52 protein-coding genes (1 of these 52 running past the window's edge) are annotated in these 57,671 nt (G+C 49.8%); 34 read left to right on the top strand and 18 right to left on the bottom strand.

What is annotated here, in order from left to right:
• From rne to gspS2, 16 genes are all read left to right on the top strand, one after another.
• Positions 1-161 carry the 3' portion of a ribonuclease E gene (rne, locus tag BZG81_RS06760; protein WP_077677045.1) on the top strand. The gene continues 2,860 nt to the left of window position 1, outside the view, so 161 of the gene's 3,021 nt are visible here — the last part of the coding sequence; its start codon lies beyond the left edge, outside the window; it ends in the stop codon at positions 159-161.
• Between the two features lie 290 nt (positions 162-451).
• Positions 452-3,859 carry a hybrid sensor histidine kinase/response regulator gene (locus BZG81_RS06755; protein ID WP_077677044.1) on the top strand — a complete coding sequence of 1,136 codons (3,408 nt, stop codon included), beginning with the start codon at positions 452-454 and terminating at the stop codon, positions 3,857-3,859.
• A gap of 955 nt (positions 3,860-4,814) precedes the next feature.
• Positions 4,815-6,503: an ABC transporter substrate-binding protein gene (locus BZG81_RS06750; protein WP_077677031.1), complete on the top strand. Its 1,689-nt coding sequence runs from the start codon at positions 4,815-4,817 to the stop codon at positions 6,501-6,503.
• An 83-nt stretch (positions 6,504-6,586) separates the two neighbouring features.
• Positions 6,587-7,579, top strand: coding sequence for an ABC transporter permease (locus BZG81_RS06745; RefSeq protein WP_025673154.1), 993 nt, complete (start codon positions 6,587-6,589; stop codon positions 7,577-7,579).
• On the top strand, positions 7,576-8,604 hold the full coding sequence (locus BZG81_RS06740; protein ID WP_077677030.1) for an ABC transporter permease: 1,029 nt from the start codon (positions 7,576-7,578) through the stop codon (positions 8,602-8,604). Before BZG81_RS06745 ends, BZG81_RS06740 begins: the two co-directional genes overlap by 4 nt.
• Positions 8,601-9,590, top strand: coding sequence for an ABC transporter ATP-binding protein (locus BZG81_RS06735; RefSeq protein ID WP_077461207.1), 990 nt, complete (start codon positions 8,601-8,603; stop codon positions 9,588-9,590). Before BZG81_RS06740 ends, BZG81_RS06735 begins: the two co-directional genes overlap by 4 nt.
• Positions 9,591-9,617: 27 nt before the next feature.
• On the top strand, positions 9,618-10,613 hold the full coding sequence (locus tag BZG81_RS06730; protein ID WP_077677029.1) for an ABC transporter ATP-binding protein: 996 nt from the start codon (positions 9,618-9,620) through the stop codon (positions 10,611-10,613).
• A gap of 20 nt (positions 10,614-10,633) precedes the next feature.
• A complete protein-coding gene (locus BZG81_RS06725) occupies positions 10,634-12,652 on the top strand; it encodes a glycoside hydrolase family 9 protein (protein WP_077677028.1) in 2,019 nt (672 codons plus the stop codon).
• Positions 12,652-14,616: a beta-N-acetylhexosaminidase gene (locus BZG81_RS06720; RefSeq protein ID WP_077677027.1), complete on the top strand. Its 1,965-nt coding sequence runs from the start codon at positions 12,652-12,654 to the stop codon at positions 14,614-14,616. The genes BZG81_RS06725 and BZG81_RS06720 overlap by 1 nt, the downstream gene beginning before the upstream one ends.
• Positions 14,617-14,725: 109 nt before the next feature.
• Positions 14,726-15,493: a tRNA isopentenyl-2-thiomethyl-A-37 hydroxylase MiaE gene (miaE, locus tag BZG81_RS06715; RefSeq protein ID WP_077461204.1), complete on the top strand. Its 768-nt coding sequence runs from the start codon at positions 14,726-14,728 to the stop codon at positions 15,491-15,493.
• Between the two features lie 344 nt (positions 15,494-15,837).
• On the top strand, positions 15,838-16,788 hold the full coding sequence (locus BZG81_RS06710; RefSeq protein ID WP_077660255.1) for a transposase: 951 nt from the start codon (positions 15,838-15,840) through the stop codon (positions 16,786-16,788).
• A gap of 487 nt (positions 16,789-17,275) precedes the next feature.
• Entirely contained in the window at positions 17,276-18,052 is a 777-nt protein-coding gene (locus tag BZG81_RS06705; protein WP_077677026.1) for a DUF7400 domain-containing protein, read from the top strand.
• An 8-nt stretch (positions 18,053-18,060) separates the two neighbouring features.
• Positions 18,061-18,621, top strand: coding sequence for a DUF7403 domain-containing protein (locus BZG81_RS06700; protein ID WP_077677025.1), 561 nt, complete (start codon positions 18,061-18,063; stop codon positions 18,619-18,621).
• A 3-nt stretch (positions 18,622-18,624) separates the two neighbouring features.
• Positions 18,625-19,179: an IS1096 element passenger TnpR family protein gene (locus BZG81_RS06695; RefSeq protein WP_077677024.1), complete on the top strand. Its 555-nt coding sequence runs from the start codon at positions 18,625-18,627 to the stop codon at positions 19,177-19,179.
• A 173-nt stretch (positions 19,180-19,352) separates the two neighbouring features.
• Positions 19,353-19,664, top strand: a complete 312-nt coding sequence (locus BZG81_RS06690) for a YciI family protein (protein ID WP_077461202.1) — start codon at positions 19,353-19,355, stop codon at positions 19,662-19,664.
• Positions 19,664-20,041 carry a type II secretion system pilot lipoprotein GspS-beta gene (gene gspS2 / locus BZG81_RS06685; RefSeq protein WP_077669546.1) on the top strand — a complete coding sequence of 126 codons (378 nt, stop codon included), beginning with the start codon at positions 19,664-19,666 and terminating at the stop codon, positions 20,039-20,041. The genes BZG81_RS06690 and gspS2 overlap by 1 nt, the downstream gene beginning before the upstream one ends.
• On the opposite strand, the gene BZG81_RS06680 is transcribed toward gspS2, so the two are convergent.
• From BZG81_RS06680 to BZG81_RS06635, 10 genes are all read right to left on the bottom strand, one after another.
• Entirely contained in the window at positions 20,034-20,702 is a 669-nt protein-coding gene (locus BZG81_RS06680) for a TIGR01621 family pseudouridine synthase (protein WP_077677043.1), read from the bottom strand. The genes gspS2 and BZG81_RS06680 overlap by 8 nt on opposite strands.
• Before the next feature lie 210 nt (positions 20,703-20,912).
• A complete protein-coding gene (locus tag BZG81_RS06675; RefSeq protein ID WP_077669545.1) occupies positions 20,913-21,917 on the bottom strand; it encodes a substrate-binding domain-containing protein in 1,005 nt (334 codons plus the stop codon).
• Positions 21,918-21,951: 34 nt separating this feature from the next.
• Entirely contained in the window at positions 21,952-22,881 is a 930-nt protein-coding gene (gene rbsK, locus BZG81_RS06670; protein WP_077660258.1) for a ribokinase, read from the bottom strand.
• Positions 22,882-22,967: 86 nt separating this feature from the next.
• Positions 22,968-23,861 carry a ribose ABC transporter substrate-binding protein RbsB gene (gene rbsB / locus BZG81_RS06665; RefSeq protein ID WP_077576641.1) on the bottom strand — a complete coding sequence of 298 codons (894 nt, stop codon included), beginning with the start codon at positions 23,859-23,861 and terminating at the stop codon, positions 22,968-22,970.
• A 361-nt stretch (positions 23,862-24,222) separates the two neighbouring features.
• Positions 24,223-25,212, bottom strand: coding sequence for a ribose ABC transporter permease (rbsC, locus tag BZG81_RS06660; protein WP_077677023.1), 990 nt, complete (start codon positions 25,210-25,212; stop codon positions 24,223-24,225).
• Positions 25,209-26,714: a ribose ABC transporter ATP-binding protein RbsA gene (gene rbsA / locus BZG81_RS06655; protein ID WP_077677022.1), complete on the bottom strand. Its 1,506-nt coding sequence runs from the start codon at positions 26,712-26,714 to the stop codon at positions 25,209-25,211. Before rbsA ends, rbsC begins: the two co-directional genes overlap by 4 nt.
• Before the next feature lie 23 nt (positions 26,715-26,737).
• Complete coding sequence (gene rbsD / locus BZG81_RS06650) at positions 26,738-27,157, bottom strand: D-ribose pyranase (RefSeq protein ID WP_077660262.1); 420 nt, start codon at positions 27,155-27,157, stop codon at positions 26,738-26,740.
• A gap of 947 nt (positions 27,158-28,104) precedes the next feature.
• Complete coding sequence (locus tag BZG81_RS06645) at positions 28,105-28,329, bottom strand: hypothetical protein (RefSeq protein WP_077677021.1); 225 nt, start codon at positions 28,327-28,329, stop codon at positions 28,105-28,107.
• Between the two features lie 243 nt (positions 28,330-28,572).
• Positions 28,573-28,869, bottom strand: coding sequence for a type II toxin-antitoxin system RelE/ParE family toxin (locus BZG81_RS06640; protein ID WP_077677020.1), 297 nt, complete (start codon positions 28,867-28,869; stop codon positions 28,573-28,575).
• Positions 28,869-29,123: a type II toxin-antitoxin system ParD family antitoxin gene (locus BZG81_RS06635; protein ID WP_077651224.1), complete on the bottom strand. Its 255-nt coding sequence runs from the start codon at positions 29,121-29,123 to the stop codon at positions 28,869-28,871. Before BZG81_RS06635 ends, BZG81_RS06640 begins: the two co-directional genes overlap by 1 nt.
• Before the next feature lie 26 nt (positions 29,124-29,149).
• On the opposite strand from BZG81_RS06635, the gene BZG81_RS15595 reads away from it, so the two are divergent.
• Complete coding sequence (locus tag BZG81_RS15595; protein ID WP_158011777.1) at positions 29,150-29,311, top strand: hypothetical protein; 162 nt, start codon at positions 29,150-29,152, stop codon at positions 29,309-29,311.
• A gap of 213 nt (positions 29,312-29,524) precedes the next feature.
• Here BZG81_RS15595 and BZG81_RS06630 read toward each other — a convergent pair whose 3' ends face one another.
• Positions 29,525-30,556 carry a LacI family DNA-binding transcriptional regulator gene (locus BZG81_RS06630; RefSeq protein ID WP_077660265.1) on the bottom strand — a complete coding sequence of 344 codons (1,032 nt, stop codon included), beginning with the start codon at positions 30,554-30,556 and terminating at the stop codon, positions 29,525-29,527.
• A gap of 258 nt (positions 30,557-30,814) precedes the next feature.
• Here BZG81_RS06630 and BZG81_RS06625 point away from each other — a divergent pair, with 258 nt between their 5' ends.
• The 11 genes from BZG81_RS06625 (at position 30,815) to BZG81_RS06575 (ending at position 41,289) form a co-directional block, all read left to right on the top strand.
• Positions 30,815-31,258, top strand: a complete 444-nt coding sequence (locus tag BZG81_RS06625) for a PTS sugar transporter subunit IIA (protein WP_077660300.1) — start codon at positions 30,815-30,817, stop codon at positions 31,256-31,258.
• Positions 31,259-31,316: 58 nt separating this feature from the next.
• On the top strand, positions 31,317-31,604 hold the full coding sequence (locus BZG81_RS06620; RefSeq protein WP_077660266.1) for a PTS sugar transporter subunit IIB: 288 nt from the start codon (positions 31,317-31,319) through the stop codon (positions 31,602-31,604).
• A gap of 11 nt (positions 31,605-31,615) precedes the next feature.
• On the top strand, positions 31,616-32,872 hold the full coding sequence (locus tag BZG81_RS06615; protein WP_077660267.1) for a PTS ascorbate transporter subunit IIC: 1,257 nt from the start codon (positions 31,616-31,618) through the stop codon (positions 32,870-32,872).
• Between the two features lie 362 nt (positions 32,873-33,234).
• Positions 33,235-33,570, top strand: a complete 336-nt coding sequence (locus BZG81_RS15695; protein WP_162274006.1) for a hypothetical protein — start codon at positions 33,235-33,237, stop codon at positions 33,568-33,570.
• Between the two features lie 79 nt (positions 33,571-33,649).
• A complete protein-coding gene (locus BZG81_RS06605) occupies positions 33,650-34,339 on the top strand; it encodes a YjbF family lipoprotein (RefSeq protein WP_077660269.1) in 690 nt (229 codons plus the stop codon).
• Complete coding sequence (locus tag BZG81_RS06600) at positions 34,332-35,075, top strand: capsule biosynthesis GfcC family protein (protein ID WP_077660270.1); 744 nt, start codon at positions 34,332-34,334, stop codon at positions 35,073-35,075. Before BZG81_RS06605 ends, BZG81_RS06600 begins: the two co-directional genes overlap by 8 nt.
• The gene (locus BZG81_RS06595; RefSeq protein ID WP_077677019.1) at positions 35,075-37,258 is read left to right on the top strand and encodes a YjbH domain-containing protein; all 2,184 of its coding nucleotides are present in this window, start codon (positions 35,075-35,077) and stop codon (positions 37,256-37,258) included. Before BZG81_RS06600 ends, BZG81_RS06595 begins: the two co-directional genes overlap by 1 nt.
• Positions 37,259-37,313: 55 nt before the next feature.
• Entirely contained in the window at positions 37,314-38,414 is a 1,101-nt protein-coding gene (gene wecA / locus BZG81_RS06590) for a UDP-N-acetylglucosamine--undecaprenyl-phosphate N-acetylglucosaminephosphotransferase (RefSeq protein ID WP_077677018.1), read from the top strand.
• A 186-nt stretch (positions 38,415-38,600) separates the two neighbouring features.
• Entirely contained in the window at positions 38,601-39,893 is a 1,293-nt protein-coding gene (locus BZG81_RS06585) for an O-antigen ligase family protein (protein WP_077677017.1), read from the top strand.
• 329 nt (positions 39,894-40,222) lie between these two features.
• Positions 40,223-40,528, top strand: coding sequence for a PTS fructose transporter subunit IIB (locus BZG81_RS06580; protein WP_077460448.1), 306 nt, complete (start codon positions 40,223-40,225; stop codon positions 40,526-40,528).
• Complete coding sequence (locus BZG81_RS06575) at positions 40,525-41,289, top strand: PTS sugar transporter subunit IIA (RefSeq protein WP_077677016.1); 765 nt, start codon at positions 40,525-40,527, stop codon at positions 41,287-41,289. Before BZG81_RS06580 ends, BZG81_RS06575 begins: the two co-directional genes overlap by 4 nt.
• Here BZG81_RS06575 and BZG81_RS06570 read toward each other — a convergent pair.
• Positions 41,280-42,143: an AraC family transcriptional regulator gene (locus BZG81_RS06570; protein ID WP_077677015.1), complete on the bottom strand. Its 864-nt coding sequence runs from the start codon at positions 42,141-42,143 to the stop codon at positions 41,280-41,282. The two genes, BZG81_RS06575 and BZG81_RS06570, sit on opposite strands and share 10 nt — an antisense overlap.
• A 249-nt stretch (positions 42,144-42,392) precedes the next feature.
• Here BZG81_RS06570 and BZG81_RS06565 point away from each other — a divergent pair, with 249 nt between their 5' ends.
• The 6 genes from BZG81_RS06565 to uhpC all read left to right on the top strand — a co-directional run bounded on the left by BZG81_RS06565 (position 42,393) and on the right by uhpC (position 50,945).
• Positions 42,393-44,303, top strand: a complete 1,911-nt coding sequence (locus tag BZG81_RS06565) for a PTS fructose transporter subunit IIABC (protein ID WP_077677014.1) — start codon at positions 42,393-42,395, stop codon at positions 44,301-44,303.
• Between the two features lie 160 nt (positions 44,304-44,463).
• A complete protein-coding gene (gene manA / locus BZG81_RS06560) occupies positions 44,464-45,672 on the top strand; it encodes a mannose-6-phosphate isomerase, class I (protein WP_077677013.1) in 1,209 nt (402 codons plus the stop codon).
• 351 nt (positions 45,673-46,023) lie between these two features.
• Complete coding sequence (uhpT, locus tag BZG81_RS06555; protein WP_077677012.1) at positions 46,024-47,421, top strand: hexose-6-phosphate:phosphate antiporter; 1,398 nt, start codon at positions 46,024-46,026, stop codon at positions 47,419-47,421.
• Positions 47,422-47,526: 105 nt separating this feature from the next.
• The gene (uhpA, locus tag BZG81_RS06550; RefSeq protein ID WP_077460442.1) at positions 47,527-48,135 is read left to right on the top strand and encodes a transcriptional regulator UhpA; all 609 of its coding nucleotides are present in this window, start codon (positions 47,527-47,529) and stop codon (positions 48,133-48,135) included.
• Positions 48,132-49,643, top strand: a complete 1,512-nt coding sequence (gene uhpB / locus BZG81_RS06545; RefSeq protein ID WP_077677011.1) for a signal transduction histidine-protein kinase/phosphatase UhpB — start codon at positions 48,132-48,134, stop codon at positions 49,641-49,643. The genes uhpA and uhpB overlap by 4 nt, the downstream gene beginning before the upstream one ends.
• Positions 49,644-49,655: 12 nt before the next feature.
• Positions 49,656-50,945 carry an MFS transporter family glucose-6-phosphate receptor UhpC gene (gene uhpC / locus BZG81_RS06540; RefSeq protein WP_077677010.1) on the top strand — a complete coding sequence of 430 codons (1,290 nt, stop codon included), beginning with the start codon at positions 49,656-49,658 and terminating at the stop codon, positions 50,943-50,945.
• A 529-nt stretch (positions 50,946-51,474) separates the two neighbouring features.
• Here the strand turns inward: uhpC and BZG81_RS06535 are convergent.
• Genes BZG81_RS06535 through gmd form a run of 6 tightly spaced genes read right to left on the bottom strand, consistent with a single transcriptional unit; the run spans position 51,475 to position 57,636 of the window.
• Positions 51,475-52,899: a phosphomannomutase gene (locus BZG81_RS06535; RefSeq protein WP_077677009.1), complete on the bottom strand. Its 1,425-nt coding sequence runs from the start codon at positions 52,897-52,899 to the stop codon at positions 51,475-51,477.
• 7 nt (positions 52,900-52,906) lie between these two features.
• A complete protein-coding gene (locus BZG81_RS06530) occupies positions 52,907-53,647 on the bottom strand; it encodes a glycosyltransferase family 2 protein (protein ID WP_077677008.1) in 741 nt (246 codons plus the stop codon).
• Entirely contained in the window at positions 53,648-55,054 is a 1,407-nt protein-coding gene (locus BZG81_RS06525) for a mannose-1-phosphate guanylyltransferase/mannose-6-phosphate isomerase (protein ID WP_077677007.1), read from the bottom strand.
• 15 nt (positions 55,055-55,069) lie between these two features.
• A complete protein-coding gene (locus BZG81_RS06520) occupies positions 55,070-55,537 on the bottom strand; it encodes a GDP-mannose mannosyl hydrolase (RefSeq protein ID WP_077677006.1) in 468 nt (155 codons plus the stop codon).
• 11 nt (positions 55,538-55,548) lie between these two features.
• The gene (gene fcl / locus BZG81_RS06515; protein WP_131826431.1) at positions 55,549-56,514 is read right to left on the bottom strand and encodes a GDP-L-fucose synthase; all 966 of its coding nucleotides are present in this window, start codon (positions 56,512-56,514) and stop codon (positions 55,549-55,551) included.
• Positions 56,515-56,523: 9 nt separating this feature from the next.
• Entirely contained in the window at positions 56,524-57,636 is a 1,113-nt protein-coding gene (gene gmd, locus BZG81_RS06510; RefSeq protein ID WP_077677005.1) for a GDP-mannose 4,6-dehydratase, read from the bottom strand.
• Between the last annotated feature and the right edge of the window lie 35 nt (positions 57,637-57,671).

The following is a 57,671-nucleotide window of genomic DNA, read 5'->3' as shown; positions in this document are numbered from 1 at the left end:
CAACATCACCGATGATGAAAGCGCCGGCACCGAATGAGACAGTCGATCACAGTCCTGTAGCTATCGCCGCGTTTAACGCGCCAAACGCAGACGCCAAAGCAGCAGGTAGTGCCTGCGCTCGTGCATCAGCGTATGCGCCTGCGACCAAGCCCCAGCACTAATCGCTAGGCTTAACGGCATTCTTCAAAGGCCTCGGCATATGCTGAGGCCTTTTTTTAGATTTATTCCGCCGACGCAATACCTGTCACCCTACCCTCACTTGCAGCGATACATAGAAAAGTGCGTCAATCAACACGCTTCTATCGATACTTCCTTGTCAAAGCGAAAAAACGCAGTAACGTCGTAACAGGATGCGTTCCTCAAGCCTGATTATTCACGTTAACATTGACTCAGACAGGACGAGTGAACCCACAACCTTTATTAAAGTGCTGTAGGGAAAATGCTGTTTATTATGAAGAAGTTTCTCGCTGTCTACCCATTTAAACGCCTTCATCATACCTTGATGCTGGCATTCTTGTTATTAAGCCTTCTTCCACTCACTTTGGTGGCATTGTTTTTTTTAAATGCTTATAGCCAGGATCTGCAAAAGCAAAGTACCTCGCACCTTTTATCGGTTCGAGACAGTAAGCAGCAGCAAATCAATGATTACTTGAATGCCCAAGAAGCCGAAGTGCTAGGCTTTGTGGCCTCTGAGCTAGCCTATGCCAGTGGCGGCCATTTTTATGGTTTGATCGATGCATTTCGCCGCTTACGCCCTGACATTGAACAAGCCCGTCAATACGCCCAACGCCGTTATCTTCCCGAGTCAGGGAACAAAATAAAAACGCCCGTCGCCAAAGACGATCCCAACTATTCAGCCACTGAGCGTTATCGGCTGCTCCATCAACGCTATCATCGCGCTTATCAGGCGTTACTGGCACGCGCGGATTTTGATGATGCTTTACTCGTCGATAAACAAGGCAACGTCACTTACTCGGTGAAAAAACACGCCAACTACGGCACCAATTTAATCACAGGGCCATTCCGAGATACCTCATTGGGGCACACCTTCTCAGCCTTGACACAGCACAGCCAAAAGATACAAGGCAAACTTGACCCGACGCCACATGTCGTTATTTCAGATTTCTCACCCGAGCAAGATGGGATACCCGTAGCTTGGCTAGGTGCACCGATTATTCAACAAGGATACCTTCATAGTTATGCCCTGTTTCGGCTACCCAACCAGGCTCTTGCCACATTAATGGCGCCGAGAGAGTCCAATGGTATTCAAACCTTATTGGTGGGAAAAGACGGCCAAGTACGTGCGCAATCAGCAACCTCTAAAGCAATCACCAACAGCACGCCAGTGATGGACAAGGCGCTGGCGGGGAACACAGGTGTCACCCGTTACCAAAGCCCCTCGGGCAACACATTACTCGCCGCTTATACTCCCATTGATAGCCATGGTTTAAAGTGGGGACTCGTCGCCGAGGTACCCACGCAAGTTGCGTTCGCACGGGTCCACCAATTAGAGCAGCTATTTATTGTCGCCATGCTGCTCGCGACCCTCGCCGTGGTCGTTGCATCGCATTATGTGTCTAACTTTATTACTCGACCACTCCTTCAGCTTACGTGGGCCGCCGAAAAAGTCAGTGCCGGTGATCTCGACACCCAAATCCATCACACACGCCGGCCTGATGAAGTGGGCCGGCTAGCAGTGAGTTTTGCGCGCATGCGTCATGCTATTCGCGAGAAAATCCAGTTAATTCAACAGCAAAATCAAACCTTAGAAGCCAACCTCACCATCATCAAAGCTCAGAACCAAGAGCTGCAGTTGGCCAACACGCTAAAAGATGAGTTCCTCGCCACCACGTCACATGAACTACGCACGCCGCTACACGGTATGATAGGTATTGCAGAAGCAATGATTGATGGGGCGAACGGCCCAATTAGTCGCGATCATCAATACCAATTGTCGATCATCGTGAACAGTGGTCAACGGCTAGCAAAACTGGTTGATGATCTTCTCGATTATCACAAAATGCGTTATGGCCAACTGGATCTCGAACAATGTCCTGTCGATGTTAACGCAATGACACAATTGGTCCTTTCACTCGCCAAGCACCTTAAAAAAGATAAACCCTTGGAGATCATCAACCAGCTGAGCGATTCGCCAGTATGGGTATACGCCGATCCGCAACGGCTCGAGCAAGTTATGTACAATCTGCTTGGCAATGCGATCAAGTTCACCGATGCAGGCAAAATAGTGATCAGTGCCGATACCATTGATGACCGTATTCGCGTTCAAGTGGTTGATACCGGCAAAGGGATCCCCGCCGAACAACTCAGCCGAGTCTTTGAGCCGCTTGCCCAAGCAGTAAGCGGCCACTATCACTATCAACACGGTGCGGGTCTAGGACTATCGATTAGCCGACAACTGATTGAGCTGATGGGCGGTCAACTCTATGTCAGTAGTCAACCACAGGTCGGAACCACGTTCAGTTTCACGCTTGCCAAAGCACATGAAATGCCCGCACTGACGGATGAGACTGATCAGCATATCTCGATGTCCGAGCATATCCACCCCTTAGACGCGGATCAACGCTTCCCCGACCCAGCTGAAGCCAGCGTCCCCGCTCCAGCCGAAGACGCGCTGCATATTATGGTTGTCGATGATGAGCCGACCAATCAACAAATCCTAACCAGCTTTCTTCACATGGAAGGCTACCGTGTTTCAACCGCCAGCGATGGCCGCACTGCGATAGATAACGTGATCGCCACACCGCCAGATCTGGTACTTTTGGATGTACTGATGCCGGGAATGAGTGGCTTTGACGTCTGCGAGCAACTCAGGACACACTTCGATCATGCCGCACTTCCCATCATTATGCTCACTGCACTCAACCAGCCGGATGACAGGGTCTATGGTTTCAGCGTAGGTGCGAATGATTACCTCAGTAAACCCTTTGATAAACGAGAGCTGGCCGCACGGATTGCCACCCACCTGACCGCAAGTCAAGCTGAGCAGCGACGCCAAGAAAATCAACGCCTTGAACAGGCACTAGAGCAAAGCGCACAACAACAAGCCAGCCTGCTCGAAACACAATCTTGGCTGATCTCACAGCTGTCTCTTGCGCCCGAAGCCATGCTCGGCATGAGTCGTGATGGCCAAGTTAGGTTCGTCAACGAAGCGGCAGCACGCTTGTTTAAGCGCGATAAAGAAGACGTAAAACGCATGCACGGCCACGCGCTCGTTACCGCCCCCGACCACGCCCAACAGTGCGAACGCTATCAAGGGCCACTTACCGCTTTTATTGACGGAACACCTGAGCACCTTGATGGCATGTTGTTACGTTTTCCTGCAGAATCTGATATCGACAGCCTCTACGTGATCAACAACGATTCCCCCGTTTCTCAAACCCGTATACAAAGCCTTGAAAGTGCGATTGAAGCCCTCTCTGGGTATGCATTAGGCGGCGACATTCGCCAACTGGACGCATTAAAAGCCATGGGCGGTGAGTTTGAGGCGCTGGCAGAAAAAGCTGAACATCAACAAGAAAGTAAAATCAACACCCGTAGGCAGCTCATTGTCGAAGCCATGATTGCAGGGTTAGATTACTGGGAAGAAGCCACCGGCAAAACCAAGTTCGACTTTGCCGAACAAAGCGGCTTATGGCGCGTATACCTTGATCGTAGCAGCTTACAAACGCGCACTTTAGACAAGTACCTCTTGCTAGAAACCCTTCCCAAAACGCCAAGGTGGCGCACTGTGCTGAATTCCATTCGCTTTATCCTCGATCATTGCGACAAACGTAGCACCACCCGCACTCAGCTAGAATCTTACTACCAACAACTGCGCCAACTACTGTTAGACGATTAACAACACACCCAGCACCGCAATAAAGTGCCTCCCCTTCCGGGGACAGGCATGTTTCCCTTTAGGAGGACAGACACGTTAAGTCCATGCCGTTTTTTATCTTCTTCTTACAGGTATCTTCTTACCGTACGAGGACAGGCACATTCCCCTTTAGGAGGACAGACACGTTAAGTCCATGCCGTTTTTTATCTTCTTCTTACAGGTATCTTCTTACGGGGACAGACACCTTAGTCACTCTTAGTCATAAAGTGCCTGTCCCCACTATCAATAAAGTGTCTGTCCCCGATATCTCACTATCACTCACTCCTTATCACCAATACAGTGCCTGTCCTCAATATCATGCTCAATATCAGCTCCCAATACAGTGCCTGTCCTCACTATCACCCTATAAGGTGCCTGTCCCCGGTATCACTCCCTCCCACTATCACCCTCCTATTAAATTAATAATCGACACAAAACAACATTATGGATCTGCCTCTTCAGCATGGCTAAAAGCCATCTAAACCAAGATTAAAAGTGAAAGTGCGCGCTTTATCACAACAAAAATAAAGATAAATTTTTCGACGAGAAATAAGAGAGGGAAGGTGTGTGACATGGGTCGATCTATCAATAATAACACTGTAAATAATTGATAATTAATAATTTAAAGTTTAGCTTATTGAGGGTGAAATGAACGATTTTGAGACTAACTGCATGGACAATCGTCTTCTCAAGCCCTTCATTTTAACGAAAATAACGACGATTAAAGGTGTTTTTACGGTTTTAACGATTTCGACCGTTGCAGCAAAGGGGTAACTGGGGCTTATTGAAGGGAGTTGCTGGCCGACCTCTTGCAATAACACCATGACGACAACCACAGCGGAACGTTAGCAACCGGTAACATTGAGCTCACAGGCGGTCCATTAAAGAGCTCACCACTATCCATCACGTGAACTGAAAGCAACAGTAAGGAATGGCTATGTTTTCGAGTAACAGTAGAATTGCCAGCAAGACCCTACTTGCCTCTGCAATAATTGGTGCGTTAAGCATGAGTGCTGGCGCAAGTGCTGCTGAGCGCAGTGAGCTCACCATTCATCCCAAAGAGTTCAATACCTTCGTCCGTAACTTTAACCCCTATTTAGGATCGACCTATCTTCACACGACGACCGACTTTGTCTATGAACCTTTGGTCGTCTTTAATGAACTACAAGGCAACGAGCCCGTTTATCGTRTTGCGACGGGTTTCGACATGGCAGACGATTTAAAAAGTGTCACCTTTACCCTGCGTAAAGGGGTGAAGTGGTCAGACGGTGAAGCCTACACAGCCGATGATGTGGTGTATTCGTTTGATTTGGTCAAAGCGAACCCTGAACTCGATCAATCGGGGATTAACCAGTGGATCGACGATGTGAAGAAAGTTGATGATTACACCATCCGCTTTGAGCTCACTGAAGCTAATTCGAACGTCCCTTATGAAATTGTCAAAGTCCCCGTGGTGCCTGAGCATGTGTGGAAAAACATCGACAACCCCTCCTCATATACCAACGAGAATCCTGTCGGGTCAGGCCCCTTTACCACTGTCGATACCTTTACCTCACAACTCTATATTCAGTGCCGCAACCCGCATTATTGGGATAATGATAATCTCGACGTCGATTGCCTGCGTGTGCCACAGATTGCCAATAACGATCAGTTTTTGAGTAAGGTGATAAACAGCGAAATGGACTGGACGTCCTCGTTTATTCCTGACATTGATCGCACCTATGCCGCGGCCAATCCAAACCATCACTATTGGTATCCGGCTGCCGGCACTCAGGCCTTTATGGTCAACTTTAATGACCCCGATCCTGCCAAGCGCGAAGCGCTGACCAATGTCGATTTTCGCCGTGCTTTCTCGATGGCGATTGATCGTCAAACCATCATTGATATCGCTTTTTATGGCGGTGGCACGGTGAATGACTTTGCATCCGGCCTTGGCTATGCCTTTGAAGCCTGGTCAGACGACGCAGTGCATGAGAAATATCGTCAATACAATACTTACGATCTAGACGGCGCCAAAGCCCTGCTCGCTGAAGCCGGCTTTACAGATCAAGACGGTGATGGCTTTGTTGAAACACCATCGGGCAAATCGTTTGAGCTAGAAATTCAGTCGCCCAATGGCTGGACTGACTTTAATAACACCGTACAACTGGCGGTTGAGCAACTTGCCGATGCCGGTATCAAAACAAAAGCACGTACCCCGGATTTCTCGGTGTATAACCAAGCCATGCTCGAAGCCGATTACGATGTGGCCTACACCAACTATTTCCACGGTGCTGACCCCTATACCTATTGGAATAGCGCGTATAACTCCAACCTACAGGAAGGGGATGGTATGCCGCGGTTCGCGATGCATTACTACCAAAATGCCGAGCTCGACAAGTTGTTAGATAGCTTCTACAAAACCGCGGATAAAGATGAGCAGCTAGAAATTGCCCACCAAATCCAAGCGATTATCGCCAAGGATCAAGTCACTATTCCGGTGCTTTCTGGCGCGCAAATGTTTCAATACAACACAACCCGCTTTACCGGTTGGTGGAACGAAGACAATCCGAAAGGTCGCCCCTCTATCTGGGCCGGCATTCCTGAGCGTCTTCTTCATGTGCTGGACCTTAAGCCCGTTCAGTAACCACTATCGGGCGCCTTGCGCGCCCGCTTTTCTAAGGTGTTCACGCCACGAACATCACCACTTCGCTGTGTAAGGTGTGGGTTATGGGTTATTTTTTCCGACGGCTAACTTTTTACATGATTGCCCTTTTAGTGGCAGCAACACTCAATTTTATTATTCCTCGAGCCATGCCCGGTGATCCTGTCACCATGATGTTTGCCAACGCCTCGGTGCAAGTCACCCCAGAGCGGATTGAGGCAATGAAACAACTGCTGGGCTTTGTCGATGGCCCACTCTATATGCAGTATTTCACCTATATGAAAAACGTGCTGAGCTGGGATTTAGGCACCTCGATTCAATTTTATCCATTATCAGTTAACGAGTTGCTGGGCAAAGCGTTTGGTTGGTCACTGTTTCTCGCCGGCAGTGCCGTGCTGCTCTCTTTTTCACTGGGCTCGATTTTGGGCATTTTTGCCGCCTGGAAACGCGGCGGGAAATACGATGCCATGATCACCCCAGGCATGCTGATTATCCAAGCGGTACCGCAAGTGGTCATTGCGATGCTCGCGCTGTTTATTTTCGCGATTGGGTTGAAATGGTTTCCGACCGGATACGCCTACACGCCAGGCGTCACGCCCGACTGGACCAGTTGGACCTTTATTAAAGATGTGGCCTATCACGCCGTACTCCCGCTTTTTTGTGCTTCCATCATTCAAGTAGGCGGCTTTTTGGTCAACATGCGCAACAACATGATTAATCTGCTGGCGGAAGACTACATCACCATGGCGCGCGGCAAAGGGTTAAGCGAAAACCGCGTGGTCTTTAACTACGCGGCCCGTAACGCGCTCTTGCCCAGTGTCACTGCGCTGTCGATGTCGCTGGGTATCGCCATCGGTGGCCAGCTGATTGTAGAAATTATTTTTAACTATCCCGGTCTTGGCTCGGTGCTTTTGAATGCGATTAACGCGCGAGACTACCAAGTCCTGCAAGGCCAGCTGCTGATTATGACCTTATTTATGCTCTCGTTTAACTTAATTGCTGACATGCTGTACGTGGTGCTTGACCCGCGCCTGCGAACCGGAGGAAAAGAATCATGAAAGATCTCCTCACGCTTATTGTGCGCAACAAAATCGCGCGCGCGGGCTCCATCATTGTCGGCTTATTTATCTTAATGGCGATATTCGCTCCACTGCTAAGCCAGCATGCACCGGATAAACGCACCGGTAACCCGCATGAATACCCAAGCTTTGTGGTTAAAGCCGCACAAGCCAACCCAGATGGCTGGGTCGCCACCCACTTAGCAGACCATCCTCGTACCTTGCTAATGTCAAAAGACGCGGAGCATGCCCTCGGCACCACCCGTATGGGCCGCGATGTCTGGTCCCAGTTACTCCATGGTGCTCGCGTTTCACTGGCAGTCGGTTTTGGCGCCGGGATCACCGTGTGTGTGCTCGCCACCTTAATTGGCATTACCGCCGGCTATTTAGGCGGTTGGGTTGACGATGTACTCACCGCCGCGATGAACATCATGTTGGTGATCCCGCAATACCCACTCTTGTTCGTGCTCGCCGCGTTTATCGGCGAAGCCGGACCGCTGACGATCGCCATCATTATTGGCTGTACCTCCTGGGCGTGGGGAGCACGGGTGGTTCGCTCACAAACTCTTGCCCTGCGCGAAAAAGAGTTCGTGAAAGCCGCTGAAGTGCTGGGCGAGTCGCGCTTTCGCATCACCTTTGTCGAGATCTTGCCTAACCTCGTGCCCATTGTCGGCGCCAGCTTTATTGGCTCAGTGATGTATGCCATTGCCATGGAGTCAATTATTTCCTTCTTAGGCCTTGGCGATCCTAACACCATCAGCTGGGGGATCATGCTCTACAACGTACAAACCTCTTCGTCCATGCTGATTGGCGCGTGGTGGGAGCTGCTCGCACCTTGTATTGCGCTGACCTTACTGGTGACGGGGCTTGCCTTGCTCAACTTCGCAGTGGATGAAATAGCCAACCCGCAATTACGTGCGCAAAAAGGGATGAAGCGCTGGAAAAAACTTAACCAACAAGAAAAGAAAGCCCGAGACGAGAATCCCGTTGCCGAACACATGTTGATCAGTGGAGATAAATCATGAGTCGCACCCCACTTATCTCAATCCGTGATCTGTGCGTGGACTACATTACCGATGCCGGTGATGTCCGAGCCTGCGATCACGTCAGTTTTGACATCGCCCCCGGTGAAGTATTTGGCCTGGCTGGCGAATCGGGATGCGGTAAATCTACCGTTGCCTTTTCGCTGATGCGTCTGCATAAGCCACCCGCATTTATCACCGGCGGCGAAGTGCTATTTAACGGCGAGAATATCCTCAACTATAGCGATGCCCGCATGCGTGATTTTCGTTGGCGAGAAATGTCGATGGTGTTTCAAAGCGCCATGAATGCCCTCAATCCCGTGCTGACGCTTGAAGATCAATTTTGCGATGTATTAATGCGTCACACCAATATGACCCGTAAACAAGCGGTCAATCGAGCGCAAGGCTTGCTGGAAATTGTCGATATTCACCCCAGCCGCCTGACCGATTATCCGCACCAGTTTTCGGGCGGGATGCGTCAGCGCTTGGTAATTGCCATTGCGCTAGCCCTCAACCCGAAAATGATCATCATGGATGAGCCCACCACCGCATTAGATGTGGTGGTGCAGCGCGAGATCTTACAAAAAATCTACGCGTTAAAAGAAGAGTTTGGCTTTTCGATTCTGTTTATCACCCATGACTTATCGCTCATGGTCGAGTTTTCCGACCGGATAGGGATCATGTATTCCGGTGAGCTGATTGAAGTCGCGCCGTCCAAACAAGTACTTACCAATCCCTATCACCCCTACACCGAAGGGCTGGGCAGCTCATTCCCCTCACTCACCGGGCCCAAGCGCCAACTGGTGGGTATCCCAGGTAATCCGCTCAACTTACTCGAAATCCCGACCGGCTGCCGCTTTCAAGCACGTTGCGCGCAAGTTCATGAACAGTGTCGAACCACCCAAACCGTGCTGCGCCAAATCGAACCAGGCCGTTATTCCAACTGCCACCTATACGACGGCGAGCCGATCGCCCAACAAAAAGTCTAATATCGTGCCAATGTGAGGAAGTCAGTGATGAGTACAGGTCTTGGAGAACTGCTGGTTGAAGGTAAAAACGTGGTGAAAGATTTCCCCATTAACAGCCATGCCCTTAAACAACCCATGATGCGAGCGATCAATGATGTCTCGTTCAAAATGTACAAAGGCCGTGGGCTTGCGGTGGTGGGCGAATCAGGCTCGGGCAAATCCACCACCGCGAAAATGATCGCAAAAATGTACGCCCCGACCGACGGCTGCATTGAATACCGGGGACGCGATATCACCACCATTAAAAAACGTGATGAGCTGATGCGCTATCGCGAAGGCCTGCAAATGGTCTGGCAAGACCCCTTTGGCTCGCTCAATCCCACGCATAATGTGTTTCACCATATTGCGCGTCCGTTATTGATCCACAAAAAAGTCGCCAAGCGCGACAAAGCCCAATTGAAAGAACGGGTGTTCGAGCTGCTCGAGCAAGTGGGCCTCACTCCGGCCAAAGAAACGGCGGAGAAATTCCCCCACCAGCTGTCGGGCGGCCAACGTCAGAGGATAAACCTAGCGCGTAACATCGCCGTAGGCGCGGAAGTGGTACTCGCCGACGAACCCACCTCGATGCTGGATGTGTCGATTCGTGCCGGCGTGCTTAACCTCATGGAAGAGATGAAAGTGGAGAAGCAAATGTCGCTGCTCTACATCACCCATGATATCGCCACCGCGCGTTACATTGCCGAAGACTTGGCAGTGATGTACGTCGGCCATATGGTCGAATGGGGCGACACCGAAGAAATCATTCATCGTCCTCAGCATCCTTACACCCAGCTGTTGGTCTCAGCGGTGCCCGACCCCAGCAAATCCATTCACGAGGAACTAAAAGGCAACAAAGGTGAGATCCCTCTGTGGACGCCAGATTCCGTCGGCTGCCCCTTTGCTGGCCGCTGCCCGCATGCCACCGCTAAATGCACCGAGCAGCTACCCCGCGTGACCAAGCTCGCCGACAACCACTATGTGCGCTGCTATTTGTACGAGCAATAGCGACCAATAAGGATACCATCATGCAAGTGCTGACCAATCACATCGGCTACTCGTTACACGGTGACAAATACGCGGTGATCGTCAGTGACAGCGAATCCCTCACCGGCGCGCCCGTGGCACTGATTGCCCTGCCTCCTCTTAAGGGGACAGGCACATTTAGCACTGCCGATAAAACTGCCTCCTCTTCCGGGGACAGGCACTTTTCTTCTGGGGACAGACACTTTAACGAGGCCGCAGAAAGTGCAAACAATTTTACCGGGACAGGCACTTTAAAATTTACGGGGACAGACACTTTTGTTCGTGGGACAGACACAGTATCACTCGATAAAGTGGTCGCGCAGTTTGAATTACAGCAAGGGACACAGTTAAACAACTGGCAGATAGGTACGGCTTATACCCTCGATTTTTCTGCCTTTGCGCATCGCGGACGCTATCAACTCGTGCTGTTAACAGACACACCGGTATATTCCCATCCGTTTGAGATCAGGAATGATTACCTGTTTCACAACACGTTTTCCGATCTGCTGCATTACTTTAAATCGCAGCGGTGTAGCGGTATCTATGAACACGCGGATCAGCGCGCCAAGGTATTTGGCTCTGATGAACGTGTGGATGTATCAGGCGGTTGGTACGATGCCTCTGGCGATGTGAGCAAATACCTGAGTCACCTTTCCTATGCCAATTACTTTAATCCTCAACAAATCCCGCTGTTGGCTTGGGGGCTGGCCGATCTTGCCAGCCAATTTAGCTCGGACACGCTGCCTGCGTTTATGCGCACACGCTTAGCTGATGAAGCGAAACACGGCGCCGATTTTCTTCTCCGTATGCAACACCCCAGTGGCTTCTTTTATATGACGGTGTTTGATCAATGGTCGAAAGACCCAGAGCGCCGCACCCTTTGCGCTTACGCGACGCAAGATGGAGTAATGAGTGAGGCTTACCAAGCCGGCTTTCGTCAAGGCGGCGGCATAGCGATTGCAGCCCTTGCCGCCGCAAGCAGAGTCTCACTTTGCTCAGAGCCTGACCAACAAGCACGCTATTTAGACGCTGCCATTCGTGGCTACTGGCATTTGGTTGAACATAACCATCACTACCTTGATGACGGTGAGCCCAACATTATTGACGAAACCTGCACCCTTCTCGCCGCATGCGAGTTGCATCACGCCACTCGGCAATCTACTGGGCAATCTACAGGGGACAGTCACGCTTATTTAACGGGACAGGCACCTTTAGGTTCCGGGGACAGACACATTAGTGCGAACGGTGACTGTCCCTTTTTGATCGAGGCACGAGGTTGGATGCAAAAGCTGGTCGCACGGCAACGCAGTGATGAGACTTGCCAATATTATTGGTCGGCCAATGCCGATGGGAGCCGCCCGTTTTACCATGCCGCTGATGCAGGTCTGCCCGGGTTGGCGTTAGTTCGCTATCTCGATGTAGAAACCGAACCCAGTCACCAGGCTATCGCGCAAACAGCACTGGAACGCGCCTGCCAGTTTGAGCTGAGCCTAACACAAACCGCCGATAATCCATTCGCGTATCCGCGTCAGTACGTCAAACCCGTCGATGGCGTTAAACAGGTGCGTCACTTTATTCCTCACCACAATGAAACCGGCTATTGGTGGCAAGGCGAGAATGCACGCTTGGGGTCACTGGCGACCTTTGCGTGTCATGCCACGCGCCATATTCAAGACGATGCGCTAAATGCTGCTCTCCACACCTTTAGCCAACGGGCGCTTAATTGGATCCTCGGTTTAAATCCATTTGATATCTGTATGCTCGATGGGCATGGCCACAACAACCCAGATTACCTACCGCACTTGGGCTTTTTTAATGCCAAAGGGGGGATCTGCAATGGCATTACCGCAGGGATGGAGGATGAAACACAGATTGCATTCAACCCCGCGCCATATTGCGATGATATGGCGCAAAACTGGCGATGGGGCGAGCAGTGGTTGCCACATGCAAGCTGGTTTATGCTCGCCATCAGTGCGCAAACGCTGACTGGCAACGGCCACTCGAACAAGGAGAACACGTGATGACTTACCGCCTCGATCTTAGTGTGATCAACGAGTATCCCAATGACACTCCACCGCGCAGCCGAATGGGGTTAACCTTGCATAATCTCACCGACTGTCCCTTAAATCAGCTGTCTATTGCGGTACTGTTTGATCGCTTCATCAACGCCAAGACCCTGTCACAAGGCAGCATCGAGCAAGTTGGCAGCTATTGCGTCATTACACCGGAGCATCAAACACTCGATGCCAATCAGAGCTTATACATCGAGTTTGATGCCCACACGCCGCCATTACGGTTCCTTTGTGCGGGCTTTAAAGATGCGCTGCTCTATGCCAATGGCGAGCAATATTCAGTGATGCTCACCCCCATTAACTTGGCGCATACTCACACCACACGCTCATCGATTCCAGATGTTCATCCCGCCGAGCACGCCATTATTCCGGTGCCCAAATCGGTGCGCCACCAGCCAGGATACTTTACGCTTTCACCCACGACACCGTTGATCGCTGTCGATCCACAGGCGCTTCCCGCCGCGCAGTGGCTAAGCAACGAATGGGTTCGCATGTACCCGCAAGCTGATATTGCACTCGACCCACGTCATCAAGATGCGGTCACTGGCGATCATGCCATTCTTTTACGGCCGCTACCCGACTCCGCACTTCGAGATATCGCACACCGTGATGAGGCCTATCAGCTCACCGTCACCGACCAAGGCGTGGTCATCCAAGCCTGTGCTGAGCGCGGGTTTATTCACGGCTGCGCATCGCTGTTACAACTTTGCCAAGAGCATGAAACACAGCTTCGAATACCGGCAATAAAAATCAGCGATGCACCACGCTTTGCTTACCGAGGGATGATGCTCGATTGCGCGCGCCATTTTCATTCGGTGGACACGGTAAAGCGACTGATTAACCAGTTAGCCTATTTTAAGTTCAATACCTTTCACTGGCATTTAACCGACGATGAAGGCTGGCGACTGGAGATTAAAGCACTGCCTGAATTGACACGCTATGGGAGTCAACGCGGCCCTAATACCCGCCTTGCCCCGCAGTTCAGTCATATTGCAGAACGTCACGAAGGTTATTATCGCCAAGAAGACGTGCGTGACGTAATTGAATACGCCGCGGCCCGCGGTATTACCGTCATTCCAGAAATTGATATTCCCGGCCACTGTCGCGCAGCCATTAAAGCGCTGCCTGATTGGCTACACGATGCCGACGATCGCTCGACTTACCGCAGCGTACAACACTACACCGATAACGTATTATCGCCAGCCCTCGATGGCACGTATCGATTTTTAGATACGGTATTAAGTGAAGTCGCCGAGCTTTTCCCCGCCTCATGGGTCCATATTGGCGCCGATGAAGTCCCTGACGGAGTATGGACGGATAGCCCAGTTTATCGGGACAGACGCATGAACGGAGAAACGACCGCTTCGCTACAGGGACAGATACTGACCTATGCTGAGCAAAAGCTTCGCGCCTTGGGCAAACGTATGGTTGGCTGGGAAGAAGTGCAGCACGGCGATAAAGTGAGCAAGAATACCGTGATCTATTCATGGCAAAGCGAAGACGCCGCATTGCACTGTGCGCAGCATGGGTTTGATGTGATTTTGACCCCCGGTCAGGCGACCTATCTCGATATGGTGCAAGATTATGCTGCCACCGAGCCCGGTCTCGACTGGGCGGGCGTCACGCCATTAGAAAAAGCCTACCAATATGAGCCGCTTGCAAGCCTCGCCAGTGACGATCCCGCCCGTGAGCATATGCTAGGCGTACAATGTGCACTCTGGAGTGAACTGATCACTAATCAGGACAGGCTCGATTATATGGTGTTTCCAAGGCTTACCGCCATTGCAGAAGCGGCCTGGAGCCACAGTGAGCGCCGTGACTGGCTCGATTATCTGGCCAGACTCAAAGCGCAGTTACCGCGTTTAGACAAGTTCGGTATTCAATACCGTTCCCCTTGGGCATCGAACAAGTAGGCCGAATTCGCCCACCTGGCAGTGCCTCCTGCGCTGCCAGCTCTTTGCGCTCGCATCCCATCTGTTTATAATGCCCAGCCATTGTTGTCAGTCTGAGAGTGTTTTCGGCATGCTACGCCAAGAAATTAATACCCTACTCACCCCTATTCATGGTTTTCTGCACTGTCAAACCCCCGACAGTTGGATTGACGCGGCCATTCAGCCTGACAATCAATCGATTCTTTTGCGCGATCACGCAAACTGCGAATTAAAAGCCAGCCAAACCGCGATGTGGCTGATCCGTAAATATGCAGTCGACGCGGCGAGTGGCGAGCAACTGCTGGCATGGGCCAAACCCTATGAAGACTTTGTTTATCGCCGCATTCGCGATGGGATCTTCCACGCGCGCAAAAACGGCCTCAGCGCGCCTTTAACCCCTAAAGCCGGCTTTGCCCACGGCCAAGCCTTGATTGATAAAATGGTCCGGTTAATCAAAGAAGAGTTTCATCATTTTGAGCAAGTGATTGAAATCATGGACGCACGCGGTATTCCTTATCAACCGTTAGAAGCAGGTCGCTACGCCAAAGGATTAATGCGCGCGGCACGCACTCACGAGCCGGCAACCTTGGTCGATAAACTGATTATTGGCGCCTACATTGAAGCACGTTCCTGCGAGCGCTTTGCCAAAGTCGCCCCACACCTCGATGATGAACTACAAAAGTTCTACATCTCGCTACTGCGCTCGGAAGCACGCCATTATCAAGATTACCTGACGCTCGCAGAAACCATCGCCGGCGAAGACATTCGCGACCGTATCCAAACCATCGGCGAGCGCGAAGCAGAGTTGATCCAAGCGCCCGACAGCCAATTCCGCTTTCACAGCGGCGCCCCTGCCTAACTTCTTATGGCAGCTTCTCTTTGTGGGGACAGGCACTTTTATTCAACGTGATTTCCTGCGGGGACAGGCACCTTTACACATGTCTCTACTAAGTTTCCTTTCCAGGGACAGGCACTTTTAGTTTTCGCCGGATACAAACACCTCTTGGTGACTGTCCTGGTAGTTTGCTTTATAGCCCGCTTGTCCCCGTTGTTTACTAATCGGGACAGACGCCTTTAGTAACTAACCAATCTCACAGTTACAGTATTTCTTGTACTGTCACGAAAAACCAGGCCAGAAAAGATGATAACTGTTCATTTATACAGTACCTTTTACATACACCCATCTACCAAAAGGGACTGACGATGACCAAAGCTCGCGCATCTTTAGTGAACCTATCAGCCACACCCTATTATCATTGCGTCTCACGCTGCGTGCGCCGCTCTTTCCTGTGTGGCTATGACGCTCAATCGCAAAAAAGCTATGAGCATCGTCGCGCATGGATAGAAACGCGTTTACTTACACTAGCCAAAGCTTTTTGCATCGATATCTGCGCTTACGCCATTATGAGCAATCATTATCACGTTGTCCTACATATCAATGCAAAAGCCGCCCAATCCCTGACAAATATCGACGTAATTGACCGCTGGCTAGCCTTTCACCAGACTCCGGTACTCATCCAACGTTTTCGTCAGGGAGAATCTCTCTCCAAATCGGAGTACAAAGCGTGCTGTCGGATCATTGAGAGCTGGCGCGAGCGTTTGATGTCTGTCAGTTGGTTTATGAAGCTGCTCAATCAATATATTTCAGCGCAAGCGAACCGAGAAGATCAATGCACGGGGCATTTTTGGGAAGGACGCTTTAAAAGTCAGGCCTTGTTGGATGACAAAGCTCTTGCTGCGGCAATGGCCTATGTCGATTTAAACCCCGTGAGAGCAGGTATTACCAAACAGCCCAAGCATTCGAATTACACATCGATAAAAAAGCGCGTTGAATCACTCGAGCAAAATAAAGCGACACCAGCAGGCTTATTCGCCTTTGCAGGAAATCCGAGGAAATCTATGCCCGACGGCATTCCGTTCCGGCTAATGGACTATTTAGCACTTGTTGAATGGACTTGCCACAAGGGACAAGAAAGGGGCTCAAATCAGCGGCCTCCCCTACTCACACGACTGAATATGTCGAGTGAAACCTGGCTGACCACATGCGCTCATTTAGAGTGCGGAAATGTTGTAGGCTCACTGTCGAGTATCCAAGCCGTATTACCGACACTGGGCCTAAAACGCATGACAGGCGTCATGATCCCAAATCGTTGAGGCAAGCACTAAAACACGCATCAATGCGTAAAGGAATCGTCATACTAGCCCGAAGATCTACCCTACCCAATAAGCCAGCACCATTATAAACACGAACAAAATACCTACCGCTTTTAAGAGCGGCTTTAGCCCTTTGGACCCACCTTCTGGGGACTGATTACAACATCCCATATTACCTCCTCATCGTTATTTCCCCAGGATAAACCCTCCAGTTACAGGAAGGTAAAGGCATGTTCGGATTTTAAAGAGGTAAGATTTCATTAGAGATTTTACTAGGACAGGCATCTTAACAACGGCTTACTGGTTACTAGTGGTGACTGTCCCGGATAAAGCGGTCTCGGATAAAGCGGATAAAGCGAATAAAGCGAATAAAGCGGATAAAACGAAAAGTGTCTGTCCCACCAAAAGAAAAAAGACAAAACTCGTTTTTGACGATTAATTTTTTGTACGCTTAAACAATTAATTAATCACAACCTAGGCCAAGAACATGGAACTTCCACCGTCTGCGCAAGCGCTCCTTGAGGCTATCCAACACTACACGCCCATCACCGATATCAGCGCAGATCAACGTCAGTTGATAAATGGTTCACCAGAGTCTTTTATTACCGCGATACCGATTGGTCTATCGTTATCAAAGACATTCGACCAACGTCAAGAAGAGCTTTTTGTCGATTACTTTTCACAAATGGCCGATGACCTGCGTATTCATTCGCGTCGTCATGACATCACTGAAATCATCGATATCGCGAATAAAATCCTCACTCAAGCACTTGATCTAGACGACGATCACATTAATCTGGTACTCGCTAGCGAAATCATCAAATGCATGAAACACCTTAAACTGCATGTTGACGATGCGATCATTGTGAAAGTGCGTGAACGCAGTCGGCAGGAGATCACTGTTCAACAAGAATACTTGGCACAAGACCCTGAAAAGGTTACCGAGAATCTTGTCGCTGACCTCAATAAATTTGGCGTCGACACCGGGATTGCTTTTTGTCAATTCGTCAGTGGTGAACTTGTCTTTCTCACTAAGCAGGAAATTCAAGGATTGCTCACAATGATGAGCCGTCAACCTTGGTCAATTGATGCACTTTTGCTTTTGAGCCTCAATCCCGAGCCTAAAGTCGCCGACAGCGCAGCGAGTGTACTCAATAGCCTTCCAGCAAAAAAATGGAAGTCCCTTGGACAGCGCCAATATCTAACCCTGATCCAGCGCTTTGGGATACCAATCCCGTCGACACTGTGCAATATAAAAAAATGACCGCAGAAATGGACTCCGCTGTCGACTTCGTTCAATGCCATCCCAATATCTTGCGACACATACTTTGTTGGGCCCTGGACGAACAGCATGAGGTCCTCGATCCTGACACGCTACATATGTTGGCGCTTCTCCCGTCCCAATGGACCGAGCCGCAACCGTTCTCATTAGATAAACTAGCCTCCACGTGTGACTTCCCAGGAGAACATCCCGACGCGATAGCGCGAGGACATCGATCCAGCAAACTGTTAGTCAATACCCCATTGATAGAGACATGGACGATCGCTGAATCGATCGACCCAGCGCTAGATACCATACGCAAAGTCCGGAACCGCCATTATCTCGAACACCCTGAACCCTATATCAAAGCACTCGCGTTGAGTGGGCTGATCACGCATTACAGCAAGCAAGACAGCACACCGTTTTCACCGAGCAAACTATTTATATTTTCCGCGGCGTATGCGTTGCAAGCACCTGATCGTATGAGAAAAACCTTTCCGCTTTTCGACCAGCTCGCAGAGCTGAGTATGCAACAGCAAGCGGAATATCATCCGGTGGCACACGGCCCCTAGGAAATAGAACGTCCCCAAGGCATCGTACTGCACATTGAGCTTGATAATAGCCGCCCAAAAATCTGGCGCCGTTTTACCATTTCAAACGCCTTACCTTTTATCGCGCTACACGATTGCATTCAAGCCATTATGGGTTGGGAGCACCAACATCTTGCCATGTTTATCACACCCTTTGGTCATATTGACCTTGACGATGAATCCGACACTCAAGCCGCGTATTTACCCATTGGGGCAGCACTGCAAGAGCCCGGAGACACCATCGCGTATGTGTATGATTTTGGTGATAACTGGCACCACACCATCACCCTTGAGAAACTGAATACCCGCAATTGCACGCAGCCTAAAGTCACGGCAGGTAATGGAGCCTGTCCGCCAGAAGATTGCGGCGGTATAAACAGATACAAACACCTACTCAGGCTCTCAAAACGCGCACCACTCAACGACGATGAGCAAGAGATCCTGAACCTCTTCAACATGCAGGATTGGGACGCAAAACACTTTGATAAAAACGAAGTGAATCAGAAATTAAAAGAAGAAGTGCCACCTATTTTCGACTAGCTACATCGTGGGACAGGCACTTTTAACTTTTGGTGCCTGTCCCACCAATGTTACTTTTAATTTTTGGTGCCTGTCCCACCAATGTTGTCCCGCCAATGTTTTCTAATACGCTGTACTCAGAAATCTGGACTCTGTATCCTAGTGGCTATAAACATCTATCAAGGACAACAACGATGTGGTATCTCATTTATTCGCAAGACGTCGAGAACAGCCTACCGCTACGCAAGCAAGCGCGTGACGCACACCTTGAACGCTTACACCAACTGGAAAAAGAAAACCGCTTGATGATTGCCGGGCCAAACCCTGCCGTTGACAGCGACGAGCCAGGCGAAGCTGGGTTTACGGGCTCGACCGTTATTGCCTGGTTTGAGTCACTATCAGCCGCAAAGGCATGGGCCGACAAAGACCCTTATGTAGCCGCTGGCGTTTATGCTGAAGTGACCGTAAAACCGTTCAAAAAAGTGCTTCCGCAGGACCCAGCCTAATGCGATATGTAAAAATACTGATGATGGCCTGCCTGGGGCTAGTACTCAGTGCATGTAGCAGCACCCAGCATGACCAAGCCGCAGAAGCCGCAATCCAACGTGCAGACATGATTGCACAGCTACTGCCGATGGATATTGAAGGCTACTCACTGGTTCGAGCACGTGCGCAAGATGCCATCATCGAGCTGACGCTTCTGGATAAGAATGCCAAAAAAGCACCAGGAGAGCTCTTTTCCGGTTTAAAACGTCGTTATTGCCAAGATAGCGACATACGCAGTATGTTAGACAGTGGTATCAGCTATACCATTTTGGTTCGCGATACCCGCGGCCGACAAATCCTCAATAACGCTATCAATGCACCCAGCTGTGCTAGCTAATTAAGCACCAAGGCTGCTCCCACTCTACCGGTAAGGCTGGCCACAACTCGCCTTGGCTCGGGGGCAGCACATAGCTGTAGTGCTTGGCTGGCTGATCATCGGCAAAACGACACGTAAATTGCAGCCCATAAGCGTGTAAGTAGCCACGATCGGCAAGCTCACCGCCATAGTAATCATCACCGATAAGCGGTGAGCCAATACTTTTCATCGCCACGCGAATTTGATGGGTTTTACCCGTGTAAGGCCGACAGAGAAAAAATCGCCGCCCCTCACCGCCTGCAATAGAGATAAAACGCGTCCTCGCAGGGTTATCTTTGCTGGCAAGCAACTTCCAACTACCTCGCCGACTTTTACCCATATCGCCGACAATCAATCCCTGTTTCTTACGCGGCTTTTTCGCACTTAATGCCAAATAGAACTTTTCTATCTCGCGTGACGCGAACAATCCTGAGAGGACAGACGCCGCATGAGAAGAGGTTGCCAGCAGCAGCAAGCCCGACGTCATCTTATCTAAACGATGTACAAGGTAGACCTTCTCAACCCCAATATACGCCGCGACCGCAGGCAACAGTGCCGCTTCATCGGTCTCTTTTTGCACGCTAACGCCATGGTGCTTGTTGATCACCACAAAGTGTTGGTTTTGGTCGACAATTGAAAACATAACGAAGGGATTTACCGGTTGGCCATTGAGGACAGGCATCATAACGGCTTCCCCCTCAGCCCGCTAGAGCAATCATAAAAGTGCCTGTCCCGTTAGTTCCCGTTAGCTTAAAGTGTCTGTCCCCGATAGCCCTGGTAGCTAAAGTGCCTGTCCCTGGTAGCTGCAGTAGCTGCTGCTTAAAAGTGCCTGTCCCCGGTAGCTACCCGGTAGCTAAACCCGCTTCACGCTCTCGCGCACCACCAGCGTTGGCTCGAGCTGCACCGTTTGACTTTCACTATTAGGGGCATCAAGTTTACTAAGAAGCGTTTCGACCGCTGCTTGACCGAGACGATATTTGGGCTGGTGAATGGTAGTCAGGGAAGGCGAGATAAATTTAGCCAAGTGAATATCATCATATCCAATAATAGAGAGATCATCGGGTACGCAAATCCCTAGCGCGTTAGCAGCATTGATCGCGCCCATCGCCATCATGTCATTGCCTGCAAAAATAGCGGTGGGTAAGGATCCACACTCAGCAATCGCCTGCAAACCTTGATAGCCGCCTTCACACTCAAAGTCCGCTTCCACCATCCAATGTGGATTTTCAGCAAGTCCAGCATCGCGCAGTGCATCTTTAAAGCCTTGAAAACGCATTTGCGCTTGATACCTAACAAGAGGCCCACTGATGCAGCCAATCTGGCGGTGACCACAATCAATCAAGTGCTGGGTCGCTAAATAGCCGCCTTGATAGGAATTGTCTTGGATTTTATCGCAGGCAAAATCAATCGGCCCCCAATCCATCACCACCACAGGAATATCCGGATAACGATCAAAGCCTTCAATCCGCTCCCCTTCCATGGTCGAGCACATCAAAATCAAGCCATCGACCCGCTTTTGCAGCAGCGTATCAATCGAGGCACGCATGCGTTCAGCATCACCTTCCGTGTTGCACAGAATCAAACTGTAGCCATTGTGGTAACAGCTGCGCTCGACGCCTTTTACCACTTCGCCAAAAAACGGGTTAGTGGAGGTTGTCACCAGCATGCCAAACGTTTTAGTACGATTGACTTTCAAACTGCGCGCCAATGCCGAGGGGGCATAGTAGTTGAGCTCTTTCGCAGCTTGGTTAACCTTCTCAGCAATCGTCTCACTGACATAGCGGGTGTTGTTAATCACATGACTGACCGTCGACGTCGACACGCCCGCCCGTTTGGCTATATCTTTCATGGTCGCCATTTATCGCGCTCCGCTACCAAGGTTGAAATGAAGATTAGGCATCTTGATGGGCTAAAAACGCATCGATATCCACGCGCGAGGGAATCGACGTTTGTGCGCCACGCTGAGTGACGGATAAAGCGGCCGCGGCATGCGCAAACCGAATCGCCTGATCAAGTGTCTGTCCCTCTATCAATCCAGTGACGAGTGCGCCATTAAAGGTATCGCCAGCGGCGGTGGTATCCATAGCATTGACAACAAAACCCGGGATTAATCTCCCTTCTTTTTGCGCTTTGTCACTTAGCCACACGCCCTGTTTACCCATGGTGATCAGCACCGTCTCAATCCCTTTTTGGTGCAGCACATTTGATGCAGCTTGCGCACTCTCGGAATCTGTCACCGCAATGCCAGTCAGGCTTTGTGCTTCTGTTTCATTCGGCGTGATAATGTCGACCGCCGCCAAAAGCGCATCGCTCAAAGAAGCCGCAGGGGCCGGATTCAGCACCACTTGGGTATTTGACGCTTTGGCATGAAAAGCCGCTTTTTCAATCCCGCACATCGGCGTTTCTAACTGCATCAACAAGTAATCGGCTTGGGCTATCGTATCGAGATCGGCGGTAATGGCCTCCGCTGTCAGCGCCGCATTGGCCTCCGCCGATAACGCGATACTGTTCTCACCTTGATCAGTGACTTGAATCATCGCAATCCCGGTCGGCGCATTCGCCTGCACCTTCATCGCACTGACATCCATCCCCTCTTGCGCATAACACTGACGAATCTGCTGGCCAAAGGCATCGTCACCCACACTGGCAATAAAGGCAACATCCGCACCGCAACGCACCGCCGCCACCGCTTGATTTGCGCCTTTGCCACCCGCAATTACCGCATAATCTCGACCGTGTAATGTCTCTCCGGGACGCGGAAAACTGGAGACGCGTAAAACATGATCGGCATTAACACTGCCGAGCACAACTAATGGACTCATTACCCTTCCTTACCGTTCAATCAATCGCGCACCGTCCAACACACTGGGCCAGACGGTGCTTATTATTGTATCTTCCCGTGCGACCCTTATTCAGCGATCGTTTCTTGACTGATCACTTTAAGCGGTACCGGAATATAGCTGTCGACTGACTCGCCTTTCAGCACTTTATCCGCCGTTTCAACACCGAGCTCACCAATCATACCCGGCTGCTGAGCGATAGTCGCTGCCAAGTGGCCACGTTCTACTGCGGCAATGCCATCTTTAGTGCCATCAAAGCCCACAATAGTGACATCTTTGCCTGATGCCTGCACCGCACGCAACGCGCCAAACGCCATTTCATCGTTTTGTGCAAACACCGCCTGCACCTCTGGATACGCAGCAAGCAAGTTCTCCATCACATTCAGACCTTTGGTGCGGTCAAAATCCGCTGGCTGACTGGCCAGTAACTCTACATCCGTACCTTCAATCGCATCCATAAAGCCTTCACCCCGCTCACGCGCTGCCGACGTACCGGCAATGCCCTCAAGCTGGATCACTTTGGCACGCTCACCGACTTTACCCATGATAAATTCCGCCGCCATTTTACTGCCTTGCGCGTTATCAGAGGCAATATGGCTCACCACCTCCCCACGGCTGGCGCCACGGTCTAGCGTAATCACCGGAATGTCAGCGCGATTAGCAATACGAATCGCATTCGAGACTGCATCCGAATCAGTGGGATTAATCAAGATGGCTTTCACACCACGAATGGTTAAATCCTCCACATTCGACAGCTCTTTACTGGCGTCGTTTTGCGAATCGAGCACCAACAGCTCATAGCCAAGATCTTGCGCTTTTTGCTCCGCGCCTTCTTTCATGGTGACAAAAAATGGGTTGTTTAAGGTTGAGACCACGATCGCCATTCTATCTTCCGCCTGCGCACTGATGCTAAGCGTTGATGACAAAAGCGCGGTGGTAATCAAAGTAGTCAGTTTTTTCATGCTTTCAGTCCTTTTGTGTTTGTAGGGTATTGTTTTTGTTTAGTCATTAAAGAGAATTAAAAGTGTCTGTCCCGACAAGCTCACCGACAAGCTCAGTTAACTTAAAAGTGCCTGTCCCGCTAACTTACTAAAGTTCCTAGGGCCTAGGATCCTAGGACCTAGGACCTAGGCACTGCTTCCTGCTCTTCCCCGTACTCCGTAAGCGAAGCGCTCCGTATTCCCATTCCCGAATGCCAACTTAAAGTGCCTGTCCCGGTAACTTACCGGTAACTTAAAGTGTCTGTCCCGACAAGCTACCTGTCCCAACAAGCTGTCCCAACAAGCTATGAAAGTGCCTGTCCCAACAAGCTATTCCAACAAGCTATTTGTTTTTGTTATCCACCAGCACGGCGAGCAAAATCACCACGGCTTTGGCAATCATTTGGTAGTAAGACGACACGTCCAGCAGGTTAAGGGCGTTGTTCAAAAAGCCGATAATCAGCGCACCTATCAGCGTGCCCATGATCTTGCCTTTACCGCCCATGAGGCTGGTGCCACCCAGTACCACCGCCGCAATCGCGTCAAGCTCATAGCCAGTGCCAGCAGTCGGTTGGCCAGAGGACAGACGTGAAGTAACGATGATCCCCGCCAGCGCGGCAAGCATGCCGCAAAGGCTGTAAACACCGATTTTAATCCGATCGACATTGATGCCAGACAGACGCGCCGCTGACTCGTTGCCACCGAGTGCATAGATATAACGGCCAAAGCGGGTATGATTAAGCAAGTACCAGGCACCGATAAAGACGATGGCCATCAGCCACACGGGCACGGGAATACCCAATAAATAACCGGTCCCAAACCATGCAAAGGCGTCCGCCGTTTCAGTAAAGCCCGCGGAAATAGGGCGACCATCGGTATACACCATGGTCACGCCACGATAGAGCGTCATTGCGACCAAGGTAGCGATAAAGGCCTGCACCTTGCCTTTGGCCACCACCACACCAGTCATGGCACCAATTGCTGCGCCGGCAAACAAAGCGGTGGGCACTGCGATCAACACCGGCACTTCGACTGCTATCAGACTCGCGGCAAAGGCACCGCACAATGCCAGCACCGAGCCGACGCTCAAATCGATACCCGCGGTTAAAATCACCAGCGTCATCCCCACCGCGATAATCGCGTTCACCGAGGTTTGGCGCAGGATATTGAGCAGGTTATCGACCATGAAAAAGTTGCTGTTTAAAAATGACATCACCACGATCAGCGCCAACAAGGCGATCAGTGATTTTTGCTCAATTAACCAGGCTTTGCTGAACATAGGTTTGCGTCCATCCTCTGACGGCTGGGACTTATTGATTGCATTTGAGCTCATGCTGCATCCTCATTGGCATCTTTGCCTACCGCACAGGCAAGCAGAGTTTCTTGGTTAGCGTCCTTGGCATCAAATTCACCGCACACGCGGCCTTCGTGCATCACTAAGATGCGATCACTCATGCCAAGCACTTCGGGCATTTCTGACGACACCAAGATGATGCTCATGCCCTCGGCTTTAAATTGATTAATTAACTGGTAAATTTCTTTTTTGGCGCCTACATCGACACCACGCGTCGGCTCATCCAAAATCAGCACTTTCGGCTTGGTCATCAGCCCTTTGGCGATCGCCACTTTTTGCTGGTTACCGCCCGACAAGTTGCCAATAATTTGGCCACGATGCGGCGTTTTAATATTAAAAAGGCGAATAAAATCATCCACCGCCATCACTTCATCGCGCGGCTGAATTTTGCCCCAGTGCGTCAGTTTATCGAGCGCGCTGAGTGACATGTTGTCTTTCACCGATAACCCCAGCACCAAGCCCTCGCCTTTGCGATCTTCGGAGATATAGGCTATGCCGTTAGCCAGTGCATCTTGCGGGCTGACCGGATTAATCATCTTGCCATCAAGCCGAATCGTGCCTGCCTCGCGCGGCATGGCGCCATAGATAATTTTCATTAACTCCGTACGCCCAGCCCCCATCAGACCCGACACGCCTAAAATTTCACTGCGGTGCAGCTGGAAACTCACCTCTTCCACTCCGTGGCCGCTGACATTTTCCACCTCAAGGCTTATCCCGTCAGGGCTTACATCGCTACGCGGGTATTGCTCCGCGAGTTTGCGGCCCACCATCATTTCAATCAGACCGTCTTCATCGGTATCACTGACGGCACATTCGCCAATAAACTTGCCGTCGCGTAACACGGTGATCCGATCGCAAATCTCAAAAATTTCTTTTAAACGGTGTGAGATATACACAATGCCGCAGCCCTGCGCACGTAACTCATTGATCACCGCAAACAGCGAAGCCGTCTCGGTGTCGGTCAGCGCATCGGTCGGCTCATCCATAATGATCACCTGCGACTCAAACGACAGTGCTTTAGCAATTTCCACCATCTGCTGCTCGCCCAGGCTAATGCTCCCCAGAGGCGTCGAACCGCGCGCATTGACATTTAACCGCGCCAGCAGCTTATCCGCCTCTTCAACCATTTTGACCCAGTCAATCTTGCCAAAACGATTAGTAAATTCACGACCCAGAAAAATGTTTTCGGCAATGGTCAGCTCTGGGATCAAATTCAGCTCTTGGTGAATAATACTGATCCCCGCTTGCTGCGAATCGCGTGGCCCTTTAAACGAGACAGGTGTGCCTTGGTAATTCACCTCACCGCTATCGGCGTGATAAATCCCGGTTAACACCTTCATCAAGGTGGATTTTCCCGCGCCGTTCTCGCCCAATAACGCCATCACTTGGCCGGGATACACATTCAAGCTTGCCTCATCGAGGGCGCGCACCCCGGGAAAGGTTTTTACGACTTGGCTGAGCTGTAAGATAGGTTGCGTCATCGTGGTTACTCGCTTAGGCCCACCTAAAAGGTGACACCGGCTTGAAAAATCACATTGGCATAAGGCGTACATTCACCGGTGCGAACCACCGCTTGGCTCTGCGCCGTACGTGCTTTAAATGCCTCGTGGCTGATAGTGGTCACCCCTATCGGCTGTTGGCGTGCAGCATTTTCTTGTTCTAATCGCCCAAGCAATGCCTGGTGCAGCGCTGGGCTCACCACTGCGAGCTCTTCCGCAATCACCACAGATTCAATGCAAGCGTGCGTTAACACCGCCTCGACCGTCTGCATAAAGCTCGGCACGCCATCAGTCAGCGCCAAATCAATGCGCGACACCGAGTTCGGTATCGGCAGCCCCGCATCACACACCGTAAACTCATCGGTATGTCCCACTTGCGTAACCAGCTGTGCGAGCTTTGGATGGAGCAAACCATGCTTATTCATTCATCACCTTCTCACTCTCGATTGGATCATTCAGCGCTTACACCCCACTCAACGCGGATACGCCTTCTTTTATCGCGCTTTCTCGCAGAAAACACGCCATCGAAACGTTTCGATATTAAATAAATAATAAACGGCGATATAAAATTCACCATAAGCAAGATACACAGATGTGAAGCAGATCGACTATTGATATCGCAGTCACTAGCAAAGAGAGGGGAAGATCACACTAGGGGGTTGGGAGAGATAAAGACTAGAGCCTAGGGGACGGAATACGGAATACGGAAAAAACGTATAGTGCCTGTCCCCGCTCTTCTGCGTATCCTGTAAGCGAAGCGCTCCTTTTTCAAGATCCCGAATCAAGCCTAGGTCGGACAAGCACCAATGGCACCACCGAAATAAAAACCAGGCGTAGGTCGGACAAGCGCCAGTGCGATGTGAAAATATTAATTCAATGTAAACCGCGCGCCTCCGACATTAAAGCCAAAGTTGGCGCCGGTGTTAAATTTACCACCGATCGTGACAGGTGCTGTAGATAAAGGGCCTAGGCACTGCTTCTCGCTCTTCTCCGTACTCCCTTTTCCAAATCATACGTAGACTAGACAAGCATCAATGGCACCATTGGCGTAGGTCGGAAAAGCGCCAGCACGATGTAAGCCTCGTTCCTCGATATAACTGGCGCGCCTCCGACATTGATGATTAAAATTGGCACTGATCGTGACAGGCGCCCATTGGCATGGTGCATTATTGTTGACATTATGCTGGGGCTTGTGTCACCTACGCCAATGGGATCATAAAGTCTCAATGTAGATAAAGTTCCTAGGGCCTAGGATCCTAGGACCTAGGTACTGCTTCTCGTTCTTCTCCATATTCACGATCCCGAATACCGATGACGGAATACAGAGTACAGAAAAAGCAATAGCCCCAATGCGAGCACGAGGCGGCTCGATCTAGTCTCTCGTCTCTAGAAGCGAAGCGTCTCGGTTCTCTTCCTTCTCCGGCTGATCACTCAAACCCGGTACCGCTTGGCAAAATGTGCACTCTTCATTATCCACCGAGGCACCGCCTGCCTCCACATAACGAATCCGGTGACTGCCTTTGTCCCGATTCGCAGATACGGCAAACCGCCGTTGCTCACGCTCAGGTATCGTCTTTTCTGTGTCATGATTAGCCATGGGTTGTCTCCTTAAAATACCGGGAACCGCTTCGTTAAAATCAAGCCTAGGTCGGCATAAGCCCCAGCACGATGTAAGCCTCGTTCCTCGATATAACTGGCGCGCCTCCGACATTGATGATTAAAATTGGCACTAATAGTGACAGGCGCCCGTTGGCATGGTGCATTATTGTTGACATGGTGCCGGGGCTTGTGTCACCTACGCCAATGGCACCACCAAAAGTCCCAATAAATGACTAACTAGCTAATCCAGACGTCTTTCAGGTGCGTCCATGTCCTCGTGCAGCACACGAACAACGAGTACCTCCGATTCAAGTACTTGATAGAAAACAACGTGATGCTCGACCTGCAATCTTCGATACCCAGAAAAAATATAGGCGTAGTTCGCGCCGAGTGATGGATGATTAATCAGCTGTTTCATCCCTTCTTCAAGCTGATCCAGACATTGATCTGCCTGATCAGCACCCCATTTTTCGCAGGTATATACCCAAATTCCAATGAGATCGGATTCGGCCTTCGGCGTGACGCTCAGCTTAAGCACTAATCAGCCGCCTTCATCCGTTGACGGCCAGTTGCCTTGATAGCCGATACATCGAGTGCCTTAGGTTTTCCGCTTGACTCACCCTCAGCGAGAGCCTGCCTCAGCACGGCAATACGTTCTTGAGCCTGCTGATCTCGACGGATGAGGTAACGGATATACTCACTGTCATTGCCAAACTGACCGCTTTCAATCTGGCTTTTCACCCAACAGTCTTGTTGTTCAGTCAGCGTAATGGTTTTCCGATGCATGCTCATATCTGGCCATCCTAAGATATCACGGTATGACAATATCATACCATCCGACTGTGCCGAATCAATTACTGCTTCTTATCGACGCGCGTCATGAGACACAAGCACCAAAAATGCCTGTCCCGTTAACTACCAATGGCACCATTGGCGTAGGTCGGCATAAGCGCCTTCTCGATCGCACCAGCTTGGTGTGATTTACGCCGCGCGCCCGTTGCACGGCGCCATCGGACATCAAAGCCAAAGTTGGCGCCGGTGTTAAAATTGGCACTGATCGTGACAGGCGCCCGTTGGCATAACGCATGATTGTTAGCATGGCACCGGAGCTTATTTCACCTATGCCAATGACATCACCGGGCCTAAAGTGCCTGTCCCCACAAAAGTGCCTGTCCCCACAAAACTCACAAAAACTAAACCTTTGTTGCGGTGCTGGCGCGGTGTGCCAATTTAAAGGGAATAATTTCAGAGCCTATAAACGGTTGGCCTTCAATGGCTCGTAAAATATGCGACGCTGCCTGGGCGCCGAGGGATTGATAGTCAATTTCAGCGCTTGTCAGGCTAGGAAACGCATGTTCACTCATCGATGAGCCCTCCAAACTGATAATCGCGATATCAGTCGGCACTTTTAACACCCGTCGGTGACACTCAAACAACGCGCCGATCGCTACCTCTTCATGGCTACAGACTAGCGCGTCCAACGTGGCATCGCGAAGCAACAATTTCGCTAGGCCCTCTGCCCCCAATTGTGCCGATGGCGCCTCGTGGGTGGTTAAAAAATGGTCTGGAGTTAAATAGTGCTCAATCATCGCACCCTGCCAGCCTTGCAGTTTGCGCTGTAAGGTCGCATGATTCCCTCGCGCGCCAATAAAGCCAATATTATTAAATCCTTGGCTTAAAAGGTGCGACGTACCAACCTTACCTATCTCGTGGTGATCTGCACCCATGCTGGCATAACCTATCATTGATGGCGATTCAGCAATTTCGAGGACAGGCGCATTGGCCATCGCGAGCAGTTGATGAGTGCGCTGGGTATGTTCACTGCCAAACAGCACCACGGCTGCCGGGCGACTTTCTAAAAAGCTGGCAAGCAAATCCTCTTCTTGCTGGACAGAATAATCACTGTAACCCAGCAACAGTTGATAGCCAGCTTTATTCAGCCGCTGTTGAAAACTAGGCAAAAACAAGCCACAAGCCTTTTCCAGCAGAGAAGGAATAATCAACGCAATGGCATAGCTTTGCGCCGAGGCCAAGGCGCCTGCGGCTTTATTCGGTATATAGCCAAGCTGCTCAACAGCGCGTTGAACCTTATCGCGCAATTTATCAGAGACAGCATCCGGCGTGCGCAACACCCTAGACACTGTCATAGTGCCTACTCCTGCTCGTTTGGCGACATCAGCGAGCGTGACTTTACCCGTGTTACGTCGTTTTCGCGGTTCACTCATCTTATTTATTGATTACTCATCATTTTATTCAACCGTATCCTATCACAGCCATCAGCCAATAATCCTTGCCTAGTATGACCGCTTTATAGCATGGCTCACCGCCAACCAGAAAAAATGATAGCGCTATCACACATTATGATAACGCTATCAGGTAGCGCTATCATTTGTGACCTTTATCTATTTATTACCCGAATTTCAGCGATAGAGTTATCAACAATTCGCCAACAAACCCATTACTCCCACAAAACGGACGGCACCATGTTACGTGAACTCATTACTCCTGACGTTATCCGTATTCATAACGATGCAAACGATTGGCAAGACGCTATCGATAAAGCCTGCGCAGCACTTTTAACTAACGGAGCTATCGAGCCAAGCTATGTCGACGCCATTTATCGCTCGCATCAAGAAATCGGCCCCTACTATGTCATTGGTCCAGGCATTGCCATGCCCCACGCGCGCCCAGAAGATGGTGTGAACCGCTTGGCCCTTGCTATTACCGTGATTCAAAACGGCGTCAATTTTGATAGCGCGGAAAACGACCCGGTCAAGGTGCTGGTTACTCTTGCGGCTACTGACAGCAATAGCCATGTCGAGGCCATTTCTCAACTCGCGAACCTATTTATGAACGAGGCACACATCGCGCAGATCAGCCGCGCAACCACCGCGGATGAGATCTTAGCGATCATCGCCGAGTACTAATCCAAAACCCGATACCAATAAAACGCAAATACCTACACAAAAATAGAAGGTCTGAATTATGAAAATCACAGTTGTATGCGGTCATGGTCTTGGCACCAGCCTAATGATGGAAATGAGCATCAAACAAATCATCAAGGATCTCGGCGTCGAGGCCAGTGTCGATCATATCGATCTAGGCTCAGTGTCTGGGACAGAGGCCGATATCTTTGTTGGAACCAACGACATTGCTCAGCAGTTGCAAGCGATGAGCGTGTCACCGCGCATTGTCGCACTCGACAACATGGTGGATAAAGAGGCAATGAAAACTCGCTTATCTGAAGCCCTACAAGCACTCGGTGCCCTATAAGGAGTCACGTTATGCCCTTTTTTAACTTCCTGATGAAAGACGTGCTCTCTGAGCCTGCGGTATTAGTGGGCTTAATTGCACTGATTGGCTTAATCGCCCAGAAAAAACCGGTGACTGAATGTATCAAAGGCACGGTAAAAACCATTCTTGGTTTTGTGATCCTAGGAGCCGGTGCCTCATTGGTGGTCAGCTCACTCGGTGATTTTGCTACCATTTTCCAGCACGCCTTTGGCATCAGTGGTGTCGTACCAAACAACGAAGCCATTGTGTCCATTGCGCAAGAAGCCTTTGGCAAAGAAATGGCGATGATCATGTTCTTCGGCATGCTGGTGAACATTCTTATCGCACGCCTAACCCCATGGAAATTCATCTTTTTAACCGGCCACCACACCCTCTTTATGTCGATGATGGTAGCAGCGATTCTTTCCACCAGCGGCATGGAAGGGATCCCATTGGTGGCATTAGGCTCTGTGGTTGTCGGTTCGGTAATGGTGTTTTTCCCTGCCATCGCGCATCGATACATGCAACAAGTCACTGGCTCAGATGAAGTCGCCATTGGTCACTTTTCTACCCTTTCTTACGTATTGGCCGGCTTTATTGGCAGCAAATTTGGCAACAAAGCCCATTCCACCGAAGACATGGACGTGCCCAAAAGCCTCTTGTTCTTGCGTGATACCCCAGTCGCCATCTCGTTTACCATGGGCATTATTTTTATGGTGACGTGTCTGTTTGCCGGCGGGGACTTTGTGCGCGAGGTCAGTGACGGTAAACACTGGTTTATGTTTGCATTAATGCAGTCCATCACCTTTGCGGGCGGGGTGTATGTGATTTTGCAAGGGGTAAGAATGGTGATTGCCGAGATTGTGCCAGCGTTTAAAGGCATCTCCGACAAACTGGTGCCTAATGCCAAGCCAGCACTAGACTGTCCCGTAGTCTTCCCCTACGCGCCCAATGCGGTGTTAGTAGGCTTTTTATCCAGCTTTGTCGCCGGGTTAGTGGGTATGTTCTTGCTTTATATCTTAGGGCTCACCGTGATCATCCCAGGTGTTGTACCCCACTTTTTCGTCGGCGCGGCAGCAGGTGTATTCGGTAATGCCACCGGCGGACGACGCGGCGCAATATTAGGGGCGTTTGCGCAAGGCTTACTGATCACCTTCCTACCGGTATTCCTGCTCCCGGTACTCGGCGATCTGGGCTTTGCCAACACCACCTTTAGCGATGCAGATTTCGGCGTCGTCGGCATCCTACTCGGACTGATTGTGCGATAAACAAGCAGAAGACGAAATAAAAACCAGGCGTAGGTCGGACAAGCGCCAGTGCGATGTGAAAATATTGATTCAATGTAAAACGCGCGCCTCCGACATTAAAGCCAAAGTTGGCGCCGGTGTTAAAATTGGCGCTGATCGTGACAGGTGCTGTAAATAAAGTTCCTAGGGCCTAGGATCCTAGGCCCTGCTTTCCGCTCTTTCCCTAGGTCCTAGGCCCTTTTTACGCTTTCCCGCACATTTAAGATGAAAAATCTGTGATGACATCTGTATTTATTTTACTTCTCGTCTCTTAGCTATTAGAGTTTATAGGTGTCTGCGTTTGCAGACGTTTTTGTATTAATGCAAAAATCATGGAGAGACGAATGAAAAAAATTGCAACGGGTCTGATTGCTATGCTGTTCGCAGCAAGCACAATGGCCGCAACAGAAGCCGCGCCGGGAGCTGGCGCAAGTGGTGGTGGCGCTGGTGCTGGCGCGGGTGCCGGTACAAGTGCTAGCGCGGGTGCTGCTGGCGCAGGGGCTGGAGCCGGTGCGGGCGCTGCTGGAGCAGGTGCCGCTGGCGCTGCAGCCGGTGGTATTGGCGCTGGTGCAGTTGCTGCTGGTGTCGCTGCTGCTGCGGCCATTGGCGTGGCGGTTGCTGCTGCTAACAATGACGATAACAACACGTCAACCTCTGCTAGCGCTAACGCAAATAACTAAAGGCAATAGCCATTCAAGTAGCTACAAAGCCGGCTTTGTAGCTACTTTTTAATCAATGTAGCCCGTCAACCAATAACCTATGAATAAGCCCTTCTTTTCCACTTTAGCTATTTTTATCGCGCTCACAATAACTGGGTGCACGCAGCGCATACAAGATCTCAGTGACTCGTTCAAGTTCGCTTATCAAGGCTTTCCCGATGCGCAAAAAAGCTGGGACGAGATCAACGCACTGCCCTATGCCAGCCTCTATGCACAACTCGATAACGGGCCACGAGGTTTTATGGTCCTGGCCTTTGTTGAGCCCAGCCAACATCCGAGCCCAAATTTAAAATGGTTATCCGGCGAGAATGAAATGCTGGTGACGCGTAACGGTCGGCTGGTGAAAACGGTGAACTTAGCCGATGGTAACCTAACAGCGACGCACACTGACACTCCCGATCCGTTAAGTGTTGGCCTTAACACCCTTTCCATGCCGCACACATGGTCGCGCACCATTGACTGGCAACCAGGCAACCACAGTGACTACCGAGCCGATTCCACCTTTAAGCGCCGCAAGCTACAAAATATTTCCGTGAATGGCACACCCGTGGCAACAACGCACTATACCGAATGTGTCACCCTTCCGGCACTCGATACTCAATATACTAACGACTATTGGATCGCTAACGACACGGGCAAAATCATCAAATCCTATCAACATCTCGCTCCGGGGCTACCGGCGGTAACACTGACGCATTTAAAGCCATATCAAGGGGGCGCAGATGATTAATTATCAGGTGATTAAACGTGGATTATGTGCCGCCGCCTTGCTAATCGTTATCCCAGCCAAGGCCAATGTGCTCACTGCCAATCAAGATATTGCGCTGTCGTTTACGCAGCCACCGCGCCTGGCTGAGGCGGTACTAACCATCACACAGGCTCAACAACGCTCACTTGATGATGTCTATTGGCCCGCCGCCGGGCTTTATAAGCAAGACAGTGAAAAAGCCAAGCAAATTGCCGATTTGCAACCGGTTCGTCATCAAATCGCCGTTAATACCGGCACAGTAAAAAAACAGTGGCAAACTCTGTATCACGCACTCAACAACATGGCGGTTGGCGAGCGTATACCCGGCACGGTTGACCCCGACATCACCCGCATCACCCCCAATACCAATCCGGTGTTAAAAGGGAATTGGCACGTGCAACTGCCTAAACGACCAACAAACGTAACAGTGCTCGGCGCGGTGGATAAACCTGGTGACTATCCTTGGGGCGAGCGATACGCCGCCAGTGATTACATCCAGCAAGCCAAGGTAGACACCTTAGGCATCTCTCACGTGTGGGTGATCAGCGCCACCGGTGAGCGCGCCCAATATCCAATTGCTTATTGGAATCACCAGCATCGCGATATTCTGCCAGGCTCGGTGATTTATATCCCCTTGCCCAGCAAAACTATTAAAGGCCAAGCGATCGCGCCTAACCAGCATGTCCTAGCATATTTACAAAACAGGTTAATCCCATAATGATGTCTCTTTCTTCTGCATCCGGACGCCTTCTACTGTCTGCGGTGGCATTAGCCGTTAGCCATGCCGTGTCAGCCGACAGCTTCGATTATCCCGAGCTTGTCCATTCACAAACCGATTTTGGTGGCGTGGGCCTGATGCAAATGCCCACCGCGCGCACGGCTCCCGACGGGGAATTTACCCTAGGCAGCACCTACAACGAAGACTATGTGCATTTTAATACCTCGCTCCAGTTGTTTCCTTGGCTAGAAACCACGGTCCGCTATACCCAGGTGCATGACTTACTCTATAGTAACGACCCGGACTTTAGCGGCGATACCAAATACACCGACAAAAGCATTGATGCAAAATTACGCCTGATGCAAGAAAGCTTCTGGCTACCAGAACTCGCGGTTGGTGTACGGGATATTGGCGGTACTGGCTTATTTGATGGCGAATACCTGGTCGGCTCAAAACGCGCGGGCCCGTTTGATTTCACGCTCGGCGTCGGCTGGGGTTATATGGGCAACCGCGCCAACCTCACCGGCGATAAAAACCAATCGGTGGATTGTGGTCGTGACACCACCTACTCCGGCAACGGCGGCAGTGTTGATATTAATCGCATGTTTACCGGCTGTACCGCGTTATTTGGCGGGGTGGAATATCAAACCCCCTACGCACCACTGAGCTTAAAGCTTGAATACGACGGTAACGATTACAAAGCCGACTTTATTAGCACGCGAACCGGTATTCCAATGGACGTGAACAGCCCTTGGAATGTGGGTGCCGTCTATCGCTTAGGGGATTGGGGTAGCGCACGGTTAGCCTATGAACGTGGCGCCGTCGTGACCGCCGGATTAAGCTTACATACCAACTTTAATCAGATCGACAGCTTTTGGCTTGACGATCACGCGCCAATCTATCAACCAGCCCCTACGCAGACGGACTTAAGCGACGACCAATGGCAGGCCCTGAGCACTCAACTTGCCCGTATTGCCGGGTATCAAGATAACCAAGTGCACTTTGATGGCACCACCGTCACAGTGACGGGTGAGCAACGCAAATACCGCAACCAAGACACCGCCCAAACGCGCGCCGCCACTTTAATAGCCAATACAGGCATTGACGCCAAACAATATCGGATTATTGACCAAGCGAAACGTCAGCCCATCACTGAAACCGTGATTAATACCAACACCTATGCCGACGTCGCCACCAACAGCTATGTGGGCGCAAACCCTGACGATGCACGCACGCGCCAGCAGCCGCAACTCACATCGGGCACCGTAAAAGCCAACCAGCGCGATAATATTGATGCGGGTCTCGCCCCTGTGTTTGTACAATCGTTTGGCGGCTCAGAAAACTTTTACATGTACTCACTGGGCGTCAGTGGTAACGCGACCGCGCGGCTAGGTAATCACCTGCTTGCTTCATCCAGTGTCTATGTGAACATTGCCGACACCTATGACAAATTCAAGTACACCGTGCCGCCTGATGGCACCGATCTTAAGCGTGTTCGTACGCTCAACCGACAGTACTTAGAAGACACCGTGCGGGTCACCAACTTACAACTGACCTATCTCGATCACTGGGGCGACAATTGGTATACCCAAACCTATGGCGGCTACTTAGAAACCATGTTTGCCGGTGTCGGCGGCGAAGTGCTTTATCGCCCAATGGGCAGTCAGTTTGCCGTGGGATTCGACGCAAACTATGTCAAACAACGCGAGCCCGGCTCGGCGTTTGGGCTATTTAAAAACGAATATCAACCTGCAGAAAATGGCAACCGTGAATTCCGGGTGCAAACCGGCACCACCACCGGCCATGCCACGCTTTACTGGCAAAACCCGCTCGGCGTATTTGATGGCACCTTAGCCAAAATTAGCGCCGGTCGCTATTTAACAGAAGATGTGGGGATGACTGTTGATATCGCTAAACAGTTTAACAGTGGCATCACCGTGGGCGCATACGCCAGCAAAACCGACTTGTCCGCAGAAGAGTTTGGCGAAGGCAGCTTTACCAAGGGCTTTTATGTCTCCATTCCGTTTGACTTACTCACGATAAAACCAACCACCGCTCGGGGCGGTGTATCGTGGCAACCGCTACAACGCGACGGTGGGCAAAAACTCAACACCAAGTATTCGCTCTATGAATTAACGGATGATCGCGCCCCTTGGTTTACGCGCCCGGCAGATAGCCACTAGACTACAACTTGGCATATACTAAACAACTGAGCCGTCATCCCAAAAGGATTATCCTGTGATTGTTTCATTCGCCGACTTGGCCTTATTACTTTTTTTCTCGACTGCTTCCCTGTTTTTGCTGCGAAAAGCGGCTAAACGTGTTGGATTGGTCGACAAGCCGGATCATCGCAAACAGCACGCTGGTACCGTACCACTTGTCGGCGGTATCGCGATCTGCCTTTCTCTGGTTTATTTTTTAATCAACAACCCGTCTATTATTCCGCATAGTGGTTTGTATGCCAGCTGTATGCTGATTTTAGTGGCAATTGGCGTATTGGATGACAAGTTCGATATCGATTTTAAGCTGCGTTTTGGTGTACAAGGCGCGCTTGCTATTGCAATGATTGTTCTTGGTAACATTGAGCTTAGCCGCCTAGGCGACATTTTTGCCACGGGGCGTATCCAACTCGACAGCCTTGGCTATGTGTTAACGGTTTTCGCGGTCATTGGCGCAATTAACGCCTTTAATATGGTGGATGGTATTGATGGACTATTAGGAGGGTTGGCGACAGTCACCTTTGCCAGCTTGGGGGCATTGCTTTATCTTAATGGCCACTTCTCTATGGCCTATCTTTGCCTAGTACTCACTGTGATTATCCTGCCCTATTTAATGTTTAACCTTGGGTTACTCGGACGAGAGCGCAAAGTATTCATGGGCGATGCTGGCAGCATGCTGATCGGCTTCACGGTGGTGTGGTTTTTATTGTTGGCCAGCCAACATCCAACCAATGCGGCTATAAGGCCAGTCACAGGGCTATGGCTGATTGCGCTACCACTGATGGACATGACAGCCATTATGTTTCGGCGCGTTAAACGTGGCGACTCGCCGTTTAAGCCCGATCGCGAACACTTACACCATATTTTTCAGCGTGTGGGGTTATCATCACGCCAAACCCTGGCAGCCATTTGTTTGCTGGCCAGCAGCTTAGCCGGCATTGGCATTGTAGGCGAGCTGCTCCAGATCCATGAAACCATCATGTTTGTGGGCTTTCTAGCATGTTTTGGTGGTTACTGCCTAATGCTACGCTACATCTGGCGCATTACCTCTTTTTTTAGAGCAAAGCTGGGAAAGAACCGGTTTGAAGAAGGGGCAGGCGTTCTAGGGGCTAGAGACTAGAAACTAGAGACTAGAGACTAGAGACTAGAGACTAGAGACTAGAGACTAGAGACTAGAGACTAGAGGCTAGAATTAGCAARCAAAAAATAGCAAGAATGAGCAATCTAGGTATAATGCGCGAGCATTTATTACCATACGTATGCGTTCACATTCTGAGAATCGACAGAGGGAAAAGCGTTGTTACTCATGTCTCGCCAAACACTCGTTAGTAGCCTATGTTTTGCTTATTTTGCCACGCTACTTATCACACCAGACGCCTACAAATATATCGCTGTTGGGTTGGCGCTGGTTGCGCTAATCTTACTCCCCGGCACATGGAAGACGCTAAAAAGCCGCCCCGCCCTGTTAATAGCCGGTGCATTTCTGCTTTATGTCATCGTCACTGTCGCCTTCGCTCTCCCCGACTGGCACTACAAACAAATGGATATGCCGAGTCGCCTCCTATTAGCGATCATGGTTTTTGCCCTGCTGCTCACTACCCCGCCCTCGCTTAAAGCGGTGTTGTATGGCTGTGCCATTGGTGCGTCTGCTGTCGGGCTAATTGCGCTTTATCAACACTACATGCTCGATATTCGTGCACTGGCATCGGGCGGGTTCATGCCCATTCAAGTGGCCGGCATGGCTGCAAGTCTCAGTATTTTCAGTATTTTTGCGTATATTTATAGTTGCCAACACGCACTGCCAACATTAAAGAAACTGGCTTTTTTTGGGATCACCTTAGGGTTTATTGCCACATTATTGAGCGGAGGACGTGGCTCGTGGGTTATCACTCCCTTTGTGGCATTATGGGCCGTAATGTATTACCGAAAAGCGTTTAGCCCAAAAGACTATGTCGCGATGGGTGCCAGTATCGTACTGATTATTGCCACTGCACTGGTGCCCGCGTTAAACAGAGCGGGGCTCGTATTCTCAGACTTAAACCAATACCAACAAGCCACCCAAACCATTGCGCCGACGCAAAGCACCGAGAACACACCAACCTCTGCCACCCCTGCCCCCACATCAGAAGGAGAACAGGCGGAAAACACACCAACCGTTAAAAGCTCCTCAGGGATACGGGTGGAATTATGGAAAACCGCCCTGCACCTATTTGCTGATAATCCAATCGCGGGAACCGGTTACACCCACTACACGCAACACAAGCAGCAGGTGGTTGATCAAGGATATGTCGACCCGATAGTGATGCACTTTAGTCGCGCTCATAACCAGTTGTTAGAAGAGCTGCAAGTGAAGGGATTAATTGGCGGCATAACGCTCCTTTTCTTGCTTATCGCACCTTGGCTCGCGACGAAAAAAGTACACGTACCCGCGCGCCCAGCCAACCAACTCGCCGCGGTGATGCTGCGTTGTCACGTGGTCCTGATAGCCGGTTACATGCTGACACAGCACTACGTTAACCACCATTCAGGTATTTTGTTCTTTTCGCTCGGGGTGGTGATATTTGCCAGTATGGCGTTGCGGGGAGAGACTAGAGGCTAGAAAGATCCTAGGGGACGGAATACGGAACGCTTCGCTTACAGAATACGGAGAAGAGCGAGGCCAGGCACGATACGCTTTTTCCGTATTCCGTATTCCGTATTCCGTATTCGAGCTTTTAAAAAATACAGAATACAGAGAGAGCAAAAGCGCAGATGCGAGTACGAGGTCGTCCTTTTCCGTAATCCGTACTCCGTAAGCGAAGCGCTCTGTATTCAAAATCCTAAATAACGATTGCTGAATACAGAGTACATAAAAAGCAAGAACCTCAATGCAAGATACAAGCACTGGAAGATTCTAACTATTCAACCAACAATGACGTTTCAACCACTATGAACAACATCGTCGCAATTACCGCTTGTCCGACTGGTATCGCCCACACTTACATGGCGGCTGAGCAGCTTGAGAAAGCCGCCAAAAGTCTTGGTATTCAGATAAAGGTGGAAACCCAAGGGGCAATGGGGATTGAAAATGCCTTATCACTCGATGAGATCATGAAAGCAGAGTGCGTGGTTATTGTCTCTGATATCGAGCTAGAAAAAGCAGAAAGGTTGAGTCACTCAACCATTGTTCGCCTTGCCATGGAAGACGTTCTCACGGATGCGAAAGCGGCGCTACAAACGCAACTTTCCCTATGACGGGCGCATTTGTCTGCTTTTCGGCGCCGCTGCAAGGTTTAGTCAGCTGGCAAATGAGCGAGTTGGCAAGGCTATGCTCGCTGTTTAGTGGAAAAAGCACCTTTGTGAATGTCAGCAAAGACTGCACAGCAGCGACCACCGACACTTTATCCATGCTTGCCACGGGTACCCAGCCCAATGATATTTGCCTGCTTCTGATTGAGGGAGCAGATGCCGAGCTAATGTGCTTAGTGCTCGCTGAGTACGTCAGTAAGCACTGGCATTTACTCAGCACCTCTGCGTTTACTGCTGCCGCAAACAATCCGTTAGATCCGCCATCGCGCTTCGCGCATCCAAATCTGTGCGTTGAAGGATTACACACCCAAGCGACACAGTGTGAATCGCTGTTTAGGGAGATCGTTGAACGCGTCGCGGAAAAAGACACATCACGGCAAGCTTATGCGGCTTTTATGGCGCGAGAAGCGCATTCATCCACTTACCTTGGCGATCAGGTTGCACTCCCCCATATTATTGATAGCAGCATCCCTCATCCCGCCATCATAGTGACTCGCTGTCAGCCAGCGATTACCTGGCTGAATAGAGAATCGGTTTCACTGTGTATTGCGATCGCGGTCCCCAGCGACATCGAGCGTACGACACTACGCGCCATCAGCCGCCTATCTCGCCGTTTGTCTTCATCCGTATTCCGGCGCTGGCTAACACACTGTGATGACATTCCTACCCAAATTGCGATGCTAGATGCCGCGTTAGATCAGGATTGATGGCTGAGCCGTCGATATTCAGAAGGGGTCTTGCCCGTTCTCGCTTTGAACACGCGGCAGAAATAGTTCACGTCATTGAACCCACAACGACAGGCAATATCGACTAATCGGAACTCATAACGCATCAACATAAATTTGGCTCGGTCAATGCGCACCCACACAATGTAATCTGCCAGTGTCATATGGCCATATTGTTTAAATAAACGTGACAGGTGGCTCGGGCTGATGTGGAAATGCGCGGCAATATCCGTACGCGAAAGAGCTTGCTGGTAATGCTCTTGAATGTAAATACAGATCCCCTGGTAGAGATCTTCCCCGCGAGAGTGGGCATTGAATATTGGTTTATCAACTAATTGATGGGTGTAGGCTAACAACGCCTTAATCAAATACCCATCGGTTAGCTGCTTGTTGGGCTCTTTCGCAAGCGCGTTTAGCGCCTCTAGAATGTTATCCACCGCAAAGCCTGCACGCATCGGCACGGAGAACTTCTGCACACCGTAAAATCCGGCCACGTTAGCGCGTTTATTCACAAGGCTAAACCCCAACTGCCGGCGGCCATACAGCAAACTCAGCACCGAGCATGAATGTTGCCAATCGGGTTTGTTCCAGCAGTTTGGCGCGATATAAAGCGCCTCGCCACCGACCAACGTGTGTGTTTTTACGCCCTCAGGCGTCGAGACAATATTGGTATATTGGCCAGACACCACAATTTCTAAGCGTGGAAAGTTAACTTGATAGCTAAAAGGCTCAGGCACTTGCCAATCATTGGCAAAGATCACCCGACCAAACTGCTCGTCAGGTGATTTCAGTAGTTCAAGCAAATGAGAAAAGCTGGTAGGTGTCGAGGCTTTCATTATCATCCCTATCCGATCGTTTTCGGGCTCGCTGTCCAAAACGGCAAATGACCGCAAACGGCGTCAGTACGACGCATCAGCAACACCGCCATTATACCCATACGATCTGCCATTGCCGCTAATGAGCGAGATCACATTAAAAATGGTTGGGCACAATCATCCAGTAAATGCTATTTCTCTGCACTATTTTCCAGCCGCATACGGGCGCAAACTGATCACCATGTTCACACGAATCGGCAGGAGCCCATCATGATATCTGAACTGATCAACGAGCGCTTGATACGTCTCAACCTCGACGCCACCAGCAAGCAAGATGTATTTAATGAACTGAGCCAAGCATTGGTCGATAATGACCGTGTTAGTGATAAAGCCGCATTTATTGCGGATGTGAATGCGCGCGAARCCCTAGGTAATACAGGCTTTGAAGCGGGCATCGCACTTCCTCATGCAAAAAGTGACGCTGTTACCAAACCCGGTGTGGTCATCGGTATTAGCCGAGACGGCATCGATTACGGTGCAGAAGATGGCGAGCGGTCTCATATCTTTTTTATGATTGCCTCTCCCACTAACGGTGGCGACCATCATATTGAAGTGCTGGCTTCCCTTTCTTCCAAACTTATTGAGCCAGGATTCACGCAAGCGCTGCTTGCAGCCAACACGCCCAGTGAGGTCATGACCCTGCTGACTCAGCCCAGCAAAGAAAGCAATAATACGGGACCGAAAAAAGGCCTCATTATTGGTGTAACCGGTTGTCCGGCGGGGGTGGCACATACCTATTTAGCGGCCGAAGCGCTTGAAAAAGCCGCTGACGAACTGGGTTATGAGATAAAAGTAGAAACCAACGGCTCGATTGGGGTTAAAAACTCACCCACACAAGACGACATATTACGCGCCGATGCAATTGTCGTTGCCTGTGATAAACAAACCGATATGACCCGCTTTAACGGCAAAGCTGTGGTCGAAGTCGGCGTTAAAGAAGCAATTCGCGACGGTAAAGGCTTAATCGAAAACGCACTTAATGCCAGCCCTTATCAAGCCGCGGGTACGTCCAAGCAAAGCACAAACACCAACGCACCGTCCACTGGCACCACAAACTGGCGGAGTAACTTATATCGCTATCTGATGAATGGGGTCTCGCACATGATCCCCTTTGTGGTCACTGGCGGGCTATTGATTGCGCTGTCTCTCGCCATTGGCGGTGAGCCAACGGAAGCGGGCATGGCCATTCCAGAAGGCAGTGCATGGCAACAAGTGCTCGATGTCGGTGTGATTGCCTTCCAATTAATGATCCCAGTGCTTGCCGGCTATATCGCCTATGCGATTGCGGATCGCCCGGCACTTGCGCCAGGGTTAATTGGTGGCTGGATTGCCAATACCGGCAGCTTTTACGGCGCTGAAGCGGGCACCGGCTTTATCGGTGCCATCATTGCGGGTTTGCTTGTGGGGTATTTCGTCAAATGGGTCAGCGGAATTAATTACCATAAATTCCTCCAACCACTCGTTCCCATTATGATTGCGCCGATTACCGGTACCCTGTTTATCGCCGCGCTATTTATCTTTGTGATTGGGGCGCCCATTGCCAGCCTGATGGATTCACTTACCGCTATGCTCACCGCCATGAGCACCGGTAACTACATTTTATTAGGGATTGTACTGGGCGGTATGGCAGGCTTTGATATGGGTGGCCCATTCAATAAAGTGGCTTTCTTATTTTCAGTGGGGATGATTGCCAGCGGACAAACTCAATTTATGGGTGCGATGGCCTGTGCTATCCCAGTTGCTCCCCTAGGAATGAGTTTAGCAACCGTGCTAGGCCGTAAGCTTAATATCTTTGAAGCCACTGAACACGAAGCCGGTAAAGCGGCGGGGGCCATGGGCCTGGTCGGGATTTCAGAAGGGGCGATTCCCTTTGCCGCCCAAGATCCTATTGCGGTGATCCCCGCCAATATGATTGGCTCCATGGTGGCGGCGGTGATGGCCTTTGGATTCGGTGTGACTAACAGCGTGGCGCATGGTGGCCCCGTGGTGGCATTACTGGGCGCAATGAACAAACCTGTTATTGCCCTTATTTGTATGATTGCCGGCGCGGTGGTGACTGCATTGGTTTGCGTCAGCTTGAAGAAGGCACGCAAAGCCCAGTGGCTGCAATCAGCCGCTTAATTATGCTATAACCACACCATTATTATCACTTTCGGCCTCGCCAATCGGGGCCGATTTTCTCGTTTAAGAGTATATTTTCTCGTTTAAGAGTATATTTTCTCGTTTAAGACTATATCCTCTCGTTTAAGACTATATCCTCTCGTTTAAGAGTATCGCTTGTATGAATAGCCCATTTCACTCACAGCCCTTTTTTTTAATGCGCAATCCCATTCAAACCTATCAATGGGGGAGCTGCACGGCTCTGCCAGCACTGTTTAATATTGCGAACCCCGACCAACAGCCGCAAGCTGAAATCTGGATGGGCGCGCACCCTAAAGCCAGCTCCGAGATACACGTTAGCGAAGCTTGGCTGCCGCTTAATACCTTGATTGCGTCTGACCCGCAATCCGCCTTATCCGCTGAGATTCATCAACGCTTTGGTGAACTGCCTTTTCTATTCAAAGTGCTCGCCGCAGACACAGCGTTATCCATCCAGGTACACCCGAGCAAGCAAGAAGCCGAACACGGCTATCAAAAAGAAAACCAACAAGGCATTCCCCTATCAGCCGCGCACCGCAACTATAAAGATCCCAATCACAAGCCTGAACTGATTTATGCGCTGACCCCGTTTAAAGCGATGAACGGGTTTCGCCCTTATTCAGACATTATTGCGAACATTGCAAAAATCAATCACGATTCACTCAACCCAATTTTTCAAGCCTTTACCGATTCCCCGGCTGAAGACACGCTACAAAGCGCCTTTGCTCAGCTATTAGCGCTTGAGGCAACCGATAAAGCGGCAGCAGTCGACGCTTTAATGGCAGTGGCCAATCAAAATGCGACGGAAGCCCCCTTCGATACCATTATTGATTTAGCGACACAGTACCCAGGAGATGTCGGCCTCTTTGCGCCGCTATTGCTGAATGTCGTGACACTCGCGCCGGGGGAAGCGATGTTTTTGCACGCCCGCACCCCTCACGCTTACATCAACGGCGTCGGGCTCGAAGTCATGGCCAACTCCGACAACGTATTGCGAGCCGGACTCACCCCCAAGCATATCGATGTTGATGAGCTGATCGCCTGTACAAGCTTTGCTCCCATCGCAACGGCTAACATAACACTCGAACCGACACGCACTGACCAAGGAACGCATTACCCGGTCGCGGTGCCTGATTTTTCCTTTACGCATTACCATCATGTTGACGATCTCACATGCCATATGCACAGCGGTGAAATTATCTTCGCCATTGATGCCTCACTGACTGTTTCTCATGGCGACCACAAGCTGACCATTGAAAAAGGCGAGTCTATTTTTATACCGGCGTGTACGAGCGAGTATCAATTACACTGCCAGGGCGGCGCTGTGAGGGTGTTTAATCAGATAGGATAAATGAGGGTCTAGAATACGGAGAAGAGCAGCTTCATACTTGCATTGAGGCCTTTGCTTTTCCTGTACTCTGTATTCCGTAATCGGTATTCGTGAATGGGAATACGGAGCGCTTCGCTTACAGAATACGGAGAAGATCGAGGCTTGGAACTGCTTCCTGGCCTTTTACTCAGCCGTTTATCGTTCTCGTCTTTTATGATGCTTAACGTTTGTTGTGATGCCTTTCACGATTTATAACCTACTCAATAAAAACTAAGACAATTTCCTAGTTCAACTAAGCCGTCGTCTCAAGGGAGCGGCGTCATCGCGCCGTATACTGCTTGCCATTACCTCCACTCACTTACGAGCGAACTTATGTTGAACTTTCTCAATCAAGTCAGAAAGCCCACATTAGATCTGCCCGCTGAACAGCGCAGAAAAATGTGGCTCAAACCTTTCCTGCAATCTTACTTAGTCGTTTTTATTGGCTATTTAACCATGTATCTGGTGCGAAAAAACTTCAACGTCGCTCAGAACGATATGATCAATCAGTATGGCCTCTCCATGACCGAATTGGGGATGATTGGTCTCGGTTTCTCTGTCACCTACGGAATTGGTAAAACCGTTGTTTCCTACTACGCCGATGGCAAGAATACAAAGCAATTCCTCCCGTTTATGCTGATCCTTTCTGGTCTTTGTATGCTTGGCTTCAGCTTAAGTTTGGGCGGCGGTAGCATCAGCCTCTTTCTAATGGTGGCGTTTTACTCACTGAGCGGCTTTTTCCAAAGTACCGGTGGTCCATCAAGCTACTCAACCATTACTAAATGGACACCGAGCAACAAACGCGGGTCATACCTTGGTTTGTGGAATATGTCGCACAATGTCGGTGGTGCCGGTGCCGCCGGTGTGGCCTTGTTTGGTGCCAACGTTTTCTTTGATGGTAACGTCATCGGGATGTTCGTGTTCCCTGCAGTCATTGCAATCATCGTTGGTGCAATTGGGATGCGATATGGTAGTGACTCACCAGAAGCCTATGGGCTAGGCACCGTAGAAGAGCTTTTCGAAGAACCGATAAGTGATGAAGATCGTGAATCTGAAGAAAACAAGATGACGAAAAAGGAAATGTTCCTTAAGTATATCTTGAAAAACAAAGTCATTTGGCTGCTATGCTTTGCTAACATCTTCTTATACATCGTTCGCATTGGTATCGATCAATGGTCTACCGTGTATGCGTATCAAGAGCTGGGCTTCTCAAAAGAGACCGCGATTTCTGGCTTTACCATGTTTGAAGTCGGCGCGCTGGTTGGCACACTAATGTGGGGATACCTTTCAGATCTTGCTAACGGGCGCCGTGCACTGGTTGCTTGCGTTTCCCTCGGGCTCATTGTCATGACACTCGAGTTCTACCAATACGCCACCAGCGAATTTATGTACCTGTCTGCATTGTTTGCGCTCGGTTTTCTCGTGTTTGGTCCGCAACTATTGATCGGTGTCGCCGCGGTTGGCTTTGTACCGAAAAAAGCGATCAGTGTCGCCGATGGCGTGAAAGGTACCTTTGCATATCTGATTGGTGACAGCTTCGCTAAACTGGGCTTAGGTATGGTGGCCGATGGCACGCCAGTCTTTGGCTTAACGGGCTGGAAAGGCACCTTTGCGGCACTGGATGCCTCTGCACTGATCTGCTTAGGCTTACTGGCCATGGTGGCTGTCGCTGAAGAGCACAAAATCCGCAAAAAGAAAAAGGCGATGAAGCTCAAGGCACAGGCATTATAAATTGAACGCGCAGTCAGCCCCACAGCGCTGCGCGCTCAACAATTGATATACCACATTGCATTAGCGTCATACTGGCGCTAATGTACTGCTTTTTGCAGGCAGTCTATGATCAACGTTGTATTGATTGACGACCATCGAATCGTACGGTCCGGTTTTGGTCAACTGTTAAATATTGAACCTGATATCAATGTGATTGGGGAATTTGGCTCGGCAAAAGAGGCCCGCCAGCACCTACCTGGATTGCCGGTGCATGTCTGTATTATGGATATCTCTATGCCTAATGAGAGCGGCCTGCACTTGCTCGAGCAGCTTCCCTCTAGTATTAACACATTAATGCTAAGTGTTCATGACTCGGCCAGTATGATTGAAAAAGCACTGCAACTGGGTGCTAAAGGCTACCTCAGTAAAAACTGCCACCCAGATGATCTCATTCAAGCTGTGAGAACATTGGCGCAAGGTGGCTTCTTTGTGACCAAAGATATCGCACTGCAACTCGCTGCACCAACCCACCCTTCGTCGTGTCAATTAGCCACACTCACCCGCCGTGAAAAGCAAGTGGCGACCCTGATTGCAGACGGATATGCGATCAAACACATTGCCGACCAATTGGGGATTAGCCCAAAAACAGTGCATGTTCACCGCGCCAATGCAATGGAAAAACTCGCGGTCGATAACAATGTGTGCCTAGCAAAAAAACTCCAACAGGATGTATGAACAAAGCCACGGTTAACTGGGTCATCAACGCCCTTTGCATTTTGTTTTTCGTACTCTGTGCATGGGTGAGCCTTTGGGTGATCAGCCGTTTTCTCTTGCCCACGAATACCCTCGCAGTGGTATTTTTACCCTTTGCCTGTCGCCTTGGATTGATTATCACAACTCGTCGTACGTATTGGGCGGCCATTTACTTGGCCGAATGGCTGGCCTTGGCCATTCTTTTTCAATACTTACCCAGCCAAGATTGGCTTCGTTTAGGGTTACTCAGTGTTCTTTCATGGCCAATATGTCATGTACTAACGGCTTATGCGCACCGCCACCATTGGCCGTTTTTATTACTCGCCAGTGTGGCGGGGTTGGGCCAAAGTGCCACTATCGTGAGTCTGGGGGCGACGTTATCAAGCGATAACATGCTGTTATTACTGGCGCCGCTTACCGCCATGTTAATTGTCCTGCCCTGCTGCTATTTGCTCACTTTTTACCTGTTCTCAAAGCCATGGGGCATGGTTTCTGCCCGTATCGCACACACGCCGATCCTCTTTCATTGGCGCGATGGGCTAATATGCAGCGCCGCGTTTATCTTTAACTTACTCATTCAAACGCAATTACCTCCCTCACTGGACCGTTTTGCACCGTTTTGTTTGGCGATTCCCATCATTTTGTTTGCGCTAAAATATGGCTGGCAAGGTGCATTTCTGGCGACTCTGTTCAATAGTTTGGCATTGGTGGCTGCCCATACAGACGCCTCAGCGACCGCCACGGTAGCCACTGTCGAGTTATTGTYATCACTTGCTGTGCAAACCATGACCGGCATTGGGCTGGGGCTTGCCGTGCAGCGTCAGCGCGATCTTACTACTGGTATTCAGCAACAACTGCGCAAAAACCAATATTTGTCGCGTCAACTGATCAGCACTGAAGAAAAGATCCGACGAGATATTGCTCGCGAGCTACACGATGATGTCGGCCAGAACATAACCGCCATCAAAACCCACGCGAATATCATTAAACGACTGGATAACGATCACGCTTATGCCCCGTATGTGCAAGTGATTGAAGACATGTCGATGAACATTTATCAATCAACTAAAACCTTACTTGCGCAATTGCGACCAACCGTTTTAGATGATGTTAGCTTTGATGATGCCGTTAGCCAGTTGGCGCATGATATGGGATTTGCCGTCCAAGGGATTGATATAAAACTTTCGATTACTCACCATCACCCAGTAAGCGACACCGTGCGTGTTACCCTCTACCGAATTTGCCAAGAGGCATTGAATAATATTCATAAACACGCCAATGCACGTCATGTCGCCGTTGTTATTTCATTGGGTCATACTAGCGCCTTGCAAGTGACGGATGACGGCTGTGGTTTTACCCCTAAAGACACCGTTAACGGCTTTGGTCTGAAAGGCATTCGAGAGCGAGTCGTAGCAATGGGCGGCGATTGCGATATTCAATCCAATCAAAATGGAACATCGCTCACGCTATCACTTCCACACATACCTTAAACAAGTAAGATCATGACAACACAGACGCGTACCCAAGACACCCTCTACGCCTATTGGCGGCGCCATATTATGCTGGGCATGTATATGGGCTATGCAGGCTTTTATTTAACCCGTAAAACACTGAGTGCTGCCTCGCCGGCGTTGATTACAAACCTAAATATCGATATGGCGCATATCGGCTTAATGGGAACGCTATTTTCGTTAACCTACGGCGTGTCGAAGTTTGTATCGGGAATGATTGCAGATCAAACCAACTCACGTTTTTTTATGAGCACAGGGCTGATATTGACGGGCGTGATTAGCCTGGTTTTCAGCCAAATGCACAGTATTGCTGCTTTGACTGCATTGTGGGTGGCTAATGCTTGGTTTCAGGGATGGGGATGGCCAGCGTGTGCCAACTTGCTAACCAGCTGGTACTCCCGCAACGAGCGTGGCGTATGGTGGGCTGTTTGGAATACAGCACATAACCTTGGTGGTGCCATTGTGCCGGTGTTAGTCGCGTATTTAGTCATCCATGTGAATTGGCAGGCTGGGTTTGCCTTACCCGGCGTGGCCGCGATTGTGATTGGGCTGTTATTGTTTTTTTACTTACGTGATAAACCCAAATCACTTGGGTTGCCCAATATTGGCGATTGGCGCAAAGACAAGCTAGAGCAATTTCACGAAGCAGACAGCCCTTCTTTAGCCTATCGCACTATTTTGCATCGCTATGTGCTCACCAACCGCTATCTGTGGTTACTCGCGGTCAGCTATATCATGGTGTATATCGTCCGCACCGCCATTTACGACTGGGGCAATATTTATCTTACCCAACAGCATCACTACAGCTTGATTCAAGCCAATGTTGCCTTGGCCATGTTTGAAGTCGGCGGGGTATTAGGCTCGCTGGTCGCAGGCTGGGGATCTGATCGAATTTTTGCCGGTAACCGCGGGCCCATGTGCATTTTGTTTGCCACTGGTATTTTTCTATCGGTCGCTGCATTCTGGCTATTTCCGTTCACCGATATTTTTATTCACGCACTGTTGCTATTTTGCGTGGGCTTCTTTGTGTTTGGTCCACAAATGCTCATTGGCATGGCTGCGGCTGAGTGCTCCCACAAACAAGCAGCAGGCGCATCGACAGGCTTTGTCGGCATTTTTGCCTACTTAGGCGCAGCCGCCGCTGGCTACCCTCTCGCGCTGATTATTGAAGCTTTTGCGTGGCAAGGCTTTTTTATCGCGATAGCGTTATGCGCGGTGACCATTGGGCTGGTACTGCTCCCTTTTTTAAGAATGCAGGTGGATACGAGCGAGGAGAAATAGAACAAGAACGGAAATCTATTATTCAATATATACTTGGGCTTGTGTCATCGCCACCAATGGAATCACCTGGCGGAATACGAAATACGAAATACGAAATACGAAATACGAAATACGAAAAAAGCATATCGTGCCTGGCCCCGTAGATAAAGTTCCTTGGCCCTTGGATCCTAGGTACTGCTTTTCGCTCTTCTCAGTATTCAAGATCCCGAATCTCGCGTAGATCGGACAAACACCAATGGCACCATTGGCGTAGGTCGGCATAAGCGCCTGCACAATGTGAATCACGAATACCCAAAGCTAGCCGCGCGCCATCCGACATCAAAGCCAAAGTTGGCGCCGGTGTTAAAATTAGGGCTGATCGTGACAGGCGCTGTAGATAAAGTTCCTAGGGCCTAGAAACTACTTTCCGACCTTTCCGTATTCCCATTAACGAATACCGATGACGGAAAAAGCAATAGCTTCAATGCGAGCACGATCTACATCTAGTTTCTTTACTGTATTCCGCATTCAAATAATAACGATGGTGCGTCTATATTGAGTAAATACGCTTAATCGCCGCCAGTACTTTGCCAACCAGCGCTTCGGATTTTGCTGCCTCATCACTTTCGGTATAGCAGCGCAGTTCAGGTGCGTTACCTGATGGTCGTAGGTGCACAATATCACCGTTGCCTAGCGTAAGACGCAATCCATCGGTTGTATCCACACCGGAGACCGTTGAACTTGCCATATCAAACTTAGCCAAAAGTGATTGCGGCGATTCAATCCCCTCTTCAATCAACACTTGGCTGATAGATTTATCCACTTCTTTTAGTCTATCACTGGCTGTGTAGCGAGTCGGCAATGCACCAACCCGATCAGCCAACTTGCCAACCGTGCTTGCCATGACCATAATCGCCGGCAATACAGCATCCCGTGTTGGTAGTGCCTTAAGCGTCTGCCCATTGAGCTGAACATCACTGCCGAGCAGAAAACCACCATTCGCTTCAAAGCCCGCTACTGAAGTCGCATCCTGACTAAGCTCACTTAATGCCTCAATAACGTAAGGGGAGCCAATTTTCGTACGCTTGACTTGTTTAAAGCCCGTTAGCCCGTCAATCATGGTATTACAGCTAACAGGCATCGCAATGGCTTTAATACCTAAGTCTTGCGCACACAATGCACATAAGGTATCACCACGTAGCCATGTACCCTGCTCGTCAGCAAGCAGAGGTCGATCCCCATCACCATCGGTTGAGAAAATAAAATCTAATTGATGGTCTCGTGACCATTCAACCGCTCTCGCTTTATCTTCATCAGAGACGGCTTCAGTATCAATGGGGACAAACTCATCACTACGACCTAAGGAAACGACTTCAGCACCGCAGGCCTCAAAAATCACACGATATAAATCACGCCCAGCGCTTGAGTGTTCATAAATACCGATGCGTTTACCCTGCAAGACGGAATCTGAAAATAAACGGGTGTAGCGTTCAATATACTGCTTGGCCGCTGTTTCATTCACCTGCAAAGTAGGTAGTTCTTTCACAGGAGAAAAAGCCACTTGCGCACCCAAAATCGCTTGCTCATCCGCCTTTGTTATTTCACCGTCAGGGCGATAAAACTTAAGGCCATTGCGGTCAAAAGGAATATGGCTTCCAGTGATCATAATGGCGGGAATCGCCTGTTGCATCGCAACATACGCAAGCGCGGGCGTCGGCACCACTCCGTAATAAATAGGTTCAATACCTTGTTGCAGCAAGACAGCAGCACAAGCATGAGCCATATCTGGACTACTGGGGCGATTATCAATCGCAAGTGCTACTTGCTTTATCGGTGTTTTATTTTCCAAGCTTGCCACAAACGCCACGGTAAACGCAGCACACACATTATTGGTAAAGTCAGTAGCTAACCCGCGCGCACCACTGGTACCAAATTGAATACTAGATTTTGCGATTATTCTTTGGGATACAAGCATATTATTCTCAAAAAAACTGGGAGATCTTAGAAACGTTTTTCCACATGATGGCAGAAAACCATGATATTTGATTATTTTTTAATGCACGAATATCTTCTTTCGTTTTTTGATATATCGTTTTTATACTTCGATTACTAATCCCACCAAGGCGCATTTTTATCGTTACTTGTGGTAAATAGGTCGTTTTAACCCCATTGACAAACAAGTACCTCAATAACGAATCATAATCTGCTGCAATCCGAAATCTAAGGTCAAAGCCGCCATAGGCTTGGTAACAGGAGCGCTTCATGTAAAAAGTAGGGTGCGGTGGCATCCAGCCCCTAGTCAGTTTGTTACGCTGATACTCACCTGAACGCCAACGCCTGACTACGTTAGCCGTATTATCCGCTCCAACATAATCGAGGTCCGCATAGACCGCATCAGCACCGTGAATTGATAATTGATTGACAATATCTGTAACCGCCGATGAGTATGCGAACATATCATCTGAGTGCAAAAAACCAACAACATCGCCCGTTGCAGTCTGAATGCCCTTATTTAACGCATCATAAATGCCTTTGTCGGGCTCACTAATAATTTTGGTCAGGCGTTTGGAGTGCTGTTTTACGGTCTCTACCGTCTTATCCGTAGACCCGCCATCAATAACAATATATTCGATATTGGGATAATCTTGGCTATCGAGTGATGCTAACGTATCTTTGATCGTGTTTTCACTGTTAAAAGTTGCGGTAATAATACTAACTTTCATTTAATAGCCCACGCCATACTCTTCTAACCGCACCACATCATCTTCATTGAGATAACAGCCGGAGCGAACTTCAATAAGATGCAGATCGATTTTTCCTGGGTTCTCAATCCGGTGAGGCGCACCTAACGGAATAAACGTTGAAGCATTTTCAGCAACGAGATAGCTTTTATCACCATTCGTGACTTTGGCGGTACCTTGCACCACTACCCAATGCTCCGCACGATGATGATGTTGTTGCAGAGCAGTACGCTCTCCCGGTTTAATCTTGAGATGCTTAACGTGATACCTATCACCCGCAGCGATTTCGTCATGTGATCCCCAAGGGCGATAGACTTCTCGATGTTGCTGATACTCAGTGCGATCTCGTTGCTTCAGTTGGCTAACAATACTTTTAACATCTTGGACTTTATGGCGATTAGCCACAAGCACTGCGTCTTTGGTTTCTACGATGACAAGATCTTCAACCCCCACTGCTGAAACCAACTTATCTTGAGAATAAATATAATTATTTTCAGCTGCCTCTATCAGCACATCGCCAACCACGGCATTACCCGCCTCATCTCGTGGCGAGATTTCCCACAACGCGCTGAATGAGCCCACATCACTCCATCCGGCATCCATAGGGACCATCACAGCATCTTGCGTGTTTTCCATCACCGCATAATCGATTGATTCGGCCGGGCATTGCTCAAACGCCGCTTCGTCTACACGCACAAAATCAAGATCGGGTTTAGCTTGTGCCATCGCCTGTTGACACGCAGCTAAGATATCGGGGCGATGCGCCTGTAGCTCCTCAAGAAAACGCGAGGCTTTGAACATAAACATGCCACTATTCCAGCAATAGTCGCCACTTTGAACATAGTGCTCAGCCGTTTCCAGCGCGGGTTTCTCTACAAACTCGCTGACATGGAAACCAACCTCCGAATAGGCCTCACCTTTTTTTATATAGCCATATCCGGTTTCGGGAGCGTGAGGGACAATACCAAAGGTAACTAGCTGGCCACTTTCCGCAATAGGCTGTGCATCCCTAATAGCTTGTTTAAACGGTTCTGTAGCATTGATGACATGATCGGCGGCAAGCACAAGCAACATCGGGTCATCACCTTGCTGTTGTGCATGCAAGGCCGCTAACGCAATTGCCGGAGCGGTGTTACGTCCAACCGGCTCGAGTAATATGCCACTGTGTGCTTGTTGTGTTTCGCGCAGCTGCTCTGCAACAATAAATCGATGATCCTCATTGCAGATAAACAGTGGCGCTTGGTGTTCAACGCCGTTTAAACGAGCAACGGTTTCTTGCAGCATACTTTTTTCACTAGTCAAGCGAATAAACTGTTTGGGATATAAACTGCGAGAGAGCGGCCACAGACGGCTACCAGAGCCGCCAGCCATAATGACAGGTAATAACATGGCGTTTACCTAATTCTATTGATATTGATGAGAAAAGTACGCTTTGGTGTTCGCATGCACGTGATCGGATTGAAGTAAATCGGCTTCACTCCACCACTGATATCCTTGATGCTGTTCATTAGGCAATGCGGATAAATCAAGATCTAGCGTTAGTTGATAACCGAGTACCACATAATGAGTCGAAAAAGTATTACCAGAGAAGTTATCCACATAAAAATGCTGATACGGACCAAGAAACGTGGCTTCTTCTATCGAGCGCTCATGTCCTAGCTCTATCGCCGTTAGCCGCGAAAAGGCTTGTGTGAATGTTTCGTCTTTAGCTATCCGACCACCAGGTACAAACCAATACCCTTGTGCAGGGCGATTGTTTCTTAAACCCAGTAGGATCTGACCATTCGTATTACGAACAATCAGATCCATGGATATTAGCGGCGTCGCGGCCACAACAGTTTTGAATAACTCTGTCTCTAATCGTTGCATCATCCCTCCACTCGTTACTGACGGAAGGTATCTTGATTGGCCAAAAACCATTGATAGGTTTTCGTTAAACCTTCTTCCAAGCTGATCTGATAGTGCCAGCCTAGTGCTGACAGCCGTGACACATCCATCAGCTTACGGGGTGTACCATCAGGCTTAGAGCTATCAAACACAAGCTTCCCTTCGTAACCAACTACCTTGGCCATGGTCTCAGCCATTTCACGAATGGTGCAATCCACACCAGTACCAACATTAATGTGCGATAGCATAGGCTCTGTGTTGGCTTGATACGTTTTAGCGTCAAGCTCCATTACGTGTACAGAGGCAGCAGCCATATCGTCTACATGCAAAAATTCTCGCATAGGCTTACCCGTTCCCCACACAACAACTTCAGCGTCACCGTTGAGTTTTGCCTCGTGAAAACGTCGCATTAGTGCGGGAATTACGTGAGAGTTTTCGGGATGAAAGTTATCATTTTCCCCATATAAATTGGTCGGCATCACACTGCGATAGTCGCGGCCATACTGGCGGTTATAAGACTCGCACAGTTTAATCCCAGCAATTTTCGCTATCGCGTAAGGCTCGTTTGTCGTCTCAAGCGCACCGGTTAGCAACGCATTTTCTTTCATAGGCTGTGCTGCTAACTTTGGATAAATACAGGATGAACCTAAAAATAACAGGTGCTGAATGTTATTCTTGTGCGCAGCATGAATAACGTTACACTCTACCATCAAGTTTTCATAAATAAACTCTGCAGGGTAAACATTGTTAGCGTGAATACCGCCTACTCTAGCCGCCGCAAGGTAAACTTGATCAATCCGCTCAGCAGCAAAAAATTCATTCACTACATGTTGATCGAGTAAATCTAACTCGTTACGAGAACGTATGATGATCTCAATATCATCACGAGCAGAGAGTTGGCGAACGATCGCTGAGCCCACCATGCCATTATGGCCCGCAACAAAAACACGTTTCTTCACAATTGACACCAATTAGTTTTCTAAAGAAATTGCAACATCAAAACCATGCGCCTTTAAGAGGGCATGTTGTTTGGCTTTAGCAATGTCTGCCGCCACCATTTCAGCGCACATCTCTTCAACTGTTATTTCAGGTACCCAACCTAACTTCGCTTTCGCTTTGCTCGGGTCACCTAATAGAGTTTCTACCTCAGCAGGACGGAAGAATTTTGGACTGACCCGAATAATTACATCACCTACGCTTACTGTGGGCGCTTTGTCAGTATCAACCGCAGTAACAGTCGCTATTTCATCCACACCGTCACCGGAAAATGCGAGCTCAATCCCCGCCTCTTTGGCAGACATACGCACAAACTCACGCACTGAAATCTGCTTGCCGGTCGCTATGACGAAATCATCGGCTACATCTTGTTGCAGCATCATCCACTGCATGCGCACATAATCTTTCGCGTGACCCCAATCACGCAGTGCATCCATATTACCAAGATGTAAGCACGACTCTAATCCTTGAGAGATATTGGCCAAGGTGCGTGTAATCTTACGGGTGACGAATGTTTCTCCACGGCGAGGTGATTCATGGTTGAATAAAATACCGTTGCATGCGTACATGCCATAAGACTCACGATAGTTAACCGTGATCCAATATGCATACATCTTAGCAACCGCATAAGGAGAGCGAGGATGAAATGGCGTGGTTTCACGTTGAGGGATTTCTTGCACTTCACCATATAACTCAGAAGTAGACGCCTGATAGAAACGGGTTTTCTTCTCGAGCCCATTGATACGAATGGCCTCGAGCAAGCGGATAGTGCCCATCGCATCAACATCCGCTGCGTATTCAGGCGACTCAAACGACACCGCAACATGTGACATTGCGCCTAAGTTGTAGATTTCATCTGGCTGAATTTCTTTCACTAAACGAATCAAATTCGATGAATCTGTTAGGTCACCGTAGTGAAGGTGTACTTGAGTGTTCCTACTACGAAGTGCATCGATACGCTCAGTATTAAACGATGACGCACGACGAATGATCCCATGAACCTCATAGTCTTTTTCAACCAACAACTCTGCCAAATAAGAACCATCTTGGCCTGTAATACCACTAATAAGCGCTGTTTTTTTATTCATTTACAATACCTGACTATTCATTTACAATACCTGAC

Origin of the sequence: Salinivibrio sp. MA607, from assembly GCF_001996245.1 — a bacterium.
In the GTDB taxonomy this organism is placed as follows: Bacteria; Pseudomonadota; Gammaproteobacteria; order Enterobacterales; family Vibrionaceae; genus Salinivibrio; species Salinivibrio costicola.
The sequence above is the reverse complement of the archived record's forward strand: the minus strand, read 5'-3'. Positions and strand labels throughout refer to the sequence as shown.

Coding starts and splice junctions, on each gene's coding strand:
- BZG81_RS06755 (WP_077677044.1), top strand. CDS start 452: ATGAAGAAGTTTCTCGCTGTCTACCCATTTAAACGCCTTCATCATACC.
- BZG81_RS06745 (WP_025673154.1), top strand. CDS start 6,587: ATGGGTTATTTTTTCCGACGGCTAACTTTTTACATGATTGCCCTTTTA.
- BZG81_RS06740 (WP_077677030.1), top strand. CDS start 7,576: ATGAAAGATCTCCTCACGCTTATTGTGCGCAACAAAATCGCGCGCGCG.
- BZG81_RS06735 (WP_077461207.1), top strand. CDS start 8,601: ATGAGTCGCACCCCACTTATCTCAATCCGTGATCTGTGCGTGGACTAC.
- BZG81_RS06730 (WP_077677029.1), top strand. CDS start 9,618: ATGAGTACAGGTCTTGGAGAACTGCTGGTTGAAGGTAAAAACGTGGTG.
- BZG81_RS06725 (WP_077677028.1), top strand. CDS start 10,634: ATGCAAGTGCTGACCAATCACATCGGCTACTCGTTACACGGTGACAAA.
- BZG81_RS06720 (WP_077677027.1), top strand. CDS start 12,652: ATGACTTACCGCCTCGATCTTAGTGTGATCAACGAGTATCCCAATGAC.
- miaE (WP_077461204.1), top strand. CDS start 14,726: ATGCTACGCCAAGAAATTAATACCCTACTCACCCCTATTCATGGTTTT.
- BZG81_RS06710 (WP_077660255.1), top strand. CDS start 15,838: ATGACCAAAGCTCGCGCATCTTTAGTGAACCTATCAGCCACACCCTAT.
- BZG81_RS06705 (WP_077677026.1), top strand. CDS start 17,276: ATGGAACTTCCACCGTCTGCGCAAGCGCTCCTTGAGGCTATCCAACAC.
- BZG81_RS06700 (WP_077677025.1), top strand. CDS start 18,061: ATGGACTCCGCTGTCGACTTCGTTCAATGCCATCCCAATATCTTGCGA.
- BZG81_RS06690 (WP_077461202.1), top strand. CDS start 19,353: ATGTGGTATCTCATTTATTCGCAAGACGTCGAGAACAGCCTACCGCTA.
- gspS2 (WP_077669546.1), top strand. CDS start 19,664: ATGCGATATGTAAAAATACTGATGATGGCCTGCCTGGGGCTAGTACTC.
- BZG81_RS06680 (WP_077677043.1), bottom strand. CDS start 20,702: ATGTTTTCAATTGTCGACCAAAACCAACACTTTGTGGTGATCAACAAG.
- BZG81_RS06675 (WP_077669545.1), bottom strand. CDS start 21,917: ATGGCGACCATGAAAGATATAGCCAAACGGGCGGGCGTGTCGACGTCG.
- rbsK (WP_077660258.1), bottom strand. CDS start 22,881: ATGAGTCCATTAGTTGTGCTCGGCAGTGTTAATGCCGATCATGTTTTA.
- rbsB (WP_077576641.1), bottom strand. CDS start 23,861: ATGAAAAAACTGACTACTTTGATTACCACCGCGCTTTTGTCATCAACG.
- rbsC (WP_077677023.1), bottom strand. CDS start 25,212: ATGAGCTCAAATGCAATCAATAAGTCCCAGCCGTCAGAGGATGGACGC.
- rbsA (WP_077677022.1), bottom strand. CDS start 26,714: ATGACGCAACCTATCTTACAGCTCAGCCAAGTCGTAAAAACCTTTCCC.
- rbsD (WP_077660262.1), bottom strand. CDS start 27,157: ATGAATAAGCATGGTTTGCTCCATCCAAAGCTCGCACAGCTGGTTACG.
- BZG81_RS06645 (WP_077677021.1), bottom strand. CDS start 28,329: ATGGCTAATCATGACACAGAAAAGACGATACCTGAGCGTGAGCAACGG.
- BZG81_RS06635 (WP_077651224.1), bottom strand. CDS start 29,123: ATGAGCATGCATCGGAAAACCATTACGCTGACTGAACAACAAGACTGT.
- BZG81_RS15595 (WP_158011777.1), top strand. CDS start 29,150: ATGACAATATCATACCATCCGACTGTGCCGAATCAATTACTGCTTCTT.
- BZG81_RS06630 (WP_077660265.1), bottom strand. CDS start 30,556: ATGAGTGAACCGCGAAAACGACGTAACACGGGTAAAGTCACGCTCGCT.
- BZG81_RS06625 (WP_077660300.1), top strand. CDS start 30,815: ATGTTACGTGAACTCATTACTCCTGACGTTATCCGTATTCATAACGAT.
- BZG81_RS06620 (WP_077660266.1), top strand. CDS start 31,317: ATGAAAATCACAGTTGTATGCGGTCATGGTCTTGGCACCAGCCTAATG.
- BZG81_RS06615 (WP_077660267.1), top strand. CDS start 31,616: ATGCCCTTTTTTAACTTCCTGATGAAAGACGTGCTCTCTGAGCCTGCG.
- BZG81_RS15695 (WP_162274006.1), top strand. CDS start 33,235: ATGAAAAAAATTGCAACGGGTCTGATTGCTATGCTGTTCGCAGCAAGC.
- BZG81_RS06605 (WP_077660269.1), top strand. CDS start 33,650: ATGAATAAGCCCTTCTTTTCCACTTTAGCTATTTTTATCGCGCTCACA.
- BZG81_RS06600 (WP_077660270.1), top strand. CDS start 34,332: ATGATTAATTATCAGGTGATTAAACGTGGATTATGTGCCGCCGCCTTG.
- BZG81_RS06595 (WP_077677019.1), top strand. CDS start 35,075: ATGATGTCTCTTTCTTCTGCATCCGGACGCCTTCTACTGTCTGCGGTG.
- BZG81_RS06585 (WP_077677017.1), top strand. CDS start 38,601: ATGTCTCGCCAAACACTCGTTAGTAGCCTATGTTTTGCTTATTTTGCC.
- BZG81_RS06580 (WP_077460448.1), top strand. CDS start 40,223: ATGAACAACATCGTCGCAATTACCGCTTGTCCGACTGGTATCGCCCAC.
- BZG81_RS06575 (WP_077677016.1), top strand. CDS start 40,525: ATGACGGGCGCATTTGTCTGCTTTTCGGCGCCGCTGCAAGGTTTAGTC.
- BZG81_RS06570 (WP_077677015.1), bottom strand. CDS start 42,143: ATGAAAGCCTCGACACCTACCAGCTTTTCTCATTTGCTTGAACTACTG.
- manA (WP_077677013.1), top strand. CDS start 44,464: ATGAATAGCCCATTTCACTCACAGCCCTTTTTTTTAATGCGCAATCCC.
- uhpT (WP_077677012.1), top strand. CDS start 46,024: ATGTTGAACTTTCTCAATCAAGTCAGAAAGCCCACATTAGATCTGCCC.
- uhpA (WP_077460442.1), top strand. CDS start 47,527: ATGATCAACGTTGTATTGATTGACGACCATCGAATCGTACGGTCCGGT.
- uhpC (WP_077677010.1), top strand. CDS start 49,656: ATGACAACACAGACGCGTACCCAAGACACCCTCTACGCCTATTGGCGG.
- BZG81_RS06535 (WP_077677009.1), bottom strand. CDS start 52,899: ATGCTTGTATCCCAAAGAATAATCGCAAAATCTAGTATTCAATTTGGT.
- BZG81_RS06530 (WP_077677008.1), bottom strand. CDS start 53,647: ATGAAAGTTAGTATTATTACCGCAACTTTTAACAGTGAAAACACGATC.
- BZG81_RS06525 (WP_077677007.1), bottom strand. CDS start 55,054: ATGTTATTACCTGTCATTATGGCTGGCGGCTCTGGTAGCCGTCTGTGG.
- BZG81_RS06520 (WP_077677006.1), bottom strand. CDS start 55,537: ATGATGCAACGATTAGAGACAGAGTTATTCAAAACTGTTGTGGCCGCG.
- gmd (WP_077677005.1), bottom strand. CDS start 57,636: ATGAATAAAAAAACAGCGCTTATTAGTGGTATTACAGGCCAAGATGGT.